This is a genomic window from Nodularia harveyana UHCC-0300 (genome assembly GCF_034931085.1).
Classification (GTDB): Bacteria; Cyanobacteriota; Cyanobacteriia; order Cyanobacteriales; family Nostocaceae; genus Nodularia; species Nodularia harveyana.
On record NZ_JAYGHG010000012.1, the window covers coordinates 57,672 to 102,312 of the forward strand.

General features: G+C 40.2%; 34 protein-coding genes and 1 pseudogene (1 of these 35 running past the window's edge). 16 read left to right on the forward strand and 19 right to left on the reverse strand.

Annotated elements, in window-relative coordinates; translation table 11 throughout:
• From efp to VB620_RS09870, 3 genes and pseudogenes are all read left to right on the forward strand, one after another.
• Positions 1-102, forward strand: partial view of an elongation factor P gene (gene efp / locus VB620_RS09860; protein WP_323195971.1) — the final stretch only. The gene continues 456 nt to the left of window position 1, outside the view; only the last 102 of its 558 coding nucleotides appear in the window; its start codon lies off the left edge, out of view; the stop codon is at positions 100-102.
• 107 nt (positions 103-209) lie between these two features.
• Positions 210-689: an acetyl-CoA carboxylase biotin carboxyl carrier protein gene (accB, locus tag VB620_RS09865; protein ID WP_323195972.1), complete on the forward strand. Its 480-nt coding sequence runs from the start codon at positions 210-212 to the stop codon at positions 687-689.
• A gap of 195 nt (positions 690-884) precedes the next feature.
• Positions 885-1,121 (forward strand): annotated as a pseudogene (locus tag VB620_RS09870) (transcriptional regulator); the annotation flags it as partial.
• 67 nt (positions 1,122-1,188) lie between these two features.
• On the opposite strand, the gene VB620_RS09875 reads toward VB620_RS09870, so the two are convergent.
• Complete coding sequence (locus VB620_RS09875) at positions 1,189-1,767, reverse strand: GerMN domain-containing protein (RefSeq protein WP_323195973.1); 579 nt, start codon at positions 1,765-1,767, stop codon at positions 1,189-1,191.
• 626 nt (positions 1,768-2,393) lie between these two features.
• Here VB620_RS09875 and VB620_RS09880 point away from each other — a divergent pair.
• Positions 2,394-3,131 carry a nuclease-related domain-containing protein gene (locus tag VB620_RS09880; protein WP_323195974.1) on the forward strand — a complete coding sequence of 246 codons (738 nt, stop codon included), beginning with the start codon at positions 2,394-2,396 and terminating at the stop codon, positions 3,129-3,131.
• A gap of 45 nt (positions 3,132-3,176) precedes the next feature.
• Here VB620_RS09880 and VB620_RS09885 read toward each other — a convergent pair whose 3' ends face one another.
• On the reverse strand, positions 3,177-4,985 hold the full coding sequence (locus tag VB620_RS09885; RefSeq protein ID WP_323195975.1) for a proline--tRNA ligase: 1,809 nt from the start codon (positions 4,983-4,985) through the stop codon (positions 3,177-3,179).
• A gap of 80 nt (positions 4,986-5,065) precedes the next feature.
• Between VB620_RS09885 and VB620_RS09890 the strand changes: the two genes are divergently transcribed.
• Positions 5,066-6,457 carry a 1-acyl-sn-glycerol-3-phosphate acyltransferase gene (locus VB620_RS09890; protein ID WP_323195976.1) on the forward strand — a complete coding sequence of 464 codons (1,392 nt, stop codon included), beginning with the start codon at positions 5,066-5,068 and terminating at the stop codon, positions 6,455-6,457.
• Positions 6,458-6,645: 188 nt separating this feature from the next.
• On the opposite strand, the gene VB620_RS09895 is transcribed toward VB620_RS09890, so the two are convergent.
• Positions 6,646-6,960, reverse strand: a complete 315-nt coding sequence (locus tag VB620_RS09895) for a TRADD-N-associated membrane domain-containing protein (protein WP_323195977.1) — start codon at positions 6,958-6,960, stop codon at positions 6,646-6,648.
• Between the two features lie 215 nt (positions 6,961-7,175).
• Here VB620_RS09895 and VB620_RS09900 point away from each other — a divergent pair, with 215 nt between their 5' ends.
• From VB620_RS09900 to VB620_RS09910, 3 genes are read left to right on the forward strand one after another with little or no spacing between them, the layout of a single operon-like run.
• Complete coding sequence (locus VB620_RS09900) at positions 7,176-8,585, forward strand: P-loop domain-containing protein (protein WP_323195978.1); 1,410 nt, start codon at positions 7,176-7,178, stop codon at positions 8,583-8,585.
• Entirely contained in the window at positions 8,582-10,903 is a 2,322-nt protein-coding gene (locus VB620_RS09905) for a hypothetical protein (protein ID WP_323195979.1), read from the forward strand. The genes VB620_RS09900 and VB620_RS09905 overlap by 4 nt, the downstream gene beginning before the upstream one ends.
• Positions 10,904-10,906: 3 nt before the next feature.
• Positions 10,907-12,013 (forward strand): ATP-binding protein, encoded by a 1,107-nt coding sequence (locus VB620_RS09910; protein WP_323195980.1) that lies wholly within the window; start codon positions 10,907-10,909, stop codon positions 12,011-12,013.
• A gap of 294 nt (positions 12,014-12,307) precedes the next feature.
• Here the strand turns inward: VB620_RS09910 and VB620_RS09915 are convergent, their stop codons facing one another.
• The 7 genes from VB620_RS09915 to der all read right to left on the reverse strand — a co-directional run bounded on the left by VB620_RS09915 (position 12,308) and on the right by der (position 20,959).
• On the reverse strand, positions 12,308-14,980 hold the full coding sequence (locus tag VB620_RS09915) for a DEAD/DEAH box helicase (RefSeq protein WP_323195981.1): 2,673 nt from the start codon (positions 14,978-14,980) through the stop codon (positions 12,308-12,310).
• Between the two features lie 441 nt (positions 14,981-15,421).
• On the reverse strand, positions 15,422-16,234 hold the full coding sequence (gene proC, locus VB620_RS09920) for a pyrroline-5-carboxylate reductase (protein ID WP_323195982.1): 813 nt from the start codon (positions 16,232-16,234) through the stop codon (positions 15,422-15,424).
• A 123-nt stretch (positions 16,235-16,357) separates the two neighbouring features.
• Positions 16,358-16,960 (reverse strand): cell division protein SepF, encoded by a 603-nt coding sequence (locus VB620_RS09925; RefSeq protein ID WP_323195983.1) that lies wholly within the window; start codon positions 16,958-16,960, stop codon positions 16,358-16,360.
• A 364-nt stretch (positions 16,961-17,324) separates the two neighbouring features.
• Positions 17,325-17,993, reverse strand: a complete 669-nt coding sequence (locus tag VB620_RS09930) for a YggS family pyridoxal phosphate-dependent enzyme (RefSeq protein ID WP_323195984.1) — start codon at positions 17,991-17,993, stop codon at positions 17,325-17,327.
• Complete coding sequence (gene pipX / locus VB620_RS09935) at positions 17,990-18,268, reverse strand: transcriptional coactivator PipX (RefSeq protein WP_323195985.1); 279 nt, start codon at positions 18,266-18,268, stop codon at positions 17,990-17,992. The genes VB620_RS09930 and pipX overlap by 4 nt, the downstream gene beginning before the upstream one ends.
• Before the next feature lie 295 nt (positions 18,269-18,563).
• Entirely contained in the window at positions 18,564-19,490 is a 927-nt protein-coding gene (locus VB620_RS09940) for an energy-coupling factor transporter transmembrane component T family protein (RefSeq protein WP_323195986.1), read from the reverse strand.
• Positions 19,491-19,594: 104 nt separating this feature from the next.
• Positions 19,595-20,959 (reverse strand): ribosome biogenesis GTPase Der, encoded by a 1,365-nt coding sequence (gene der, locus VB620_RS09945; RefSeq protein ID WP_323195987.1) that lies wholly within the window; start codon positions 20,957-20,959, stop codon positions 19,595-19,597.
• A gap of 157 nt (positions 20,960-21,116) precedes the next feature.
• On the opposite strand from der, the gene VB620_RS09950 reads away from it, so the two are divergent.
• The 3 genes from VB620_RS09950 (at position 21,117) to VB620_RS09960 (ending at position 24,369) form a co-directional block, all read left to right on the forward strand.
• Complete coding sequence (locus tag VB620_RS09950; protein ID WP_323195988.1) at positions 21,117-21,980, forward strand: metallophosphoesterase; 864 nt, start codon at positions 21,117-21,119, stop codon at positions 21,978-21,980.
• Between the two features lie 129 nt (positions 21,981-22,109).
• The gene (locus VB620_RS09955) at positions 22,110-22,817 is read left to right on the forward strand and encodes a cytochrome b/b6 domain-containing protein (protein WP_323195989.1); all 708 of its coding nucleotides are present in this window, start codon (positions 22,110-22,112) and stop codon (positions 22,815-22,817) included.
• Between the two features lie 304 nt (positions 22,818-23,121).
• Complete coding sequence (locus VB620_RS09960) at positions 23,122-24,369, forward strand: TMEM43 family protein (protein ID WP_323195990.1); 1,248 nt, start codon at positions 23,122-23,124, stop codon at positions 24,367-24,369.
• Between the two features lie 2 nt (positions 24,370-24,371).
• On the opposite strand, the gene VB620_RS09965 is transcribed toward VB620_RS09960, so the two are convergent.
• The 5 genes from VB620_RS09965 to VB620_RS09985 form a co-directional block, all read right to left on the reverse strand.
• Entirely contained in the window at positions 24,372-25,073 is a 702-nt protein-coding gene (locus tag VB620_RS09965) for a hypothetical protein (protein WP_323195991.1), read from the reverse strand.
• A gap of 39 nt (positions 25,074-25,112) precedes the next feature.
• The gene (locus VB620_RS09970) at positions 25,113-26,360 is read right to left on the reverse strand and encodes a hypothetical protein (protein ID WP_323195992.1); all 1,248 of its coding nucleotides are present in this window, start codon (positions 26,358-26,360) and stop codon (positions 25,113-25,115) included.
• A 680-nt stretch (positions 26,361-27,040) separates the two neighbouring features.
• Positions 27,041-28,135 (reverse strand): hypothetical protein, encoded by a 1,095-nt coding sequence (locus VB620_RS09975; protein WP_323195993.1) that lies wholly within the window; start codon positions 28,133-28,135, stop codon positions 27,041-27,043.
• A 98-nt stretch (positions 28,136-28,233) separates the two neighbouring features.
• On the reverse strand, positions 28,234-31,638 hold the full coding sequence (locus VB620_RS09980; protein WP_323195994.1) for a molecular chaperone: 3,405 nt from the start codon (positions 31,636-31,638) through the stop codon (positions 28,234-28,236).
• Between the two features lie 108 nt (positions 31,639-31,746).
• Entirely contained in the window at positions 31,747-34,296 is a 2,550-nt protein-coding gene (locus VB620_RS09985) for a proteasome protein (protein ID WP_323195995.1), read from the reverse strand.
• A 657-nt stretch (positions 34,297-34,953) separates the two neighbouring features.
• Between VB620_RS09985 and folE the strand changes: the two genes are divergently transcribed.
• Both folE and VB620_RS09995 read left to right on the forward strand, forming a co-directional pair.
• Positions 34,954-35,604, forward strand: coding sequence for a GTP cyclohydrolase I FolE (gene folE / locus VB620_RS09990; protein WP_323195996.1), 651 nt, complete (start codon positions 34,954-34,956; stop codon positions 35,602-35,604).
• Positions 35,605-36,044: 440 nt separating this feature from the next.
• Positions 36,045-36,401, forward strand: coding sequence for a hypothetical protein (locus VB620_RS09995; protein ID WP_323195997.1), 357 nt, complete (start codon positions 36,045-36,047; stop codon positions 36,399-36,401).
• A gap of 219 nt (positions 36,402-36,620) precedes the next feature.
• Here the strand turns inward: VB620_RS09995 and VB620_RS10000 are convergent, their stop codons facing one another.
• Positions 36,621-37,181 (reverse strand): pentapeptide repeat-containing protein, encoded by a 561-nt coding sequence (locus tag VB620_RS10000; RefSeq protein ID WP_323195998.1) that lies wholly within the window; start codon positions 37,179-37,181, stop codon positions 36,621-36,623.
• A gap of 178 nt (positions 37,182-37,359) precedes the next feature.
• Here VB620_RS10000 and VB620_RS10005 point away from each other — a divergent pair, with 178 nt between their 5' ends.
• Positions 37,360-37,950, forward strand: coding sequence for a hypothetical protein (locus tag VB620_RS10005; protein ID WP_323195999.1), 591 nt, complete (start codon positions 37,360-37,362; stop codon positions 37,948-37,950).
• Between the two features lie 130 nt (positions 37,951-38,080).
• Here VB620_RS10005 and VB620_RS10010 read toward each other — a convergent pair whose 3' ends face one another.
• On the reverse strand, positions 38,081-39,022 hold the full coding sequence (locus VB620_RS10010) for an SGNH/GDSL hydrolase family protein (RefSeq protein WP_323196000.1): 942 nt from the start codon (positions 39,020-39,022) through the stop codon (positions 38,081-38,083).
• Positions 39,023-39,302: 280 nt separating this feature from the next.
• Positions 39,303-39,425: a hypothetical protein gene (locus VB620_RS10015; protein WP_323196001.1), complete on the reverse strand. Its 123-nt coding sequence runs from the start codon at positions 39,423-39,425 to the stop codon at positions 39,303-39,305.
• 32 nt (positions 39,426-39,457) lie between these two features.
• Here VB620_RS10015 and VB620_RS10020 point away from each other — a divergent pair, with 32 nt between their 5' ends.
• Positions 39,458-42,346: a glycerol-3-phosphate acyltransferase gene (locus tag VB620_RS10020; RefSeq protein WP_323196002.1), complete on the forward strand. Its 2,889-nt coding sequence runs from the start codon at positions 39,458-39,460 to the stop codon at positions 42,344-42,346.
• Positions 42,347-42,715: 369 nt separating this feature from the next.
• Here the strand turns inward: VB620_RS10020 and rimJ are convergent, their stop codons facing one another.
• Positions 42,716-43,291, reverse strand: a complete 576-nt coding sequence (gene rimJ, locus VB620_RS10025) for a ribosomal protein S5-alanine N-acetyltransferase (protein WP_323196007.1) — start codon at positions 43,289-43,291, stop codon at positions 42,716-42,718.
• 155 nt (positions 43,292-43,446) lie between these two features.
• Between rimJ and bioB the strand changes: the two genes are divergently transcribed.
• Positions 43,447-44,457, forward strand: a complete 1,011-nt coding sequence (bioB, locus tag VB620_RS10030) for a biotin synthase BioB (RefSeq protein WP_323196008.1) — start codon at positions 43,447-43,449, stop codon at positions 44,455-44,457.
• Positions 44,458-44,641 lie beyond the last annotated feature (184 nt).

Consider the following 44,641-nt stretch of genomic DNA (forward strand, 5'->3'; position numbering starts at 1 on the left):
GTGTTGGAAACCGGCGCAACTGTGATGGTTCCGTTGTTTGTAGCTCAAGGCGAACGTATCAAAATTGATACTCGTGAAGATAAATATCTCGGCAGGGAATAAGTTAGTCTGTTTCTAGAAGCAATTCTGATTTCAATCCCTGCTTTAGGGATTAAATCCCTGCCATAATTAAAATTTTGATTTACGGTTAGGTCGAGGTAATAAAAACTGTGCCATTGGAATTTAATGAAATCCGCCAACTGTTGGCAACTATCGCCCAAACAGATATTGCAGAAGTAACGCTGAAAAGCGATGACTTTGAACTAACTGTACGTAAATCCGGTTCAGCCGCAACGTCAGCACCACCAAGTCAAATGATGGAGGTGGGAACTAGTCGGATTTTAGAGAATGCTGTAAATACTCCCAGTGTGCAGTTGTCAGCAAATCCCCCATCAACTATTGATCAGAGATTAGTAGAAGTGGATTCCCCTATGGTCGGAACGTTTTATAGCGCTCCCGCACCAGGTGAAGCACCGTTTGTAAAAGTGGGCGATCGCGTCCGCAGTGGTCAAACAGTCTGTATCATTGAAGCTATGAAGCTGATGAATGAAATTGAGGCTGAGGTATCCGGGCAGGTTATGGAAATTCTCCTGCAAAATGGGGAACCTGTGGAATATGGCCAGGCTTTGATGCGAATTAACCCTGATTAGGGATTAATCCATCTATCAATATCAGTTATTGGTAAAATTCTCTGTTCTGGCGGGGAAATCTTCATAAAATAAGCGTTACTATTAACGCCATCAGTGGTGCAATAACTAGCCTAATACTTCCCCCTGTGAAGTCAGCCGATGCGCCCACCGTTGTGAAACTTGCTATGGGATGTTCGCGCAGAGTCTCCTAAAGTAGAAAAATGGGTGCAAGAATTGGTAGAGGTGACACAGATTTCCCCAGCAAATGTTTCTCAAAGCCTGAAGGTAATGTGGCAAGATAGAATCCTTGGCCGCCGCAGTAAAGGGACTTGCGCTTACTACCAGGTAGCAGATCAAATGATTTTTTAATTTTGTAATCGGGTGTGCGATCGCTTGGCCACTAGGCTGGAAAACCAAGCTCGCAGTTTTCGCTGGCTGAATGGCAAATGCTGAGTCAGTCGTCAGTTATCAGTGAACAGTAACCAGAGCCTAGACTGATAACTGATAACTGATAACTCAACTAAAGCGGATAGTTTTGCTGAAAGCTTTCACGAGTTAAGGGCTGTTGCAATTCCAAACCCTCACCGCCTAAGACATCTAACTGTTTTCCGTCTACCTCAATGTATACTTTAGCGTTGGGATTTAGAGTTGTAGCAGTATAAACCACTTGTCCGACACGACCGATCATTGAGGCACTACCGCCACCTACGGTAAAATCGTTAGATAAATTAACGTGAACTTCATCATTTTCCGTCTTCACCCCCAGCAGTTGGGTTCCTTGGGGAATAGTTGTAGAATCTGTGCCTTCTGTTGGTCCCTCCAATAAAGTTCGGAAAGCTTGTTCTAAGGCTTGGTTCGGTTGTATGGCCGCTAATTGAATCGGCTGGGGAACCAAATCAAAACTTGTAGCGCTGGGTTTGAGCCAATAAACACTAGGTGTTTGCTGGTTAGGCTGTGTAACGTTATGAGATGGCTGGATTGGTGTAGGTGTTTGGTTGGAAGCAAGCCAAGCTACGCCACCACCCACCGCGACAACTGCTGCTGATATTACTGCAATTACACCTGAAGAAATACGTTTAGATCCTTGCTGGTTATTCATATTTAAAACCTTGGTGACAGAAGAGTGAGATAGCGTGTTTCAAAGGAACAGCTTGTTTAAAGACGATATGGATACCTGGGGAGTTTCTTAAAATCTCAAGAGGCGTTGATTTATGAAAATTATACTGAGGTGATATTTTGCCTGTTTCCATCCCAATACTAGATTTAAATGGGAAATCTTCTTACTGAGGCTATTTCACAAATTTATCATCTTGCACCTATAGTAACTGTATTTCATGTTTAATTTTAGGTTGATATTTATAGTCCATTAGGTCAACCTTAATGTAAATATAATCCTTTCTGAAAATACGGATACTAACTGGGTGAATCAGAAAATATTTAAGAATTTACATCCTCACTATTAGTAAAATTAAATATACATAGGTATGTAGTATCTAAATTTATGTGTGATTTTACGTGGTAAAGCAATCTGCCCCTTTAATATATTAATCAAATTCTCCAGAGATAGATACTAAAATTTTCAGATCCATATACATATAAGCTGAGAAAAAAGTGAGGATATAAACAGGTAATTAAACCCTAACTATGATAATTTTTTAGTCTATTACCTGGTATAATTAAATTTTATAACTACTAGGCTTAAAGTATCAAATTTGTTAATTTACGATGAAAACTCTGCAACAGTCCCCAAAACTCAGAGAAGTATTTCAAAAAAAGATAAGTGCTAAAAAATCTACTAAGCGCCAAGAAATAAATCAAGTATTAGGTAATAGTTTATTAGGTCAATTAGGTTCATTTGTATATGAATTTAAACAAGTCAAAAATCAATTAAAAGGTAGTAGCGGTGAGTGGTTTGTATCAACTATTTTAAAATCATTTCCAGATACTTGGATAATGTTTAATAATGCGTTAATACCCACTGATGATTTAGGTGGTTTAACAGAGATTGACCACTTAATTATTGGCTCAAAAGGCATTTTTTTATTAGAAATTAAAACATGGAAAGGATCTTTTACTGCATATCAGGATAAATGGAAACGTAGAGAAGGTAAAAATTGGGTATCACTTTCTGATAGTCCTACTTCTCAAAGTGCTTACCATCAAAAAATGTTTAGTCGATGGATAGTTTCTCTATTTCCCAATCTACCTGATAATTGTATTTACGCTCCTGTGGTTTTTCCCATAGCTCAATGGTTAGGAATTAATAAGTGTTCAGTACCAGTTTTTCAAGGTGTCCCCGCATTACTGCAAATGATGGTTAGTTGTTCTGATTGTTTAACACCAGCCCAAGTACAGTTAATTGCTGAAGCTGTGAGTAATTATAAAATTCCTGAAAATACTAACCCAATACCTAAAATAATTCCCAAACCAAAACTTGTTAAACGTCAAAATCATAGCAGTTAATACTGTTATTGGCAGGCCAAACACCTGCCTAATAAGAGATATATCTTAACCTGCTATTGCCTCATTAATCCACTGTTGCAGGGTATTAACTACTTCCTCAACGGCTATTTCTTGAGTTTCACGGGTAGCGCGTTTTACTACTTCGACTTTGCCATTTTTAATTGCGCGACCTGTAACTATTCTATATGGAATACCAATTAAATCAGCATCTTTGAATTTTACTCCGGCGCGTTCGTCTCGGTCGTCGAGTAATGTTTCTACACCTGCTTTGTTCAGTTCAGTATAGAGTTTTTGCGCGATTTCGAGTTGTTGAGCATCTTTAATGTTGGGAATGGTGACGATCGCATGATATGGTGCGATCGCAACTGGCCAAATAATGCCATCTTGATCATAAGATTGTTCTACAGCCGATTGTGCCAACCTGGATACACCTACGCCATAGCAACCCATGAGTAGGGGATTTTCTTCACCTTGTTCGTTTGTATAGGTTGCGCCCATAGCCTCGGAATATTTTGTCCCCAGTTGGAAAATATGACCGACTTCAATCCCTCTGGCTGTTTGTAGAGTTTGTTCAGGGTCATGAACCGCGCGATCGCCTGGTCTGGCCTTCCGTATATCTACTACTAATTCAGGTAGTTTAAACTGCTCTCCCCAATTAGCACCCACAACGTGATAGTCACTTTCATTTCCACCAGTCACAAAGTTTTTTAAATCAACGGCGGTGTAATCAACTAACCGCAAAAACTGAGAATCTAACTGTTTATTAGCAGTAATATACTCATCTCCAATATCCGGCGCAATATAACCTAAAGGTAAAGATTTTGCCGCCCATGTTTGTTGCATTTCGGCATTTGGTACATCCAAACCAATAATAGCTGTACCGCCATAATTAGCAGCCAGTTTGGTCAATTCATTCTGCAACTTCACCTCATTAACTTCCTGATCACCCCGAATATTTATTAATACTAAAACTGTCATCCCATTATCATAAACGGTTTGATAAAGGACATTTTTGACAATTTGCGTGGGTGAACATTTGAGAAAATTACAAACTTTTTCTATGGTTTCTGTTCCTGGTGTTTGCCGTTTTTCATAACTTGTAAAAGGAGAAGTTTCCGCATCCGCAGGTAAAGAAACGGCTTTTTCTACATTAGCCGCATATTTGCCATCTTCAGTGTAGAGAACGTCATCTTCTCCCGCATCTGCTAACACCATAAATTCTGTGGAACCAGAACCGCCAATCGCCCCAGAATCAGCCTCTACAGCCCGGAATGCTAAACCAGAACGGCGGAGCATATTGCTGTAGGCTTGATACATATCTTGGTAGGTTTCCTTGAGACTAGCTTCATCCACATGGAAAGAATAGCCGTCTTTCATAATAAATTCTCTTCCCCGCATCAAGCCAAAACGGGGGCGAATTTCATCACGGAATTTAGTTTGAATTTGATATAAATGTAACGGTAGTTGGCGATAGGAGTGAATCATATCACGGGCAACGGTGGTAATGACTTCCTCATGAGTCGGACCTAATCCTAATTGTTGTTCACGACGGTCGATGAGGGAAAACATAATTCCTTCGGCTTTGGTGTATGTATCCCACCGTCCCGATTCTTTCCATAATTCTGCGGGTTGTAATTGGGGAAGGAGACATTCCTGTGCGCCTGTAGCGTTCATTTCTTCGCGGACAATTTGGGAAACTTTTTGTAGTACCCGCCACATCAATGGTAAATAAGCATAAACACCGCTACCGATGCGACGAATGTACCCTGCACGAAGTAATAATTTATGGCTGGGAATCTCCGCATCAGCTGGATCATCCCTGAGTGTTACGAATAACATTTGTGACAGTCGCATCGTTATTTTCCCTTTCCAGAATTACTAGTCTTTAAAATTGGTTAAGTCTATAATTTTCCATCAATCAGGAGCAAATTACCTTGTCAGATGCAATTTACCAAGCACAACCACCCCTAGAATTTATTCCTCCGGCTTTCAATCCCTTAGTTCTTCGGGTTTTTCATCTGTTGTTACCGAGTTGGATTAGCTGGAAAACAGCTATTAGCCAAGTGGAAGCAGATAATGTCGAGGTTTTAGTGGATCTTTATCGCCAGTTTCGAGAGGGTAAAGTTCGTTTTGTGTTGGCATTTCGCCATCCTAAAACAGATGATCCTTTTTGTTTGACCTATTTATTTTCTCAACTCGTGCCAAAATTAGCACGAAAGCAGAACACAGCGCTACAAATGCCGATTCATGCCCATTTTATCTATGATCGGGGGATTCCTCTCTGGGCGGGTTCCTATGCGGGTTGGATTGCTTCGCGGTTAGGAGGGACTTCGATTCAAAGGGGTAAGGCTGACTGGACAGGGTTGCGTTCGGCGCGTGATTTGTTTGCTAATGGGAGGTTCCCGATGGCTGCTGCGCCAGAAGGTGCTACTAATGGTTTGTCGGAATTTATCAGTCCTTTGGAACCGGGGATCGCTCAGTTAGGCTTTTGGTGTGCGGAGGATTTGCAAAAGCAGGAACGCTCGGAACAAGTTTTAATTATACCAGTGGGAATTAAATATAGTTATGTTTCTGCTCCTTGGAGGGCGATCGCCAATCTATTAACTGAGTTAGAAGCGGCTAGTGGTTTGGTGGTAACTCCGGGACAGGAAAATCAGCTTCCCTGTTTAGAGTCTCTTTATCCCCGGTTATTGACTTTAGCAGAGCATTTGCTGTCTTTAATGGAAGATTTTTATAAGCGGTTTTATCATCAAAGTTTGCCGGATGCTGAAACGATAGCAGCAGAAACAACTGACCGTAATGCGGTTTTAGTCATTCGGTTACAAGCTTTATTAGATACAGCTTTACGGATATCTGAGGAATATTTTAACTTATTATCCAGAGGACAGTTAAGCGATCGCTGTCGTCGGGTAGAACAGGCTGGGTGGAATTATATATTTAGAGAAGAGTTTCAGGATATCAAAGCATTATCACCTGTAGAGATAGCATTAGGCGATCGCGTTGCTGAAGAAGCCAATTCCCGAATGTGGCACATGAGATTAGTTGAAGGCTTTGTGGCCGTTTCTGGTAATTATATCCGCGAAAAACCCACAGCCGAAAGATTTGCCGAGACAACTTTAATTTTATGGAAAATGATCGCTCGCATTAAAGGTGATAAAGTTAGCCAGATGCCGCAACTAGGTGAGAAAAAGGTAAAGATTACCATTGGTGAGCCGATATCAGTTTCAGACCGTTATCCAGCCTATAAAGAAAATCGTTTAGGTGCAAGACAAGCTGTCGCAGATTTAACGAATGATTTGCAGCAAGAGTTAGAGAATTTGATTTAAATGTAAATTATTAAAGTTTGTAGTAAGGACTTTACTTCTCTGATTCTATTCTGAAAGCAATTTTGCCTGGGTAAAATAAAAATATTTTTGTCTGACTCTTTTTGAGAATTAGTAAATAATTTGTAGGGTGCGTTACGATTCTCTAACGCACCGATTAAAATGTTCACAAAAAAGAAGCGGGGATCTTTTTAGACATCCTCTAAAGATTTCAAAATCTCCTCTAATTCTTCCCTGGTTTCTTTTGCAAACTGCACACTACCAATACTAACGATAATTCCCCCTCCTGCGGTCAGACTCGCTTCCGGAATTTTATCTAAATATAATAAACCCACACCCAATAAAGTTATAATTGCTGATGCGGTGGTTACAGCTAAAGCTAGGTTAAAGGTAAGTTGGGTTTGACGGATAAATTCAGCGATGATTTTTTGTTTCATTTCTTCCATGACTTCCTGTTCATTATTTTTTGAATTTTGTTTACTTTGGGGGAAAAATGGAATTTTCATAATTTTTAGTTCTTTGGATTTGATTTTTTTTCCTGACTTGCTTACATAGTAGGTAATTCACAATGTTTTGGAAAGGGATATTAGGTAATGATTATTAATAAATTTTCCCTAATGTTTAGGGATTTTAGGGAAATATCAATACCCCAAATTCCCTAGACAACAATAATCCATACTTGCTATAGTTTAAATAATCAATCTACTACTAATATATATTTATGAATAAACTGGGTAAAGTACAAGCTAGTGAGTCGGGAAAAGCTAAAATCAAATCTCTATATGATAAGAAAAAAGCTGGTTTTACTATTGAATCCCTAGCAAAAAAATCTCAAGCAAGTGAGGATCAAATCAAATATTTAGTAGGACAAAATCGCCCTAATATTACAGCAGTTGATACATTCGTAATTGAAAATGTGGTCAATGCTATAAATGCAGGACTTGAAAAAAATGGTATGGATGAAAGACTCAAACCTTCAGATATTGTTGATGATTGGTTTCCACCACTAATACCAGATGAATTTAAAACCGTAATTGCAGATAAAACACAAATATTTTGTGGACGCAAATTTGTATTTAATGCAATTCAAGAATTTATCGAAAATAATAAAAGTGGTTATTTTACAATTATTGGTGATGCAGGAATGGGTAAAAGTGCTATAGCTGCTAAATATATAGTAGATAATCCCGGAACAAGTTGCTTTTTTAATATTCGTGCAGAAGGTAAAAACCGTCCCGATATATTTGTTAAATTAATTCGTCAACAATTAGTAAATCAGTTTGAGTTGCAAAAGGTAGAAAATGATGATTTATCTACTTTATTAACTAAAGCCAATGCAAAATTATCTAAATTTGAAAATTTCGTCATTGTTATTGATGCTTTAGACGAAGTTGATCAAGAAGATCATGGTAATTTATTAAATTTACCAATGTATTTACCGGATAAGGTTTATATTATTCTCACTAGAAGACCTTATAATTCAGATGATAAAAGATTAAACCTTTCCCCAAATACTCAGTATGCAGAATTGGATTTAAGAAAATATGAAGAAAAAAGTAATGATGATGTCAAAACCTATATTTTAAAATTTATGGGTTTAGATAAATATAAAGCAGGGCTGGAAAATTGGATTAATCAACAAAATCATTTGAGTATAAATAAATTTTTGGAAACTATTGCTGCTAAAAGTGAAAATAATTTCATGTATTTACGCTATGTATTAGAAGCAATAGCAGACGGATTTTATAACGACGAAAAACTAGAACAATTACCCGCAGGTTTGCAAGGATACTATGAGAGTCATTGGCGCATTATGGGAATGGCAACTAAACCCTTACCCAAGGATAAAATCAAAATCATTTATGTAATGTGTGCTTTAAAAAGTGCCGTATCCCGTGAAATGATTGTGAAATATTCCCAAGAAGATAATCTCAAAGTGCAGGAAGTTCTCAAAGATTGGACACAGTTTTTACAGGAACAAAACACCTATCAACCGCCTCGTTATCGCTTTTATCATGAGAGTTTTCGGGATTTTTTAGAACGTCGGGAGATAGTGGAAGCTGCGGGGGTAAGCTTACCAGAAATTAGCGCCGAAATTGCTAAGAATATGGGTGAGGGATTAATACTATGAGTAACTTTCGCTCTTGGTTTGATCAACAGTCAGAGGAAGCAAAAGAACAGTTTTTAGGTGAATATACCCGGTTATTATTAGATAGTAAAAAATATACAAAACTGTTTCAATTACTAGCTAACTACTACTTTATTGAAGCAAAAATAAATCATCCCTTATTTGGATTACCAGCACTAATTGAAGATTATGATTTATTAGATACTTCCGAAATAAAGAATAATTCAAAATATGCGAAAATAATTAAAGCATTAAATTTCATTCAAAGGGCTTTATTTAGGTCAATACATATAATATTTCAAGATCCAAAACAACTCAAGGGACAGCTATCAGCACGACTAACATATTTTGATTTACCAGAAATTAAAAATTTATTAGCACAAATCGCCACAGATAAAAATATAGGTGTATATAGTTTAATAGGTAGCCTCACACCTCCTGGTGGTGGGGGATTAATTCGCACTCTAAAAGGACATAGTAAATTGGTAACGGCGATCGCAGTTACACCCGATGGAAAAACCGTGATTTCTGGTTCACATGACGAGACTATCAAAATTTGGGATTTGGGAACAGGAACACAAAAGTTCACCCTTCAAGGTCATAGTGACTGGGTAAATGCGATCACAGTTACACCCAATGGAAAAACCGTGATTTCTGGTTCACGTGACAAGACTATCAAAATCTGGGATTTGGGAACAGGTCAAGAAAAGTTCACCCTTCAAGGTCATAGTGACTGGGTAACAGCGATCGCAGTTACACCCGATGGAAAAACCGTGATTTCTGGTTCACGTAACAAGACTATCAAAATCTGGGATTTGGGAACAGGAACACAAAAGTTCACCCTTCAAGGTCATAGTAACTCGGTAACGGCGATCGCAGTTACACCCGATGGAAAAACCGTGATTTCTGGTTCTGATGACAAGACTATCAAAATCTGGGATTTGGGAACAGGAACACAAAAGTTCACCCTTGAAGGTCATAGTGACTCGGTAAAGGTGATCGCAGTTACACCCGATGGAAAAACCGTGATTTCTGGTTCTGATGACAAGACTATCAAAATCTGGGATTTGGGAACAGGAATAGAAAAGTTCACCATTCGAGGTCATAGTGACTCGGTAAAAGTGGTCGCACTGACACCCGATGGAAAAACCCTGATTTCTGGTTCAGGTGACAAGACTATCAAAATCTGGGATATAACTCAGCAAAAAAAAGGATTCTTTGGTTTTATTTATGAACGTATAAGATCAAGATCAAGATTAAAGTTCACCCTTGACGGTCATAGTGATTCGGTAAATGTGATCGCAGTCACACCCGATGGAAAAACCGTGATTTCTGATTCAGATGACAAGACTATCAAAATCTGGGATTTGGGAACAGGAACACAAAAGTTCAACCTTACTGGTCATAGTGACTCGGTAGGTGCGATCGCACTGACACCCGATGGAAAAACCCTGATGTCTAGTTCAAGAAAGACTATCAAAATCTGGGATTTGGGAACAGGAACACAAAAGTTCACTCTTGAAGGTGATAGTCGCGGCCGGAAAAATGGGGACTGGGTAAATGCGATCGCAGTTACACCCGATGGCAAAACCGTGATTTCTGGTTCTGATGACAAGACTATCAAAATCTGGGATTTGGGAACAGGAACAGAAAAGTTCACCATTCGAGGTCATAGTGACTCAGTATATGAACTCGCAGTTACACCCGATGGAAAAACCCTGATTTCTGGTTCAGGTGACAAGACTATCAAAATCTGGGATATAACTCAGAAAAAAAAAGGATTCTTTGGTTTTATTTATGAATGTATAAGATCAATATTAAATCAAGATCGAGTTCAAATTAAAAATGCTAGTAACTGGGTAGATGTGATCGCACGCATAGCCGTTTGTATTTGTGTTTTGTCCGTTTGTATTTATGCTTTTATTTATGAACATATAAGATCAAGATCAAGATTAAAGTTCACCCTTGAAGGTCATAGTAACTCGGTAAATGCGATCGCAGTCACACCCGATGGAAAAACCGTGATTTCTGGTTCTCATGACCAGACTATCAAAATCTGGGATTTGGTAACAGGAACAGAAAAGTTCACCCTTCATAGTAGCTGGGTAAATGCGATCGCACTCACACCCGATGGAAAAACCGTGATTTCTGGTTCAGATGACAACACCATCAAAATGTGGGATTTAGAAACAGGGAAAGAAATAGCAACGTTCACAGGAGAAAGTCCTATAAAATGCTGTGCAGTTGCTCCTGATGGGGTGACAATTGTTGCGGGGGAAGAATCAGGAAGGTTACATTTTCTGCGTTTGCAAGGAAGGTGACAGATGAATAGTTTATCTTTCTCTGCTTCAGCAAAGAATGAAAATTTTGTCGGTCGTGATTTTGTCTTCTCTGCAATTAATAATTTTCTCCACCGTTACCCCAAGGGTTATTTAACAATTGTCGGTGTTCCTGGTAGTGGTAAAAGTGCGATTCTTGCCCAATTGCTACGGCAAAATCCTGATATTATTTATTATAATGCCCAAGTTCCTGGTAAAAATCGGCTTGAGGAATTTTTAACAGATATTTGTACACAGTTAAGTTTATGGTTAGATAATTTTTATAGCACCACTCCGCAAGGGAGGAGGGAGATAGAAGTTGTCAATGCAAATGAGGGAAGTTGGTTATTTTCTAATTTATTGCAACAAGTCAGCGAGAAGTTATCACCAGAGAACAAATTAATTATTATTATTGATAGTTTGGATCGGGTTGATATTAATAGTCAAGCTGTGGGAACGAATTTATTTTATCTACCGCGATATTTACCCAATCAAGTTTATTTTATTTTCGCTCGTCGTCCTTATCAACGGTCTCATTCTGGGTTGTTAATTGAAGCTCCATCACAGGTTTTAGATTTAGCAGATTATCCGGAGGAAAATCGGGAGGATGTCCGGGAATTTTTGCGGAGGAACCTAACCCCCCTAACCCCCCTTCCCTACGAGGGAATGGGGGAACAAGACCTTCCTAACTCCCCTTTCCTCCCAGGAGAGGGGTTGGGGGAGAGGTCAAACCTCATTGGGGAAAATGAAGAAAATTTTAGGTATGTGCAGCAGGTTTTAACTGCTTTTAATTATGGGTTTTATGATGATCATGATGTTAATGCAGTTCCCCCAGGTTTGGAGGTTTACTATCAAGAACTTTGGGGAAAAATGCAGGGTGATGGTTTATCTGATGTTGCTGTAAATGTGTTGGGGGTTTTGACTAGTGGGGAAATGCAACCGCTTTCAATGTTGGATATTAGTAAGGTTATTAATGAGGATGTTTTTGATGTGATGGAGGTTTTGGAAGGTTGGTTGGAGTTTTTGCAAGTAATATCTACGGGGAAGGAAGTTAAATATCAGTTATATCATTATGGTTTTAGGGAATGGTTGAGGGGTTGTTTAAGTTGCTGATTAAGAGTTTTTTTTTCACGCAAAGGCGCAAAGACGCAAAGGTAGGATAGTTAATTATTTACAGCAGGTTGTAGGTAAATTAAGTATATATATTAATGTTCAAACTCTTGTGGGGTGGGCATCTTGCCCGCCATTGTGTACCTCACATAACTGAAATGTGCTGTAAATCCCAGTTTGAATTTAAATTTTTTGATTAATTTTAATAAATCCTAGTAAAGTAGAGACTTTGTTTGGCTACCAAGTCTCTACCAAAATATATGTTTGTAGTTTCTTTTAAGCAAGAGATAAAAGTGCTTAATCGGCTACCTCATTGACGGGGAACCTATCAATTAATTGAATCGCCCGATAAGCGTTGCGCTGGAAATCTTTGGATAAATTGGGAACGTGGGGGATCTGAGATAATAAATCTAAGGTGCGCCGTAAAATTCTCACCACGTCGCCTTCATCCAAAGTGGTCTTTTCACAGAGTTCTGTCCAGGGTGTTCCTAGCGCCCATTGTTCTACTATGGCAATTAATTCCAGTTCTAACCATATAGGCAAAGCGACATTATACCGCCGTTGCACTTGAAAGACTTTGCGGCGAATGTTCCGCAGTTTTGCCAGGGCTTCTACTACTTCGTTACTGAGATCAAAGTGTACTCTACTATCTGGACGAGGGGTTTCTACAACTAAAGCTGCTGCTGCTGCGGCTAAATGGTGGGGATCTAAATGTTCTAATTCACCACTGGCGAAGACTAAACCCAGCCATAATTCATTTTCTCCGCGAATGGCGGCGGCGATTTGCCCTAATTCGGTGGGGACTAGGTTATCTAAAGCGTCAAAGTGTTGCAAGATGGAAATTAAATTGACAAATTCTTCCCAATGCCGTTGGGAGTGTTCGTCAACTTGTGATTGTAATTGTTCTAGTTCGGCTTCTAATTCTATATAACGCGCCCGGCGTTTGAATATTTTGCCCACATTCCCTGATTGATGGATGGGATTAACTTCTAATTGCTCTTGGACGGCGGTAACGCGGCTGAGTTGTTCTACCACTTCTGGAGGCATATATAATGAGCCTTCGACTTCGGGTATGCGTTGGGCGATCGCAAATGTTTCTTCACTCCCACGCAGTGATTTCCCCGGTTTAATGGCTAATTCTGCTGGTGGTATGATATGCTCTGGCACATCTACTCTGGGTAATTCTGCATACAAATCCACCACATCCCCAGTTGTCACCACATACCAGCGATTATCTTGCCCTAAACATACCAAGTAAGGAGCTTGGGCAGCACCTGGTGTTTTTCCTACCAATACTGCTGTTATGGGTGTAGAAACGGCGATGTTTTCACCTTTGAGACTTAACAGAGTTCCAGACACTGCAAAGCTCAACATCATCACAAATTCTTCTTGGCGATTTTCCACTGCTTGTTCTTGCAGAGTGGTCAATAACTGACGTTCTACTCTCAGCCGTTGCCGCAATTTTTCATAAACTGATATTTCATGTTCACTAACTGTAGCGATTTGTGTTTCCAGTTGGGTTAATTGGGCTTGCAGTTCTGCCATCTCTTCATACTCTGGTCTTAAATGCAGAGTTGCCATATACTGCCCAAAACTGCGTTCTATGAGTTCCTTCGCTTGCTCCAGAGTGTGGATTTGCAGCAAGTTCAGTACCATCCCATAGCTTGGTGTAAACTGACTCACCAAGGGGTCTGGTTGAGATGTAGCTAAGTACGCTGCTTCTTTGGAACCTTCAAAGGGGGTTTGGACTGTGACCACATGACCTTGTAAATCCATACCTCGCCGACCAGCACGCCCAGCCATTTGCAGAAATTCCGAAGGGTTTAACAGGCGATGTCCAGAGTCAGTCCGTTTAGAAAGGGTGGAAATTACTGTGGTCCGGGCTGGCATATTGATTCCCGCCGCTAGGGTTTCGGTGGCGAAAACCACTTTAATTAGCCCTTGCTGAAAGAGTTCTTCTACTAGTCCTTTCCACGCAGGTAAAATCCCGGCATGGTGAGCAGCAATACCTCTATATAGGGGGGCAATTTGCCCAGAACGCCCAGCTTCAGGATTCCGGCTGAGAAAATCATCTATTTGCCGCCGTAATATTTGCGATTCATCGTTATTTACTAACCATAAATCACCGACTTCGGCCACGGCTTTATCACATCCCCGGCGACTGAAGATAAAGTAAATGGCTGGGAGCATATCCCGTTGCTGTAGGTGGCTGAGGGTATAAGCGATGGTGGGGGCTTCTGGTCTGCCACCTTTACCCCTGTCTCCTTGCTTTCTTCTGCCTCTGTTTGCTAGTCGGGGGTTAATTTTGGTGTTGTTATCGTTGAGGAGGGGAAATAGCCCTTTGGGATTGCAATAGTAAAATTCTAAGGGGACTGGACGGAAATTGGAATAAATTAGGTCGGTGGGACCGTGGACGCGATTTAGCCAGTCGGTGAGTTGATCGCTGTTGGCAACGGTGGCGGAAAGGGCTACTAGCTGAATTTTACGAGGACAGTAGATAATTGATTCTTCCCATACTGTACCTCGTTGGCGATCGTTCATGTAGTGGCACTCATCTAGCACTACGGCTTCCACATCTACTAAGGAAATACCAACTTGCCCGATGGGTGTGCCATAGAGCATATTGCGGAAGATTTCTGTTGTCATCACCAGAATTGGTGCATCCCGGTTAATGGAAATATCTCCGGTTAACAGTCCCACTTGGTCGTAACCAAATTCTTCGCGGAAATCACGTAATTTCTGATTTGACAAGGCTTTGAGGGGAGTGGTGTAAAATACCCGTTTCCCCCGCGATAATGCTCTATAGATGGCATATTCCCCAACTAAGGTTTTGCCGGAACCTGTGGGCGCACAGACGACTACGGAACGTCCAGAATTTAGGGACGCGATCGCATCTTGTTGGAACTGATCAAGTTCAAAGGGAAATATTAACCCTAAGTCAAGTTTGGGAGATGGTGCGGGATAATTCACTCAATCAAATTTGCAACCGGACTTTTTATTATATTAACGGCTATGTTTTGACATACCTCCTCGTCCTAAAGAAGCGAGGATTCCTTGACACTTCGCTGGAACACGCCACAAGTGGTCTTATCGTCCCTCCATGTCCGTTTAAAGTCTCCCAATGCCCTATGGCGACTATGCCCAAATTTTAACATAAAGCCGTCCTAGAAGGCGATGCACTGAGCAGTTCGACCCTTCGACAGGCTCAGGGCATCGCAGGCTCACTGTAACACGTGTCGAAGTGACGGGGCTTGTATCCCATTATTTTCGGTCAACTTCGTTAGTCATTGGGGATTAGTCAATCAATTTTAGATTTTAGATTTTAGATTTTGGATTGCAGTATAATCTAAAATCACTTTCTCCAAAATCCAAAATTCTTTACTCCCCACACCTCCCACACTCCCCTGCTTGTTATTTCCCTAATTCTTGCGATCGCAGTGCTGCCGCTTTTACTGCTTCAATAACCGCAGAGCGAAATCCTGCCTTTTCTAGTTGGGCTACACCAGCAATTGTTGTACCACCGGGACTGGTAACACTATCTTTGAGTTCTGCGGGGTGAACTTTGTTTTCTTGTAACAGTGTTGCTGTTCCTAAGACAGTTTGTAGGGCTAGTTGATTGGCGACGCTTCTGGGTAAACCGGCGGCTACTCCCCCATCGGCGAGTGATTCTACCATCAAAGCTACATAAGCAGGGCCACTACCAGATAGTCCTGTGACTGCATCCATCAGCATTTCGGAAACTTCTACCACTTGTCCCACTGCTGCAAAAACTTGATGTGCTATTTTTTGATGCTTGGGGCTAGTGTATGCACCTAAACAAATAGCCGTAACTCCTGCCCCCACTGTGGCGGGGGTGTTGGGCATGGCTCTAACTACTGGTAACTGGGGAAATGCTGATTCTAGTTGGCTTAAGGATACTCCAGCTAAAATAGAGATGACGAGGGGTGAGATTTGGATCGTCAGGATATCTGCTAATTCTTGGGCGATCGCACTGAATATCTGGGGTTTTACTGCTAAAAATACTACTTCGCTGGCTTCTGTAAAGACTAAACCATTATCTGAAGTTACAGTTATATTATATTTCTGCCGCAAATAACTTTGGCGTGTCGGTAAGGGTTCGCTAACTATCACCTCTGATGGTTGATAGATTTCCCGCGCAATTAAGCGGGATAAGAGCGCTTCTCCCATTACCCCGCCACCAATTAAGCCAAATTTAATAGTCATTCAATTATATAGTCAATAAGAGCAGGTTTAAACCATTAATTGATGGTAAGATACCATATTTTGTTAAACCCGCCCGTACAATTATCAAAAATCCTGGTTGCTGAACTTTTGACTAATTTATGGTTACTGTACCATGCGGTTAACGTCGTTACCCCAGGATTGATTGGAACTGGTTGCGGGACGTGCAGGACGAGCGGGGGTTTGTGGTACTTCATGAATAACTCCGCCTTGGGTGCTAACTTGCACACAACTGGGCGTAAACAAAAAGATGCTTTCTCCGATGCGTTCTTGATGTCCATCAAGGGCGTAAGTTCCACCTGCGACGAAATCAACTGCTCTTTGTGCTTGATCTGGGTCCATGATGGTCAGGTTTAACACAACTGACTTACGCTCTCTCAGGGCTTGAATCGCCTGGGGCATTTCTTCAAATGTACGCGGTTCAAGTACCAATACTTCTGAAATCCCGTTGATCGCTCCTGGCATATTAATTACATTTCCCATCGTAGACTTTGATCCTGTGGCTACATCATCACCCATTGTAGTTATGGGTTCTCGCCAGCGTCGATTTTGAGCAGGGATTTCTGCTGGTGCTGGTTGAGGATTTTGTTCTTGGTACAGGTTTTGGTAGTTACCAGCATCTGTATCTGCTTCTTCGTCGTAGTATTCGTATTCCACTGGTTCATTGAGACCTACAAAGTCTCGTAGTTTACCGAATATGTTGTTCATTGTTATGCTCCTGATAAGATTTACCCTGATTGTTTTGGCTGCGAGTTAATGTAGCCGGACTGAATAGCTACAAAGTCTAGACAGCTTAGTAATTTTATCGCTATTTGTAGCTTCTACTACAACTAGGGTTGATGAATTTATATTTTGGGGAACGCCTGTAGATTAACTCAGACTCAATTAATGAGTCAAGATTATAGACTAATGATTGTGAGAAATAAAGATGACTTTACCCCATTTTTTTGTGGTTCGTCACCTGGGGTAAATTTAAATCAATGTCTGATATAGCATCAGTGAACACCGAAAATACTCAGTATTCTATCCCTACTGCTATTAGTGGCAGAACCAAAAATTAATGATTTTTACCCTAAGTGCGGTTACCAAATAAAATAGTTCCTAATCTTACCATCGTTGCGCCAGCTTCCACTGCCAGTTGGTAGTCTCCTGACATACCCATTGACAGTGAGTCCATTTTTAAGTGAGACCAGTTTTGCTGCTGGATTTTTTGGGCTAATTCTTGTGTACTTTTAAATACTTTGAGTATTTCAGTGTCGGTCAAACCTAAAGGCGGAATTGTCATCAAACCTTGAATTTGTAAAGTTTTACACTGGTTGAGGTCGGGTAAGTCCACTAATAGTTCTGGGACAGTCCAACCAGACTTGTTGGGGTCAGGGAGAAGTTTCACTTGTAGACAAACTTGAGGAGTAACTCCTAGCTGTTGCGCCAATTTATTTAAGCGCTGCGCTAGTTTTAAATTATCTACTGAGTGAATCCAATCAAATAATTCAATGGCTTTTTTAGCTTTATTGCTTTGCAACCCGCCAATAAAGTGCCAGGTAATATCCGGTAAGTCTTGTAACTCGGCTTGTTTACTGGCAGCTTCTTGGATACGGTTTTCGCCAAAATCACGGATTCCGGCGGCATAAGCGGTGCGGATGTCCGCCGCCGGAAATGTTTTGCTGACAGCAATTAACCGTACTGAAGGTGGTAGGGAAGCACAGATGTTAGTAATGCGTTCGCTAATGGAACTTGTCATTGGAATGTGCGTTGAAAAACACTTTGAAGTTGATCATACTCCTGGGATTGACCACTGCGGCGGAGAGTACGTAAGCGATTTTCTAACAACATTCTGGCTTCAGTACGTCCTATGGACTGAAATTTGATGCCTTTAATGTCATTGACCACTAAAAAAAACAACCGTTGGGCATAAAGTGTAGTGAATAAATCCTGGTTTTCATCGACCATACAGATCCGATAAAGCAAACCCCAGGTTGGATGATTTATGTAAGTTTCTAAGTTCTCTGAATTCATTTAATAGTCAAGGTAGGAGTATATATCTTTTCGCAGTCCAGTACAAATGTTCAGAAGATAATACACCCCTTTTGCCAGAATATTGAGTTAGCTGATGCGAAAGTTAGTGATTCTGGCTATTTAATAGCGGTCATGAAAAGCTGGATCTTTTTCTGAATCGGCAGATGGGGTTGGCACTAGTAACGTAGAACTGCACAAAAGATCAGCAAGGCCATTATGTCTTTTGGTTCTGGCTTCTTTCCATATTGCCATAATTATTGCATTGTGGAACAAAATAGCCAAGATGTTGAGGAGACTAGATTGGCAAATTTCCTAGAACTAGTCTAGCACCCCAAAATACGGTGAGGATAGCGATCGCCAGCCAATCTTTAGCTTGGAGGCGTAATTCATGCCATTTTACTTCATGTTCATTGGGGCTAGTGAACCCACGCACCATCATTGCATTAGCCATTTGTTCGGCGCGTAATAGTAGATTCTTCAATAGCCTCTCTGCTATGATCAGCCAAAGTTTCACAGATCCTTTTAACCCCAGTTTTTTCCAATTAATCGCCCTGGTCATCACAGAACGACTTAAGTTCTGCACTTCTTCCAGAACTAAGGGAATAAATCGCAAGGATAAAGTTAAAGTCAGAGTAATTTCAGTAACTGGTACTTGGAAACGTCGCAGGGGTCGCATTAAGCTGGCTATAGCAGTGGTGATTTCTTCGGGTGCGGTTGTCAGCAGATACAGGTTGCTGCTGTAAATCACGGTAAATAAAATTGTACTAACTCTAGTTGCTAAATCAAGGGAGCGGCGGGTAACTGTGACCGGCCCTTTGTGAAATAAGATATAGCTGTAGTCTTGGGTTGCGCCTGTTGCTGCTGGAACAATATCTGTATTGCTATTAGCTGCTGGAATTAATACTTGTAGGTTAGTTGGTAGGCGGGGCTGATACTGGACACCCAAACCATCGGGACTAATACTAATCAACAGGAACACAAACAACGTCAGTGTTAACAGCCAGCCCATTTGTTCTTTCCAGACTCGCTGGGGTATCCTGGCCATGAGAGTAAATAGGATCAACAGTACTACCAGTAGTATCCGCCACTGGTTATTAGCGAAGCTGTAGCTAGTGAGAAAGCTCATTAACCAAGCAATTTTGACACGCGGATCGAGTTTATGTAGCCAAGTTTGCGGTTGTTCTAAATATAGTCCTAGTGGTAGCGATCGCAATAAATCCATATCTTTTTCAATGCTGAATCAGTTTTGATATTTAATTCAATATAAACAAAAGGTGCATCAGCCCACGGACTAACACACCTAATCAGCTTGTATAAACAGCGTAATTATTTCACGCGAGTGGCTCTATTTACACTCCCCAATTCCATATCCCGGACTTTCTTACTGCGCCAAAGTAAACGGATAGGTGTACCTTTAAATCCTAATTGTTTGCGGAATTGCCGTTCAATGTAGCGGCGGTAGTTATCATTGAAGCGTTTGGCTTCGTTGACGAATAAAGCAATGGTTGGTGGTTGGACACCTACTTGAGTACCATAATAAATTTTACCCTGACGACCACCACGGGTAGCAGGTGGTGAATGCCAACTCACAGCATCGGTGAGAACTTCGTTAATGACAGATGTACTCACACGGCGTTTATGTGACTCAGCAGCTTCATTTACCAACTCTAAAATCTTGCTTACCCGTTGTCCCGTGGAAGCACTGACAAAAATTACCTCTGCCCATTCTGTAAAATGTAACCGGGCTTCTAGACTTTTTTCATAGTCGTAAATGGTGTAGGAATCCTTTTCGATCGCATCCCATTTATTCACCACAATAATACAAGCGCGACCTTCATCGATAATCCGCCCCGCTAATTTTTGGTCTTGGTCTGTGACTCCATCTAAAGCATCAATTACCAATAACACCACATCGGCGCGGCGAATAGCTTTGAAAGCCCGGTTAATGCTAAAAAATTCCGTACCGTATTCTATTTGTTTTTTTCTGCGAATACCGGCGGTATCAATTAAGCGATAAACTTGCTCATTCCGTTCTACGACGGTATCAATAGCATCCCGTGTTGTCCCAGAAATGGGGCTAACAATTGACCTTTCTTCCCCAACAAAAGCATTTAATAAACTGGATTTACCCACATTGGGGCGACCGATAATGGCCACTTTAATCTCGTTATCTTCTTCTATTTCGGTGACGATGGGGATGTGACTAATTAAATCATCTAGTAATTCCCCTGTACCACTACCATGAATGGCGGAGATGGGGAAAGGTTCGCCCAATCCTAATTCCCAAAATTCAGAAGCTTGAATTGCGCCTTGATCTGGGGATTCACATTTGTTCACCGCCAGTAAGACTGGTACTGGTTGTTGGCGTAACCACGTAGCAATTTCTTGATCAGAGCCAGTCAAGCCCATTTGACCATCCACAACAAAAATCGCCGCACTAGCTTGGGAGAGGGCTGTGAGTGCCTGTTGGCGAATTAGTGGCAGAAATTCCGTATCATCGTTAAATACTAAGCCACCTGTATCTACAATGAGAAAATCACGATCGCGCCAGTAAGATGGCATATACGTGCGATCGCGCGTTACACCCGGTTCGTCATGGACAATCGCCGTTTGCTCCCCGGCGAGACGATTAACCAGGGTAGATTTGCCCACATTCGGGCGACCGATAATAGCAACAATTGGCAGTCCCATAAAACCAGGGTGAGAGAGAGGAATATTATATCACTTATTAATATCTTAACTACTTTAATTCTTTATTTAATTTTTCTATCACAATCAACTGACACAGCCAAATTGAAACGAATACCATAATCTAAAATCTGGCTGTCATATTACAGGAGTTTATCCCTTGAGAAATCGCAAGTGGCTGAAAAAAGCCAGGAATTCAGCCTTTCGATGTTTCAAGTGGTTTCTTATCTTAGGCTGTTGTACCTTATTTTACGCCAAATCTATCGAACCGAATTGGATTGCCATCAATCATTTGCAATTCACTTTACCCCATCTCTCCTCCGAATTTAATGGTTATCGCATCGTGCAAATCAGCGATATTCACCGAGATAGATGGATGACTCCCCAACGCTTCCGGCATATTGTAGATTTAGTAAACCAAGAAGAACCAGACCTAGTAGCCATTACAGGGGATTTAATCACTCGTCATTTACCGCAATTTATCCCCTCTCTGGAATCGATGTTGGCTGAATTTACCCCTCAAGATGTGACCGTAGCCATACTAGGTAATCATGACCATGAAAATGATGTAGAAAGGATTATACAAGCAATAGAAACAAGCGGTACGGTCAACCTGAGTAATGATATTTACACCTTGAAGCGTGACAAAGCGGTTTTACACATTGCTGGGGTGGATGATGCCTATATGGGTAAAGATCGTTTAGATTTAGTGTTGCAGAAGTTACCACCTGGGGGTGCAGCAATTTTACTCGCACACGAACCGGATTTTGCGAAATCTAGTGCGATCGCTGGGCGGTTTGATTTACAGTTATCTGGTCATTCTCACGGTGGACAAGTGCGTTTACCTTTTATCAAACCACCGATTTTACCTCCTTGGGCTAGGAGGTATTATTTAGGACTTGATCAGGTAGGAGATATGCAGTTGTACACAAACCGGGGTTTAGGGATGACAGGACTGCATCTCAGATTGTTCTCCCGTCCAGAGATTACCGTTTTTACCTTGGTTGCGCCTGGTTTTAGTTGATTTATTTCCTTCACACTGACAGTCATTCTTGAGTATTCATATTCAGGAATGACCAACAAATTACAGGATAAGGGACAGGCTTTTAAGATATTCTAGAGCGATATTAGACCTGTTAAAATTCTCAATTTTATGCCTCCTTCAGCCCCCTATCAGCCTTTATTATTACGAATTTTGCATGGTATCAGTGGAATTTTAGTAATTACAGCTATTATTACCGGATTTTTAGTTTACAACAGCTTCGATCAAAGATTTGGTGGAATCCCCATTCCCAAAATTGATCCAATTCAGGATATTCACGGAACAGTGGGTTTATGTTTCTTGGTTTTATTACCAGCTTTCGCCCTCTATAGCTTTCATGCTGGACGACAGCGCCTCTTACAACCAGACTCCATCCAAAAACTCACACAGGTTGGTAAACCAATTTGGTGGGTGAGTCTACAACGTCTTGTTAATACTGGGATGCTTATCGCCTCTGTTTTGGCGGTGATATCTGGCAGAATGATGAAAGAAGAATGGTTACCTGTAGGTGAACTTGATCACTTATGGTATTACTTCCATCTCATCGCTTGGGTAATTATGCTTTGCAGTTTAGCCATTCATCTGTTGATGTCTGCTAAGGTGGGTGGTGCGCCGTTGTTACTATCAATGTTGTCATGGAAATTACGGACACAAGATAGTCCCAGAAATTGGTATGGTAATTTGCGTAATTGGTTGAGTAATTTCTCTGAGAATTTGAGTGCAGAGAGTAATTTTACCCTGAGAATTATTGAAATTGTTGTTTTGCTAGGAATCATCACAGCCTTTTTATTACCACTGTTTTTCTCTGGTGGTGAATAAGTAAATAAATTCTCGGCAAAATTTATTCTGGAATAGTGGAAGCTTTAGCTGCTGACCGCAGAGTACAGAGATGTGATTTCTGGATTTTCCCTCAAATTAGCGAAAAATGTCTGTTTTGGGAAAAATAAAATCTAACTAGAAAAATTTTGTTTTGTCGATTTACGGAAATACTGATTTCGGGCTTGTAGCTAAACATGGCCGCACTAGCGGACAAAAATTCAGGGTGAATATCTACAACCAATCAATTGTATTTAGTATTTACTCTCAAGTAAAAGTTCTTAATCAGTGAGTTGGGGAAATTTCCATGTCTGACTATGATGATGACCAGGGCGATTTTAATCAATATGTAGAGTACAGAGAGGTTAGTTGGGGTACTAGAATTAAGCAAGCTGTTCAAGGTATAGTCATCGGGATACTATCGATTACCATTGCTTTTGGATTAATTATATGGAATGAAGGCAGTACCATCCTCAATCAAGCTGCACAGCAAGCCATATCAATTCCTTCAGATGTACCTAATAACCAAGACATTGGTAAATTGATTATCACCAGTGGAGTGATTACCAGTGATGAGACTTTGGGAGATAATTTATTTATTCAACCAGGAGAATATATAGCTCTAGCTAGAGAGGTAGATATGTATAGCTGGGTAGAAAAACAAACAAAGGAAACTGAAACAAATCTTGGCGGTTCTCAAGACCAGAAAGTTACCACGACTTATTACAAAACTTGGGTATCAGTAGACAAATTAGATGAAAAATCAATCGTTATATCTGGTAATCCTATCAATTCAAATTCACAATCCTTTGTTTATCCAGAAAAACATCAAAATCCTACCCCAAATATTAAGAATGCAGCATACAAAGTAAATGCAGCCAAAATCGGAGTTTTTGATGTCGATATGTCCAGTTTTTCCTTACCTCGTGCGGGTAGCGTTAAAGAAGCCTACGGAGATGTATTCACTGGTTATGTGCAGTTACCCACACCGACACAATTACAAGTATCTGAGCAAAACCTTATCCCTAAAGCAGATGTGACAAATGTTGGTAGCTATCTTTATCAAGGTTCTGGAACTCTGCAAACCCCCAATCTGGGTGATTTACGCATGAGATATGCAGTTTTTCCGGCTAATATTCCAGTGACAGTTATCGGTAAATTATCAGAAAATAATAAAATTGTTCCCTACCTCGATAAAAATAAGCGTCGTCTGTTTCGACTATTTCCCGGTACTGAAACAAATCTCTTAGGACGGATTCAAACGGAAGACCATATATTTACTTGGGGGTTGAGATTTTTGAGTTTCTTGGCTATGTGGATAGGTTTGAGATTGATACTTGAACCCATCAATGTTGTTTTGGATTTCATTCCGATATTTGGTGCAATTGGTAGACTCACCACTGGTTTTTCTACTATGATAGTGGCATTGATGATTAATATATCCACTATTGTGATTTATCATCTCACACAAAACTTGCTTTATTTAGCGATCGCAGTCATCATCACTTTTTTACTAGGTAATGCCATTTTCGGTAAACGTTACCAGAGAAGATAACATTAATGTTGAATCAAAGCATCTCTAAGTTGCATCAGCACATTATTAATTGTCAGAAACTCTGGATTATGTCCCAGTGATTGAAGAACTTGCGGAGTACTTTCATTCAAAATTTGATTATATACAGTAACCGCATCATTGAACTTATGGATATTCACATTTTGCGTTTCTCCAGTTAGTCCATTTAAGTTACTGACCAATGCTGTGGCTTTTGATGTTGAAACTCCTAAATTAACGATAGCAGACTGTAAATGATTAGCTGGTTGTGAGGCATTTACTCCACCAGGTAAGATATGCCTAATGGTGCGAAGTGGACTATGATCATCCACTGGTCGATTGAGTATATCATCAGCGACTCTATTTAAATTATTTTGAACTTTGATGGGAACGCGAATCACTGGGATGAGGGAATCACCATCCTTAACAATTTCTAAATCAACCCCAGGTGCAGGTGTGAAAGTATCCCCAGTTGCAGAACCAGAATCGTCACCAGTTCCCGATATATTCAGCTTATCTCCAGTGGAAGAACCAGAATCTGCACCAGTTCCGGGGACAATTTCTTTATCCCCAATTGCAGAACCAGAATCGGGGGCTGTTCCTGGTACAATTTCTTTACCAGCGTATGCTCTATCAGACGCACCCACGAAATAAGTAACAACAGTGAATGCTAGGGCAAAAGCCAGAAAGAATGGTTGTTTTTTCATTATTTTTATGGTGAATGAAATTACATCATCACGGAGCGATTAAAATCTAAAACTGTACCCGGCGCTGAGAGAAAAACCTAACCCAGTGTCAAAGTTGCTAGTAACGTCGGTGAAAATACCATTAATAATTAGCGGGAGGTTTTTGAAGGGTGCAATAGATGAACCGACATTGAGACGATTTCCAGTCCAGCTACTTACCAAGGATATTTGAGGTAGAACTCGCAAACCTACACTGCCGAAAATATTAACATCATTTTCGTCTGTTTCTCTGGTATCTAGAGAACGAAAACCACCATTACCAATACCCACAGAAATAGTCAAAGGTAATTTATGATTGGGGTTATTTGGTTGTAGGGGAAATGCTTTGGTAACTACTCCATAAATAGTATCTTTATTACCAGAAGATTCTCCCCATTTCAAAGCATTTGACCAACCCACAGCCATTGCTGTACCATCAGAAAAATACTTATGTAGTTTTAACCCCAAATAGCCGCTACTACCAACATCAAATTCTCCACCTTTGAGAAAGTCGCCACCGGAACTACTGAAGTTAACATTAACTTCTAACCCCACAGATTTATAGGGATTTCCTAAACCAAAACCAGCACCGTAAGAACCATCGAGATAGCCATCAGAATCCTCATCTAAGGGAAAAAGTACACCAACGCCAACATAGAACTGACCAGCACTCGCACCATAACCAGAGGGAGTACCGGCTGTGGAACCGGGGAATGCTTTTGGACCTCGACGTTTAATTAATTGTTGTTCACGAGTGATGATGGGTGAAATTAACAGTTGTTCAAGTACTTTATCACTCTCTTCTACAGATTCCGAGGATTCTATTTCTCTGATAGTTGGCTCTTGTGATGACGAATCAAGGTTAGTTTTCGGTTGAGATAGTAACTGTTGAATTAGCCTTTCCTTGGTTTCTGAGACATTTGATAATTCTGGCTCAGGATTTTCTTCGGAAAAAGAGTTATCGAAGGTTTCGGGTTGAATTTTTACAGGAAAACCTTTATGAGAATTAGGCTGTATTTCAGGTAAAACCTGATTTTTTTTAGCTTCTAATAGTCTTTCTCGGAGACTGAGAGTTGATGGAGGATTTTCTAAATTTAATTGAGTTGGTTGATTATCGGCAATCTCTCCAGCTAATACAGGCTTGATTAGTAATGATAGCAACAGCATGATAAATGTTGCTAAGGTTGTTTGTAAACTCCAACAAATATAGTTGAGGTTGATAAATTTCAGATTACCACTAATATAGGTTTTTTTCTGTATCTTATCCATGCAAATATGCCTATTTTTTATTAGATGTTATTTAACAAAAATGAAATTGTTGATTACCCATATTAATGGGCTGAAAATGTTTGCAAATATACGATATTTCTGACATCAAAATCCAGGAAATGCTCTGCATCCCATTTATTTCAGCAGGATGTAGAATCGATATGTGAATAATTAGGCTGGAAATTAATTTCTAGAAATACTAACAAATATAAAATTGTTAGTTGTGAATATTTTTTGTAGCAGACGTTACGATAATTGATATCTAGAAATTCTAATTTTTTAGCCAAAATTGCTACACATTTATTCTTTTAAAAGTTCCTTGTTAATGTTTCATGTCTCTAGGAATAATTCAGGAATAAAATTGCAGGATTATATTATATTTTTTTAGGAATATCAGTAAAGCTTGATAATAAATCTAGTTGTTACTATCACTACAATTTGTGATTTATTTTTGAAGCCTAGAATGTAAGCTGAGAGGGAAATAAAGCATAAATTTCAGGGTATTATGGCTTTAATAATTGATGAAATTTATTTGATATGATTCTTGCTTGATGGTTAGAATTTACATCATATTTCTGTAGATTAAGGATACCGTTTTATGATGAGCATCTATATTTTAAAACTGCTGTAATTGTCATGGTTTCCTATATTTAGCAGTAAATAAAATGAAATGATAATGTTTAACGTAATGAGCGAAAAATTACACGTCCTGGGATTTCTTCTTGATTAATTCGCGCATAGACGCGCAGACAGGTTAAAACTTCCCCAGGAACACCGCCGCAGTTTAGTTGGAGGTCGTCTTTGGAAAAGTTGCAGATATCAGCGTAGAGTCCAGATAATTGCCTAATTCTGATGTCATAACCGAGATTAATGGCGGTTTGAGCTATTTTTTTTAAAATGCGTCGTGATTCTTGTTGTAAGTTACCCCACCAAGAATAACGTTCGACTGGTGGGATAAATACTAGGGAGTGTATGGCTTCGTCTATGTCTATCCATGTACGCAGACTTAATAATTCGTCTGAGTTGGATTCGGCTTGTTGGACTCGATGCCAGCGATCGCATAAAGTATTGATATATTGGGTTTGTTGTTCTGGCTGGCTGTGTAAAGGCATAATATCGAAGCTGAACACGCTTTTTAAAGCATGATATAAGTCTGGCTCTATGTCGATAAATTTTAGTAATAGATGCACAATACCAGCTAAATAATATAAATTTCCATAGTTATCACTGGTGTTAATACCAGTATTTAATAATTCCTTTGCAGATAAACATAATCCTGGGGCTTTTACCGTACCCTGAAGTCCGGGATAAATAATTTCATCTCTGCTGAAGGGTAGTTTTGCGAGATGGGAATTATCTGCTAACGCCCCTATTTCTTGGGCGAATTCTAATGTACGCTGTCGCCAAGCTGTGGCTATATTTTCGGGAACTCGCAGCAGTTGACGGTGAATTTCTTGCCATAAATCCGCGTCGGTTTGGCTTTGGAGTGAGGAGTTACCTAAATATAATCTGAGTTCAGAATCTGCATTAAAGGCTGCTCGCAGATGATTTAATTTTAACTCATTTGGGGTCGATATGATGGCGATCGCATCTTGTGGTGGTTGCAATAAACTGGCGATTTCTTGGATAATTTCTGCACATATTTCTGTTCCAGGGTCTTGAGGAAATTCTGTGCGGGCTTTATTTAAACTTGCTTCTAGTCCGTAGAGGCTAAATTTTAGTAGTTTGGCTATTTCTGAGTTTTTTATTGCTAATAACTTATGTAATTTTTGCATGAATATTAATACTAAAATTTAGGTTTTTCTCCACAGAATAGATGCTAGAAATTTGATTTTTTAACAAACAGCCAAGTAAGCCAAAGAAGAGACAATATTTAATGTATACCGCAAAAGGGATCGCGTTCTTTATCTACTTCGTTGGGTTGTAGTTCCAGTTCAGCATGATAAACACATCCTTGCTGTTTGAGACATTCTTGACTAGTTGATGTCCAATAAGGAACCTGACCAGCGTGCATTCTCAAAATACCTTGGTTGTCTAGGGTGACACAATATTTACAAGGATAATCTGTGGGGACTTCTGGTTTACTTAATGCACCGATTCTGATCCATTTTTTGGTATTAGTTGTGGTGTCTGTTTGATAGATATAAAATGTGTGCTGACTGGTGTGGGGAAAAGGTGGTAAAGGATTACTAATTAAACCGTTTTCTGATTGCTGTTCGCTATGGTTAATATAGTGAAATTCTCGCAGGAATTTACTATTATCTGTGTCTACTTCAAATACTAAATGATAGGCATTTGGTTGATCTACGGTAGCAGATTCAATGACATTAATGGCAATATCACCATCATTTAAGTTTTGCTTTGGACCAGCTATAGCAATGTTCCATTTTAATTTACCATCAGCAAATAGGGTTGATGTTTCTGAGGCTGCTAATAAGGCTGCACCGACATCTATACCGGGAACATCAATTAAATAATGGGGATTTCCTTGACATAGTAAAACGCTAAATTGCAAGGTTTGATCAATTTCAAATTGGACTTTGATTTTTTTAAGAAACTCTGCTTCTTGCATTCCCAGTTTTTTCATCAGGTTTTTACCATCAAAGCTACCCCATAACCTTAAGTCTCCTTCTTCGTAGTCTTGGCGGTAAATAATGTTAGTTAATTGTATCCCTTGCCATTCTGTCCTAACTTTGGCGGCTGTTTCTAAAGGCGTGATTTGATATAATTCTTGTCCGGCTTTAAATATGGATAAAAGTTCGTTACTTTGGGTTTTGCGTTTGAAGTTACAAGGCAAATAATAAAATAGGTTTTTTACGTCTATTTCTAATTGATTTGCACCTTTGCGTAACAATTCCTTAGATTCTTCTGGGTCAAATCTCAGCCTCCGAAGTTTTTCGGCGTAGCAAGCACCGGCGGAAGTGGCGAGTTTGGTAAATTCCAAAACAAAGGTGATGCGTTCGGGGTTCCAGACGAAATAAGGAGAGTTGCTAAATTCTTGGTAGATGTGGCGCTGTACTAAATCCAGGTTACAAGTCTTGCCGGATAAAATCAACCAATCTACTTTATGTGTGTTCCAGGAATCTATGTTTGGTTCTTGGAAACCTAAGCGACTTTCCATCAGTCCTTTAGCGATACCAATTCCTTCTTTAATTGTGGAAGCGGCGGCGCGTTCAAATTGTTGACTGTCTAAAATTACGCAAATATTATCAGGATTTCTAACTTGAAATTTGATGGCACTTTGAGTTAGCAGTTCGGATATTTGGGCTTCGGAAATGGTAAATGTTAACAGAGGATGATCTGTTGGTGACTTTTGCCCCAGTTTGAGTTTAGCAGCTTCGGCATGATCCCAAAGTGTGTAAAATGTTTGTAGTCTTTGGGGTGCTTGTTGCCATCGGGTTGGTAATACTTTTTCGGCAGTATCGAGGGCATCTTTATAAGCACTGTCACCGTCGGGATTTTCTTTATCTAAACATTTTAACAGGCTGCCACTTTTAAATTTTCCTTGTTCGAGGAAACGTTCATTTAATTCTGCGTTGATTAGATCTTCTAGCTGTTCGCTGTCGATGTCACCTATGGTTATAGCTGTTAAGAGAAAATCAGCGATCGCCACTTTTAATAATCTAAATACTCTCAGGGTAATTAATTCACCACCTAGCTGTAAATGTCCCGAAGATCCTAATAGTTTGGGGGTGAGTTTATAGTAACGTCCTCCTAATCCGCGATCTTCATCATCGCCGAAGCTGGGGGTTTTATCTTCCAATGTTAATTCAATTAAAGCTAGGTCTGTGGTTCCCCCGCCAATATCCAAAACCAGGACATTTTGTGACCATTTATTTTCTACTTGGCGACAACGGGTTTTAAAGGACTCAATCCCAATGTTAAGATTCCCGCCAAATTCTCGCCATAAGAAGAATATCGCCACTGAAACGGCTTCATCATAGGCGGTTTGTACGTCATCTATCCCCAATTGTTCAACTAATTCTTTGACTTCTTTCCGCACTAATGGCGGGGCGACTGTGGGGTAGGTAACAACGGCTGTGAGGAAGTCTCCTTCGGAAAATCTGCGTCTAGCCCGTTGGCGATAATCTTCGGTTAATTCGATTAAATGCGCCCAAGCTGCTTGAACGAGTTCGTTAACATTAATTATTTCGGAATGATTATCTAAAATTACCGGAAAAGTCCGATCCTGTCCAAAATAGCGCTTGGGTGAGTGGTGAAATCTGCTGATAATTTCTTTTAAAGAAAGGCTTGTTCCTTGGGCGATCGCTTTTTTTCTGTTATCCCTGGCTTCCCTACCCATCCGCAGTTGTAAATCTGTCAAATTGGCAATTTCTAATTCACTGGGAATTTCTGTATCTCGGCGATTAATATCTAAAACAACAGGAATTAAATTTTGTGATTCTAAGGTAGGGACACGAAAAACTTCATGGTAAATTTGATAGAGTTTTTTACTAGCCGCCCGCCGGAATTTATCACTGTTACCTAAACATAATTCTACTTGGCGAATGGCTTCTAAAAATCGCTCCTTTTGCTCATTTTGAAAAACCTCTTTGAGGCGACTTGGTTCAATTTCCAGGTTTTTACTAATATCAGCAATAAACTTTTCCCAGTCATTTGCATTAACATCAGGTAAAGCTACAGATGCAGGAGAACTTAACCATTCTGCCATGCGATCGCGCAAACGTACTTCTTGTTCTCTAGGTAAAACTTCCGCAATGGGAACTTCAATAGGATCGAAGAGTGTGACTGTAGAATTAGATGTACCAAAATCTAAAGCAAACCATCCAGGAAATCTTTTCTGAGGTTTATTTGCAATTTTCTTTTCAATATATTGACTCATTTCTATAGGACTACCAATATCATCCATATCAATGATATCTTCCTCAAAAGTTAGCGGCGACCATAAATAACAGGAAGCCCCAGCCTGTCTAGGTTCAGATAGTAGTGGATCGCCCAAAGCATCCGAATCAAAATATTCAACAATCACATCTAGAGTACAGTTAATTGGTTCCGTTAAAGGACGCTCTAATTTACAAGGATACTGCTCTAATTGCCCGATTTGAGAAATTTTAGGAGTTACAGAATCAAAGGGTTTATATGCTTTTTTAATTTGCAGGGCTAAATCCTCTGGTGTACCAGTGACAATACAATTAATTCTGGCAATATGAGGCACATTATCACCAGCCGCGATTAATTGAATAGTCGGTAATTCCAAATATTCATTTTCCTTAGCACGTACCTGAAAATTAGGTGGAAGCCGAATTTCTACAGCCATTATTTTCTCCTTATATTAATACTAAAACAACATCAAACCTTGAATATTTATGATATTATTAAGCTAGATTTCTACTCCTTCTCTGTGTCCTCTGCGCCTCTGTGGTTCTTAAATCTTCAAACCATCCTGTTCATAAGAAACTGTAGACAAATGAGAAAGAATCTGTAACCAAGAAGGAATCGCCACCTTACCCGGAGAATCTCCCGCCGCAATATGTCTAAGCAAAGCTTCTTTTTTAGAAAGATTTTGTAGAGTAGGAATAACTTGATCTAAAATTCCTTCTAACTCCGCATTTACCTGTTGATTAATTTCGCTGACATACTGCACCAAATGCAGACTAGCACAGGCAATTATTTCATCTCGGAGTCGCAGAACAAAAAGTTGATGATTACCTGTTCTGGGTAAATCTTGGTTTTTTTCTGGAGACCAATCAAAGATTTGACCAATATTGTGTTTTTCATCTTTACGCGCCAAGGGAAACATAATTTCCGGGGAAATTGATTGTTCTTTGGTCTTAATTTCTGAGATAATAGCTTCTTGCCATTGATTAGGGTCGCAGCCTAACAGTAATTTGTAAAAGATATCTGCTTCTTCTACGCCAAATTTAGTTTCGATATCTGCTTCCATTTCTGGGTGAAGATTCGCCTGTAAATAATCCCGTTCTCCGCCGATACTTTGGGATAATTGACTTAATAAATCTACTACGGCTTGATGAATGCGATCGCGTGCATAATCTTCTAATTCTTTCACAGTTTTGGCAAAAGCCGGATAAAAATCTTCACTCTTTGTAGGAAGACTACTATTAACTCTATTTCCTCGGTCAAATAGCTTACCCGCAGCACCCTTAAAATCGGCAATTTTGATATTACCATTGTGTGCTTTGTTAAATAATAAAGTCCACTCATTCCAATTGACTATTTTAAAAATTAGTTCATTTTTAACTACATCGCTAACTACATCTCCCCGGCGGTCTTTGAGTGGTTCTTGACCTAAAGTTTTCTGAAAGTTGCGGTAGGTTTTATCTAAGTTTTCTATAGCAGCCCGAAAGTCAATTAAATCCTGACTGTCTGCGGTGGGAATCCCTTGTTCATGAATTTCAGCAATAATACTTTTGAGGTTTTCTTGTTGTTGCAGTAAGTTGTCCGCAGCCCTTTGAGTATCTTGATATAGCTGTTTTAATCCGTGATTAGCGACATGATTTTGCATTAATTCCCGCAGTTTAGCAACACCGCCATCTTGGGCAAAATAACTGAGTTGTTTACCTAAATGACTGCGAGGATCGGATTCTAGTAGACGTGTACTTAATAGTTGCCACTTTTGTTGTAATCGCTTAGAACGTTCTAGATAATCAGGATAGTCTAAGTTAGCTAAAAATTCTGGTGAACCTGCTTTAACTGTGGTGGAACGTTTTGCTAATTCAGCTAACCCTAAAAGTGGAGATAATAAAACTATCCGGTCTTGTTGGGTAGTGAAGGCGCTAGCAGCATCAATGGTGGTTTGCAGCACTTTTAATTTGCGTAAAACATCTTGTTCTTCTAACAGTCTGCTGCTTTCAATTAATCGGTCTAGTTCTCGTTCATAACCTTCACTATCTAAAGGTAATTGATCGAAACGCCCCACCCCCACTAAAATTAAATCTTTGAGGTCTTGTCCTGGGCGCTGCTGCTGCATCATGGTGAAGATTTTATTGGCGCGATCGCTACCAGGAGTTTTACCATTTAAAAGGACTAAAATAGTCTGTACTTCTGCCAACTCTCGCAGTGATAAAAAGGTATCCCTAGCCCCAGAATTAGCCGCCCCTAATCCCGGAAAATCTAACAGCACAAATTCCGAAGCCCCTGAAAAATCCCAAATTTCCCGTGAGATTTTCACCTCAATATCTACCCGACGAATCAGAGGAAAAGTATTCTGTAATAACTTAGTTGGTAGCCTCTGGGGTGGACTCGGTAAGCGGATATGAGATGGTGGTAAATCGTCAAACCGCAACGTTTGAATAGCCATTGGCTGTTCTGCCAGTTCTAACCCCTCATGGGCAGTGCTAGGATCAATTTGGTAGTTTCCACCACACATGGCTTCCCCATAAGCTTGATAAGCCCGCAGGAATAACACCAACTCTCGCAGTAAATAACGTAATTCCAGGTTTTTACTACTGTTCCATGTGTCCTCACACCAGTTAAGAATATCTTTAGCCGTGCTTAATTTCGAGAGAGGCATAGGTGGAAGTCCAGCAGCTGTATTCCGGCGGCTAGCTTCTTCTAACATGAATTGCAGACACTCATTCACCCCTTCATGAGAAAGATACTCTACCCGAAAATTGTGTGCTTGAGTGGTGACAAAGCCAGATTGCGGCACAATGTGGATGGCTGTGACATTTCCTGTAGTGGGGTTTTCACTAATGGGCAAAGCGTCAGCATATCCAATTAAGCTACCCAAAAGTAGAGTTTTACCGCTACTAAATTCTCCCATGACTCCAATTCTGACTGGAGATGTGGCAAGTTCTACAGTTTTCTCAGCAGCTTCCCGGAGGCGCAGAAGACAATCATCTAGGGCAGTGGGTATCCAATCTTCTTGTTTAGACGGGTACTGGGGTACTGAGTCGAGATTTTCTAGTATGAATTCGCCGTATTCTTTAAAACAATCTAATTTTTCTATTTCCATATAAATGCTTTCCTTTTAGCAGCAATTTCTGTGAGTTTTATAACATACAAAAATCTTAATAGCAGATGTTCATATAACTTGGTTTTATCACATTTGGCATTACCAGCAGATTATTTATCACTTTCGATAGATTTAACTATACTGAGTTAAACAATTCTTAACCGGATACTTATCTAAAAAATATCAATTTTTTGCTCTATTTTCTGTTTCTAGTATAATCTATTTCTTTAATATTATTTTAAGTTCTATTGTGAATTAGTAGGTGACATTCGGTGATATCATTTCCAGATAATTAGTGATGTTTACCACATACCCTTAAAAGTTAAGTAAAGCTCTTTATTTTATGTTCCATAATTGCAGGATATTTATTAAGTAATTTTATCTGTCCTTTTGTGATTTATGTGTAAATTTGTAGTTTTTGCTAGTTGATTGATTTTGGGGAATGGAGAAAAATAAAAACATCAATAAAAGTGACACAAAGCCTACTTAATGCCCACGCCTATGGGCATTAAGTAGGCTTGCTATACCCTATATAGATGAGTCGCAGTCAGGGAAATGATGTGTAAAGTTATGTTACACTCGTTCATAAGTCAGGGGTAGTCAACCTAAATATCACAACTGACTCATTCAGCAAAACATTCTTACAAAATTCAAAAAATGACTTTATCGATTCGTCCCGATCTAACTTCTGCCGATCAGGTACTATCGTCTGTAAATGCTGAACAGCAGCCAAAGGTAACAGAAGCAGAAATGATGCAAGCTGTGCGGACTCTGTTGATTGGATTAGGAGAAGATCCAGATCGAGAAGGACTCAAAGATACTCCCAAAAGGGTGATGAAGGCCTTGCAGTTTCTCACAAAGGGATACACTGATTCTTTGGATGAGCTGCTAAATGGGGCAGTTTTTACAGAAGATGCTAATGAAATGGTGTTAGTTCGGGACATCGATATTTTCAGTTCCTGTGAGCATCATATCCTGCCAATTATTGGCCGCGCCCATGTTGCCTACATTCCCAATGGTAAGGTCATCGGTTTATCTAAAATCGCCCGTATTTGTGAAATGTATGGACGACGTTTACAAGTGCAAGAACGTCTTACCACCCAAATTGCTGATGCGTTGTACAGAGTACTCAAACCCCAAGGTGTCGCAGTTGTAGTGGAAGCCACTCATATGTGTATGGTTATGCGTGGTGTGCAGAAGCCTGGTTCTTGGACTGTTAGTAGTGCTATGCGTGGGGTTTTTGCAGAAGATGCTAGAACCCGCGAAGAATTTATGAATTTAATCCGCCACAATCGTAGTTTTCATTAAATCCTGACCATATATCTGCTGATTTAGATGTAGAGATGGGAAAAATCTTGTCTCTACTTTAATAGATCAAGTTTCACAGTCAAGGTGTTATTCTGGCGATCGCCTCATGTTAACTCACCAACACAAAACAGATAGTCTTCCAGAAGAAATTTCGCAATATTGATATGGGACTATAAATACATCCAGCAGTCACCAGCGTCACCGTGAGTAGGTTAACTGAGTAGGAAATTCTAATTTTGCTTCAGCAACCATCAGTAACCCGTAAAACTAAAAATTTCGCCGATAGCGATCGCATTCATCATCAATAACAGGAACTTGGCGTTACTTTAATCGATCAATCAGATAGTACAACCCGTTAGCATTCCTGATTAACATTTGCTTGAATCGTAAGATTTGATCGGATAATCTGAGCAGTCAGGATCGTTTTACAAGGAAACCTCATGAACAAAAAAACTATACTGAGTTTGCTTTCCACCCCCATGTTAGTTAGTTCTATTCTTTCTATGGGAGCAATAGCTAACCAAGCACAGGCGGCCAATGCAGATACAGACAATGCAGATAAATTTATCTGCGTACAGAATCCACATATCATGCGTCCAGTATGTGCCAGAGCTTCTGTATTGGCTACAGTCCCTGAATATCAAGCTGAAATAGAACTTCCTGGTGACAATGAAGATAACTTGCTGGCTTTTAATGTGGAAGAAAGCGATATGGCCGTGGAATTATTTAACTGTGACTGTCCACAGTGTATAAATTCTTTGCGCCAAATGCGGGGTGTAGCGCCTTTAGTTTATTAGTATTTCTAGAAAAAGGTTGAATTACAGCACCGTAAAAGTCGATATAATAGGCATTTTACACAGTAAAAAACTGGTGGGCATACTGCTATCAACTCGATATAAGTTTTGCCCACTCTGTGTAATTTACGCAGACAAAATGTGCTGTAAGTAACCCTATCTGGGACTTGAGTTAAAGTCTCCCCTTTCCTGAATCAGGAGAGGGGTTGCGGGTAAGATGATTTACACAGAACAGGAGTAATTGCCAGCCCAAGTCACCCATTTATGAGATAATCCTATATCCAATACTCCTTCAATTTTCCCTGGCTCAGTGATAATTGCTCCTTTTAAATCTGCGCCATTGAGTTCAGCTTCATTGATATTACAACCAGTTAAATTAGATTTACGCAGATTAGCATTTCGGAAATTTACGCCACTCATTTCCGCCTGGCTGAGATTTGCATATAACAGGTTAGCAAGTTCTAAATTTGCACTCCGCAAATCTGCACGACTTAAGTTACTACCCTCCAAGTTAACGCGAATCAAATCCGCACCAATCAAGTTAACCTCACTTAAGTTTGCATTTTTCAAGTTAGCACCACTTAAGTCAGTATCAGTCAAATTTGCCCGACTGAAATTACATCCACTCAAATTAGCTTGAGTCAGGTTAGCACCACTCAAGTCAGCTTCAATAAAATTAGCACCACTCAAGTCAGCAGCACAAAGATTTATTTGATGTAAACTAACTCTGTTAAATGTGCGTTCTCCTGCTGCATAAAGAGTCAGGATTTTGTTAGCATCCATATTAATACCTCGCAATGTCTATCGGTAAGTAAATTGAGTTAAGTTAAACTCTACCCACACCACACCAAAGACAGTTGTTTGAGTTGCCAGCGATCGCAGATTGTAAGGAAAACTTCTAACTCCACTATGTTACAGTCAAAAGCTATTTAAAAAAATCTTCATAGAGATATATTTATCAATGGCTGATTTTAAATCTACTCTCTCTCAAGCCGTAGTTGCATATCGCGGACAAGGGGGCGCACTTCCCACACCTGAAACACTCGTAACGGCATTATTACAAGCTGAAAAAGCTGCGAAACAGCAACGTTTGAGTTATCCCTTGACATCACTGCTGGGCAAATGGCAACTTTGCTTTGCTACTGGGACGAAAAAAGCGAGAAAACGTGGGGGAATTATCTTAGGGAAGGGTTTGTATGTGCCGAAATTTGTAAATATTCAGATTTCTTTTAGTTCTCATGATGAGATGGATTCGGCTAAAGGTGAAATTGGTAATCAGGTGCAGTTAGGCCCAATGTTGTTGCAGCTTACAGGGCCAGCACATTATTTAGGTAAGAAAAATTTATTGGCCTTTGACTTCAACCATCTGTCTTTGTGTCTGTTTGGTTCTATGGTCTACAACCGACAGATTCGCTCTTCTCAGGGTAAAACCGAGGATTTCTATGACAGGTCTATCGCTAAATTACCGTTTTTTGCTTTCTTTTTAGTGACCCCAGATTTAATTGCAGCTCGTGGTCGTGGTGGTGGTTTAGCTCTCTGGATTCGTCATTAGTCAATCAATTTTAGATTTTGGATTAGACTGCAATCTAAAATCGCTTTCTCCAAAATCCAAAATTCTTTACTCCCCACACTCCCTAGTCTTGTATCTATAGATATATTTTTTCTTCAAACATCTCTGGTTTCTACTCAGCAGTCAGCATTCCTAAAAGCGATCGCTCAATCACCTGACTGATAAACTGATTACCTAGCAAATTGAAGTGTATATGATCATGATACAAAGCTTTTGGGTCTGGGTGGGCGTTAAGCAGAGGTAAAAAATCGATATACGTGATTTGCTCTTGTTGGGTAAAGTCTATTAGTCGTTGACGGGTTTGAATTTCGTAGTCACGGGGGCCAGGTTCACCAATTTCTCGTAACAAGGGAGTCATCAGTAGCAAAAATTGGCTATTTTGTTCACGAGTTAATGATTGAATTTGGCCAATGGCTGCTAAATTAATCCCCACTAGATCCCCTCCTTCCTGCTTTAAAGCTTCTAGTTCCGGGATAGGCTGTGGTTTGATAATATACCGTTGCCATATTTCCACCAATGCTAGGGGAGGTTTGTGATCTGGGTAATTGCGATCGCGTCCTACAGGTAAAGAAGTTGGTGCAGTACCAAATAAGTCATCTGTATTAATTAGTAACACTACCACTTGCGAGTTAAAGTTGCCAAATCGCTCTAAATAGGCTAACTCATTTCTCGGACTCCAAGAATTAGCTGAAGCATTTAATACTTCCACATCCTGATAATTACTAATCTTTCCAGAACGGGTAAGTAGACTAGAAATAGTATTATTTTGGTCAGTCCACCAACCACCATTAGCAATAGAATCACCAATAATTAGTACCCGTAAAGTAGAAACTAGCGGTATCTTTTCTATGGGAGGACTACGCATAGAATACTGATTGACTTCAATGCGATTACCAAAGCGACGAGTGCGTTGATTCGGAGCCAACAAATAACCAATGTGTGGATCACTAAGATAAACCAGAGGATTACCAAAACCAAAAAGCGATCGCAATCCAATCTCAACCACCACAAAAAACCCCACAACCCCCAAAACAAAAATTAGTATTAAATTCATCAACAAATACCTCAGCGCTCTTTGGCGTTAAAAAAAACAAAAAAATAGAATGTTGCAAAGCTTAAACAAAATATTATGTGTAACTAGGCTTCAGAGGCAAACAGAAAGACTACAATCAAGACGGACAAATTAGCACTGTAGGAGGTTTACAAGCTATGTCCGACTTAAACCGAGGAATTATGAAATTTAAGGGTGCAGATTCGCCCAGAGTAGTGACCATCTCTACCGTGCTACTACTGGGATCGATAGCAGCCTTGATTATTTGGGCTTTACAAGCGGCCTATGCGCTAAACTGATAACTAGAAATTGCGCGGACACTTGCAACCACGGTTTGCGCCGTAGCCAAGTGTCCATCAATTAACCCAAAAATCGCCTCAGCCCCAAAAAATTTAGACTTAGACATATAATTCTCAAATTAAGAATAGACACTATTGAATGATGGAATTTTGGGGAGCCTTAATTATTTTAATTACCTGTCCCCTATTGGGTGCGTTACCAATTATTGCTGGGATTACCTACGCCCTCAAAGGCCAGAAATTATCAAAAATTGGTACTGGAAACATCAGCGTTTCAGCAGCTTTTTATCACGGTGGGACATGGGTAGGAATTCTGGCAGTTTTGTCAGAAGCCATCAAGGGAATTGCCGCAGTTTTGCTATGTCGTGTGTTTTTTCCCTCAGGATCATTTTGGGAATTAATCGCGCTCATAGCTTTAGTATTAGGTCGATATGGGGTAGGTAGAGGCGCAGGAACTACCAATGTTGTTTGGGGATTTATCATTCATGATCCCCTGGTGTCAATATTTACAGGTTTATTAGCAATTATCACGTTTAGCCTACTGCAATCTCGGCTACTGGTTAAATACGGAGTTTTATTTGTGTTTCCCTTACTTGTCGTACTTCTGAATGTTGATAATTTCCCCAAAATTCTGGCGGCTATTATTTTAGCTGGAATATTGGGATGGATTTATAGTAAAATTCCCGATGATTTAAATTTACCCGCCGCAGAAGCTGAGACAGAATCACAAGCAGCGTTGACATATTTACGGGGTAATTCCTCGGTATTGTCTTTAAATAACGAGTTAGATCCTGCTGTCGTTGGACAAAAAGCCGCAACTTTATCTCAAATTAAGCGCTGGGGCTATCCTGTGCCGAAAGGATGGGTACTTAGCCCAGGGGATGATCCCCAAGAGTTGATTGCTATGCTTCAGCCTTCTGATTTATCTCCTTTAGTGGTGCGTTCCTCCGCCATTGGGGAAGACTCAGAACAAGCTTCGGCCGCAGGACAGTACACAACAATTCTGAATGTCACCAGCAAAGAGGAGTTAGGAGAGGCGATCGCCCAAGTGCGAGATTCCTATAATCATTCTGGGGCTGTACAATATCGACGCGATCGCAGTTTACCAGATACAGCAATGGCGGTGCTGGTACAACAACAAATCCCCAGTGTCTATTCTGGCGTAGCTTTCAGTCGTGACCCCATTACTCAACAAGGGGATGCAATTGTCATCGAAGCTTTACCAGGTAGTCCCACTCAAGTTGTTTCCGGTAAAGTTACACCAGAACAATATCGCGGTTTTGTGGTAGATACAGAGAATATTTCCTCTGTGCAGTTGGAGGGAAGCGGAAAAGTACCACAAGCATTAATTAAACAAGTAGTATTTTTAGTCAGGCGATTAGAAAAAGAATATCACGGGCTGCCCCAAGATATTGAGTGGACCTATGACAGTCAAAATCTCTGGGTTTTACAATCTCGCCCCATTACAACTCTGTTACCCATCTGGACGAGGAAAATCGCCGCCGAAGTCATTCCAGGTGTCATACATCCCCTCACTTGGTCGATTAATCGCCCCTTGACTTGTGGCGTTTGGGGAGATATTTTTACTTTAGTTTTAGGCGATCGCTCGTTGGGATTAGACTTTGCCGAAACCGCCACACTACACTATTCTAGAGCTTATTTTAATGCTTCCCTCTTAGGACAGATTTTCCTCCGCATGGGTTTACCACCGGAAAGTCTGGAATTTTTAACCAGAGGGGCGAAAATGAGCAAACCGCCCTTAAAGACAACTTTGGAGAATTTACCGGGATTAATCCGGTTGCTAAAACGAGAACTCAGCTTAGAGAAAGATTTTAAGCGGGATTATAGTCAAAAATTTATTCCTGGTTTGTCCCAATTAGCGAACGAATCGGAAGCAGAACTTACAGCCCCTCAGTTATTAGCTAGGATAGATTTGATTCTAGAATTGCTGCGCTTGGGAACTTATTACAGCATTTTAGCCCCCTTGAGTGCAGCCTTGAGACAGGCAATTTTTCGCGTCAAAGATGGGGAAATTGATAACAGTATAGCTCCAGAAGTAGCCGCATTGCGATCGCTAACAGCTTTAGCCGCAGATGCTAAACAAGTATTACCTGAGTGTGAACCAGATCAAGTATTTACAAAATTGGCAGAAACCCCGCAGGGAGATAAAATTCTCTATGAATTTGACGAATTGTTGGCAGATTACGGTTATTTAAGTGATGTGGGGACAAATATAGCTGTTCCTACCTGGAAAGAAAATCCCCAACTCATTCAGCAGTTATTTGTGCAGTTATTGCAAAATCCTCCAGAAAAAAATAGTAAAAATTCTATTGATAAGGTTTTAGCCACAAAGCGGAAACGAGGGTTAGTACAACGACGGGTAGATATTAAAGGAAGAGTCACCGAAGTTTATTCCCGGTTATTGGCGGAGTTGCGCTGGCGATTTCTCAGTTTAGAGAAAATTTGGTTAGAATCTGGTTTACTCGACAATACTGGCGATATCTTTTTTCTGAAATTGCACGAAATACGGCATTCAATCACTACTGATGATATTCAACTGAGTAAAAATTTATCGAGGATAGTAAAATTGAGGCGATCGCAATTCGATCAAGATAGTCAATTTAACCAAATCCCTCTGTTAGTTTACGGCCATACACCACCCCATCCCCTCCCCCCTTCTCAACTTTACTCAGACCAAATACAGGGTATTCCCGCCAGTCACGGACAAGCGGAAGGCAGAATTAAGGTAGTGAAAGACTTACAAAACTTACCGGAAATCAACCGCGATACAATTTTAGTGGTACCTTACACAGACTCCGGTTGGGCCCCTTTATTAGTTAGGGCTGGCGGCTTAATTGCCGAATCTGGTGGTAGACTTTCTCATGGTGCAATCATTGCGCGTGAGTATGGTATCCCCGCTATTATGGATGTTCATAATGCTACTTGGGTCTTACAAGATGGGCAACGGGTGAGGATGGATGGTTCTAGGGGAATTGTGGAATTATCTAACGATTTGAGGCCAGATTAACTTAGACAGAGGTTACGGAATAACTAACCACAGAGGCGCAGAGGACACAGAGGAATCAGGATTTGAGTGGTCACTGAGCAGTTCGACAGGCTCACTGTAAGAGGATGTTTGAAAAGTATTAGATGAAACCAATAATCTCCAAAAACCTAACCCCCCTTCCCCCCTTCCCTACCAGGGAATAGGGGTTTCAAAGCCTCTCCAGTAATAAAAGTAATTCCTTTCCCCTCTCCTTTTAGGAGAGGGTTAGGGAGAGGTAGGGGAGAGGTTTGGAGAGGGGTTTATTTATACATTAAAAACTTTTGAAACATCCTCTAACACTTGTCGAAGTGAGGGTTTTGGCATAAGTCATGTTAAATGTTGGTATTTTATTTAAAATTCCTCAGCTTTCCAATCAGGATTAACTAAACTTGTGAGAATATGATCTTCCCATTTGCCGTTAATTAATAAATAATCTCTAGCATATCCTTCTACTACAAAACCTACTCTTTTTAAGACGTTACCACTACGTCGATTATGGGGCATATAATTAGCCATGATGCGATGAAAATTTAACTCTGCAAATACATAATCAGTGGCAACTTTTAAAGCTTCTGTCATATATCCTTGACCTTGCTCCGATTCCGCTAAACTATATCCCACATAGCAAAAATGTGCCGACCCCCGAATAAAGTTAGTAAAATTTATTGTTCCAATAATTTGACGAGAATTTGTTTGATTAAAAATAAACAGTTTTAATGATTGATCATGCATGAACTCTAAAACATGATTTTCAACTTGATATTGCCAATAGTCTTTGGTAAATAACTGATCCAATAAAATCGGATAGAAAGGTGTAAAGTAATCTCTATTTTCTGTGAAATATCGAATGATTTGTGGTATATCTTTTTTAATAGCAATTCTTAAGCTCAGGCGATCGCTGATGATGAGTGGGAGTTCTGATTTCATAAAGTCGCTGATTAACTGATGATTGAATGACAAATTCGTGGAAATCGCCCCGGCGCGACTTTGGGGGATGAGATTAATCAATCTTGCTGTATCATCGTACTACTGAAGAAAGTTCAGGTGGTTTTTGACCAATCCACTTTATAACAAGGATAGTGATGTCGGTGGGAATACGCTACAATTGGCAAAAAGCAGAGATCCAGGCGATATACAACCAGCCATTCCTAGAGCTGATTTATCAAGCTGCTAGCGTGCATCGCCAATATCATGATTCAACAAAAATACAAGTTTGTAAGCTAATCTCCATTAAAACAGGTGCTTGTCCTGAAGATTGTAGTTACTGCGCCCAATCTTCTCGTTATCAAACCGAAGTCAAGCCCCAAGCACTGTTAGAAAAAGAAACAGTTATTAACATTGCTCAAACAGCTAAAGCCAAAGGTATCAGCCGCGTTTGCATGGGTGCAGCTTGGCGGGAAGTGCGGGATAATTCCCAATTTGATCAAGTTTTGGAAATGGTCAAAGAAGTGACTGATATGGGTTTAGAAGTCTGCTGTACTCTGGGAATGCTGACTACAAATCAGGCAAAACGCTTAGAAGCAGCAGGATTATATGCTTATAACCATAATTTGGATACTTCTCAGGAATATTATAATACGGTTATTACCACGAGAACCTATGGCGATCGCCTGAATACAATAGATCATGTCCGAGAAACAAACGTCACTGTCTGTTCTGGTGGTATCCTTGGTTTAGGTGAAAGTGTAGATGATCGTGTAGGGATGTTAGAAACTCTCGCCAACTTACAACCTCATCCAGAGTCCGTCCCCATTAATATTCTCTCTCAAGTTCCCGGTACACCCCTAGAAAATCAACCAGATGTACCCATTTGGGAAGTAGTACGCATGATCGCCACAGCCAGAATTATTATGCCAAATTCTGATGTACGTCTCAGTGCTGGGAGGGCGAGACTGTCCCAAGTAGAACAAGCCTTATGCTTTATGGCTGGAGCCAATTCCATCTTTTCCAGCGATGATAATAAAATGCTCACTGTTACCACTCCCTGTCCCGATTACGACGCTGACAGAGAAATGCTGAACTTGTTGGGCTTAGAAATGCGTCCTCCTCACCAAAGACCCGAAAAAGTCACAACTCCAGCCGTTGTCGGTTAAATAACCTCACCCCCCCTTCTGAAGCAGGGAAATTTTCTTAAAGTCCCCCTTTTTAAGCTATCCATTACCCACATCTTTCTTAACATAAAATTTGACAAAAGGAAGTAGTTGTGTAGTGAAGTATGGAGAAAAATCGCCAGTGACTCTAGTTTAAAGACATGAGAACAAACAGAAGCTCACAAAA

What these genes read in the sequence shown, in the direction of transcription:
- VB620_RS09875 (WP_323195973.1), bottom strand. Translation starts at nt 1,767, where the DNA reads ATGAATAACCAGCAAGGATCTAAACGTATTTCTTCAGGTGTAATTGCA.
- VB620_RS09880 (WP_323195974.1), top strand. Translation starts at nt 2,394, where the DNA reads ATGAAAACTCTGCAACAGTCCCCAAAACTCAGAGAAGTATTTCAAAAA.
- VB620_RS09885 (WP_323195975.1), bottom strand. Translation starts at nt 4,985, where the DNA reads ATGCGACTGTCACAAATGTTATTCGTAACACTCAGGGATGATCCAGCT.
- VB620_RS09895 (WP_323195977.1), bottom strand. Translation starts at nt 6,960, where the DNA reads ATGAAAATTCCATTTTTCCCCCAAAGTAAACAAAATTCAAAAAATAAT.
- VB620_RS09900 (WP_323195978.1), top strand. Translation starts at nt 7,176, where the DNA reads ATGAATAAACTGGGTAAAGTACAAGCTAGTGAGTCGGGAAAAGCTAAA.
- VB620_RS09905 (WP_323195979.1), top strand. Translation starts at nt 8,582, where the DNA reads ATGAGTAACTTTCGCTCTTGGTTTGATCAACAGTCAGAGGAAGCAAAA.
- VB620_RS09910 (WP_323195980.1), top strand. Translation starts at nt 10,907, where the DNA reads ATGAATAGTTTATCTTTCTCTGCTTCAGCAAAGAATGAAAATTTTGTC.
- proC (WP_323195982.1), bottom strand. Translation starts at nt 16,234, where the DNA reads ATGACTATTAAATTTGGCTTAATTGGTGGCGGGGTAATGGGAGAAGCG.
- VB620_RS09925 (WP_323195983.1), bottom strand. Translation starts at nt 16,960, where the DNA reads ATGAACAACATATTCGGTAAACTACGAGACTTTGTAGGTCTCAATGAA.
- VB620_RS09930 (WP_323195984.1), bottom strand. Translation starts at nt 17,993, where the DNA reads ATGACAAGTTCCATTAGCGAACGCATTACTAACATCTGTGCTTCCCTA.
- pipX (WP_323195985.1), bottom strand. Translation starts at nt 18,268, where the DNA reads ATGAATTCAGAGAACTTAGAAACTTACATAAATCATCCAACCTGGGGT.
- VB620_RS09940 (WP_323195986.1), bottom strand. Translation starts at nt 19,490, where the DNA reads ATGGATTTATTGCGATCGCTACCACTAGGACTATATTTAGAACAACCG.
- der (WP_323195987.1), bottom strand. Translation starts at nt 20,959, where the DNA reads ATGGGACTGCCAATTGTTGCTATTATCGGTCGCCCGAATGTGGGCAAA.
- VB620_RS09955 (WP_323195989.1), top strand. Translation starts at nt 22,110, where the DNA reads ATGCCTCCTTCAGCCCCCTATCAGCCTTTATTATTACGAATTTTGCAT.
- VB620_RS09960 (WP_323195990.1), top strand. Translation starts at nt 23,122, where the DNA reads ATGTCTGACTATGATGATGACCAGGGCGATTTTAATCAATATGTAGAG.
- VB620_RS09965 (WP_323195991.1), bottom strand. Translation starts at nt 25,073, where the DNA reads ATGAAAAAACAACCATTCTTTCTGGCTTTTGCCCTAGCATTCACTGTT.
- VB620_RS09970 (WP_323195992.1), bottom strand. Translation starts at nt 26,360, where the DNA reads ATGGATAAGATACAGAAAAAAACCTATATTAGTGGTAATCTGAAATTT.
- VB620_RS09975 (WP_323195993.1), bottom strand. Translation starts at nt 28,135, where the DNA reads ATGCAAAAATTACATAAGTTATTAGCAATAAAAAACTCAGAAATAGCC.
- VB620_RS09980 (WP_323195994.1), bottom strand. Translation starts at nt 31,638, where the DNA reads ATGGCTGTAGAAATTCGGCTTCCACCTAATTTTCAGGTACGTGCTAAG.
- VB620_RS09985 (WP_323195995.1), bottom strand. Translation starts at nt 34,296, where the DNA reads ATGGAAATAGAAAAATTAGATTGTTTTAAAGAATACGGCGAATTCATA.
- folE (WP_323195996.1), top strand. Translation starts at nt 34,954, where the DNA reads ATGACTTTATCGATTCGTCCCGATCTAACTTCTGCCGATCAGGTACTA.
- VB620_RS09995 (WP_323195997.1), top strand. Translation starts at nt 36,045, where the DNA reads ATGAACAAAAAAACTATACTGAGTTTGCTTTCCACCCCCATGTTAGTT.
- VB620_RS10000 (WP_323195998.1), bottom strand. Translation starts at nt 37,181, where the DNA reads ATGGATGCTAACAAAATCCTGACTCTTTATGCAGCAGGAGAACGCACA.
- VB620_RS10005 (WP_323195999.1), top strand. Translation starts at nt 37,360, where the DNA reads ATGGCTGATTTTAAATCTACTCTCTCTCAAGCCGTAGTTGCATATCGC.
- VB620_RS10010 (WP_323196000.1), bottom strand. Translation starts at nt 39,022, where the DNA reads ATGAATTTAATACTAATTTTTGTTTTGGGGGTTGTGGGGTTTTTTGTG.
- VB620_RS10015 (WP_323196001.1), bottom strand. Translation starts at nt 39,425, where the DNA reads ATGTCTAAGTCTAAATTTTTTGGGGCTGAGGCGATTTTTGGGTTAATT.
- VB620_RS10020 (WP_323196002.1), top strand. Translation starts at nt 39,458, where the DNA reads ATGATGGAATTTTGGGGAGCCTTAATTATTTTAATTACCTGTCCCCTA.
- rimJ (WP_323196007.1), bottom strand. Translation starts at nt 43,291, where the DNA reads ATGAAATCAGAACTCCCACTCATCATCAGCGATCGCCTGAGCTTAAGA.
- bioB (WP_323196008.1), top strand. Translation starts at nt 43,447, where the DNA reads ATGTCGGTGGGAATACGCTACAATTGGCAAAAAGCAGAGATCCAGGCG.